Annotated in this window: 42 protein-coding genes and 1 tRNA gene (2 of these 43 running past the window's edge); 28 read left to right on the top strand and 15 right to left on the bottom strand. The window is 60.8% G+C overall.

The window, feature by feature from the left end:
* Window positions 1-693 carry the 3' portion of a ribosome-associated ATPase/putative transporter RbbA gene (gene rbbA, locus AC3RLQ_RS11390; RefSeq protein WP_493038719.1) on the top strand. It extends 2061 nt beyond the left edge of the window, so 693 of the gene's 2754 nt are visible here — the last part of the coding sequence; the start codon falls outside the window, past its left edge; the stop codon is at window positions 691-693.
* A 2-nt stretch (window positions 694-695) separates the two neighbouring features.
* Window positions 696-1820: an ABC transporter permease gene (locus tag AC3RLQ_RS11385; protein ID WP_493037135.1), complete on the top strand. Its 1125-nt coding sequence runs from the start codon at window positions 696-698 to the stop codon at window positions 1818-1820.
* A gap of 31 nt (window positions 1821-1851) precedes the next feature.
* On the opposite strand, the gene AC3RLQ_RS11380 is transcribed toward AC3RLQ_RS11385, so the two are convergent.
* Window positions 1852-2601 carry a glycosyltransferase family 2 protein gene (locus tag AC3RLQ_RS11380; protein WP_493037134.1) on the bottom strand — a complete coding sequence of 250 codons (750 nt, stop codon included), beginning with the start codon at window positions 2599-2601 and terminating at the stop codon, window positions 1852-1854.
* A gap of 170 nt (window positions 2602-2771) precedes the next feature.
* Between AC3RLQ_RS11380 and AC3RLQ_RS11375 the strand changes: the two genes are divergently transcribed.
* The 3 genes from AC3RLQ_RS11375 (at window position 2772) to AC3RLQ_RS11365 (ending at window position 7780) form a co-directional block, all read left to right on the top strand.
* The gene (locus AC3RLQ_RS11375) at window positions 2772-3455 is read left to right on the top strand and encodes a PIG-L deacetylase family protein (protein WP_493037133.1); all 684 of its coding nucleotides are present in this window, start codon (window positions 2772-2774) and stop codon (window positions 3453-3455) included.
* A complete protein-coding gene (locus AC3RLQ_RS11370) occupies window positions 3455-5119 on the top strand; it encodes an ArnT family glycosyltransferase (RefSeq protein WP_493037132.1) in 1665 nt (554 codons plus the stop codon). Before AC3RLQ_RS11375 ends, AC3RLQ_RS11370 begins: the two co-directional genes overlap by 1 nt.
* Window positions 5120-5230: 111 nt before the next feature.
* Window positions 5231-7780 carry a protein kinase domain-containing protein gene (locus AC3RLQ_RS11365; protein WP_493037130.1) on the top strand — a complete coding sequence of 850 codons (2550 nt, stop codon included), beginning with the start codon at window positions 5231-5233 and terminating at the stop codon, window positions 7778-7780.
* Window positions 7781-7891: 111 nt separating this feature from the next.
* Here the strand turns inward: AC3RLQ_RS11365 and AC3RLQ_RS11360 are convergent, their stop codons facing one another.
* Window positions 7892-13129, bottom strand: a complete 5238-nt coding sequence (locus AC3RLQ_RS11360; protein WP_493037127.1) for a beta strand repeat-containing protein — start codon at window positions 13127-13129, stop codon at window positions 7892-7894.
* A gap of 342 nt (window positions 13130-13471) precedes the next feature.
* On the opposite strand from AC3RLQ_RS11360, the gene AC3RLQ_RS11355 reads away from it, so the two are divergent.
* The 8 genes from AC3RLQ_RS11355 to ybeY all read left to right on the top strand — a co-directional run bounded on the left by AC3RLQ_RS11355 (window position 13472) and on the right by ybeY (window position 21576).
* A complete protein-coding gene (locus AC3RLQ_RS11355) occupies window positions 13472-14812 on the top strand; it encodes a coproporphyrinogen-III oxidase family protein (RefSeq protein WP_493037125.1) in 1341 nt (446 codons plus the stop codon).
* Window positions 14813-14846: 34 nt separating this feature from the next.
* Complete coding sequence (locus AC3RLQ_RS11350) at window positions 14847-15398, top strand: hypothetical protein (protein ID WP_493037123.1); 552 nt, start codon at window positions 14847-14849, stop codon at window positions 15396-15398.
* 312 nt (window positions 15399-15710) lie between these two features.
* A complete protein-coding gene (locus tag AC3RLQ_RS11345) occupies window positions 15711-16871 on the top strand; it encodes a S1C family serine protease (RefSeq protein WP_493037121.1) in 1161 nt (386 codons plus the stop codon).
* A 145-nt stretch (window positions 16872-17016) separates the two neighbouring features.
* The gene (locus AC3RLQ_RS11340; RefSeq protein ID WP_493037119.1) at window positions 17017-17841 is read left to right on the top strand and encodes a hypothetical protein; all 825 of its coding nucleotides are present in this window, start codon (window positions 17017-17019) and stop codon (window positions 17839-17841) included.
* Between the two features lie 45 nt (window positions 17842-17886).
* Window positions 17887-18330, top strand: a complete 444-nt coding sequence (locus tag AC3RLQ_RS11335; protein ID WP_493037117.1) for a hypothetical protein — start codon at window positions 17887-17889, stop codon at window positions 18328-18330.
* On the top strand, window positions 18330-19316 hold the full coding sequence (locus tag AC3RLQ_RS11330) for a PhoH family protein (protein ID WP_493037115.1): 987 nt from the start codon (window positions 18330-18332) through the stop codon (window positions 19314-19316). The genes AC3RLQ_RS11335 and AC3RLQ_RS11330 overlap by 1 nt, the downstream gene beginning before the upstream one ends.
* A 74-nt stretch (window positions 19317-19390) precedes the next feature.
* A complete protein-coding gene (locus AC3RLQ_RS11325) occupies window positions 19391-21112 on the top strand; it encodes an HD family phosphohydrolase (protein ID WP_493037113.1) in 1722 nt (573 codons plus the stop codon).
* Entirely contained in the window at window positions 21112-21576 is a 465-nt protein-coding gene (gene ybeY / locus AC3RLQ_RS11320) for an rRNA maturation RNase YbeY (RefSeq protein ID WP_493037111.1), read from the top strand. The genes AC3RLQ_RS11325 and ybeY overlap by 1 nt, the downstream gene beginning before the upstream one ends.
* Window positions 21577-21633: 57 nt before the next feature.
* Here the strand turns inward: ybeY and hisH are convergent, their stop codons facing one another.
* The 4 genes from hisH to AC3RLQ_RS11300 all read right to left on the bottom strand — a co-directional run bounded on the left by hisH (window position 21634) and on the right by AC3RLQ_RS11300 (window position 27432).
* Window positions 21634-22254 (bottom strand): imidazole glycerol phosphate synthase subunit HisH, encoded by a 621-nt coding sequence (gene hisH / locus AC3RLQ_RS11315; protein WP_493037109.1) that lies wholly within the window; start codon window positions 22252-22254, stop codon window positions 21634-21636.
* The gene (hisB, locus tag AC3RLQ_RS11310) at window positions 22254-22856 is read right to left on the bottom strand and encodes an imidazoleglycerol-phosphate dehydratase HisB (RefSeq protein WP_493037107.1); all 603 of its coding nucleotides are present in this window, start codon (window positions 22854-22856) and stop codon (window positions 22254-22256) included. The genes hisH and hisB overlap by 1 nt, the downstream gene beginning before the upstream one ends.
* 66 nt (window positions 22857-22922) lie before the next feature.
* Window positions 22923-24344 (bottom strand): DUF1501 domain-containing protein, encoded by a 1422-nt coding sequence (locus AC3RLQ_RS11305; RefSeq protein WP_493037105.1) that lies wholly within the window; start codon window positions 24342-24344, stop codon window positions 22923-22925.
* Between the two features lie 13 nt (window positions 24345-24357).
* Window positions 24358-27432 carry a DUF1553 domain-containing protein gene (locus AC3RLQ_RS11300; RefSeq protein ID WP_493037103.1) on the bottom strand — a complete coding sequence of 1025 codons (3075 nt, stop codon included), beginning with the start codon at window positions 27430-27432 and terminating at the stop codon, window positions 24358-24360.
* Between the two features lie 268 nt (window positions 27433-27700).
* Between AC3RLQ_RS11300 and AC3RLQ_RS11295 the strand changes: the two genes are divergently transcribed.
* Window positions 27701-28546: a helix-turn-helix domain-containing protein gene (locus AC3RLQ_RS11295; protein ID WP_493037102.1), complete on the top strand. Its 846-nt coding sequence runs from the start codon at window positions 27701-27703 to the stop codon at window positions 28544-28546.
* An 89-nt stretch (window positions 28547-28635) separates the two neighbouring features.
* On the opposite strand, the gene AC3RLQ_RS11290 is transcribed toward AC3RLQ_RS11295, so the two are convergent.
* The 3 genes from AC3RLQ_RS11290 to AC3RLQ_RS11280 form a co-directional block, all read right to left on the bottom strand.
* Window positions 28636-30078, bottom strand: coding sequence for a DUF1501 domain-containing protein (locus tag AC3RLQ_RS11290; protein WP_493037101.1), 1443 nt, complete (start codon window positions 30076-30078; stop codon window positions 28636-28638).
* A gap of 1 nt (window position 30079) precedes the next feature.
* Window positions 30080-33187: a PSD1 and planctomycete cytochrome C domain-containing protein gene (locus AC3RLQ_RS11285; RefSeq protein ID WP_493037100.1), complete on the bottom strand. Its 3108-nt coding sequence runs from the start codon at window positions 33185-33187 to the stop codon at window positions 30080-30082.
* Between the two features lie 69 nt (window positions 33188-33256).
* Window positions 33257-34672 (bottom strand): dihydrolipoyl dehydrogenase family protein, encoded by a 1416-nt coding sequence (locus AC3RLQ_RS11280; protein WP_493037099.1) that lies wholly within the window; start codon window positions 34670-34672, stop codon window positions 33257-33259.
* A 132-nt stretch (window positions 34673-34804) separates the two neighbouring features.
* On the opposite strand from AC3RLQ_RS11280, the gene AC3RLQ_RS11275 reads away from it, so the two are divergent.
* Entirely contained in the window at window positions 34805-36103 is a 1299-nt protein-coding gene (locus tag AC3RLQ_RS11275) for a Gfo/Idh/MocA family protein (protein WP_493037097.1), read from the top strand.
* A gap of 66 nt (window positions 36104-36169) precedes the next feature.
* Here AC3RLQ_RS11275 and AC3RLQ_RS11270 read toward each other — a convergent pair whose 3' ends face one another.
* Window positions 36170-36940, bottom strand: a complete 771-nt coding sequence (locus AC3RLQ_RS11270) for a TrmH family RNA methyltransferase (RefSeq protein ID WP_493037095.1) — start codon at window positions 36938-36940, stop codon at window positions 36170-36172.
* Between the two features lie 92 nt (window positions 36941-37032).
* Between AC3RLQ_RS11270 and AC3RLQ_RS11265 the strand changes: the two genes are divergently transcribed.
* The 3 genes from AC3RLQ_RS11265 (at window position 37033) to AC3RLQ_RS11255 (ending at window position 40374) form a co-directional block, all read left to right on the top strand.
* Window positions 37033-37107 (top strand) — tRNA-Thr (locus tag AC3RLQ_RS11265).
* A gap of 277 nt (window positions 37108-37384) precedes the next feature.
* Entirely contained in the window at window positions 37385-38794 is a 1410-nt protein-coding gene (locus AC3RLQ_RS11260) for a DUF1501 domain-containing protein (RefSeq protein WP_493037093.1), read from the top strand.
* Window positions 38795-38916: 122 nt separating this feature from the next.
* Complete coding sequence (locus tag AC3RLQ_RS11255; RefSeq protein WP_493037091.1) at window positions 38917-40374, top strand: hypothetical protein; 1458 nt, start codon at window positions 38917-38919, stop codon at window positions 40372-40374.
* 17 nt (window positions 40375-40391) lie between these two features.
* Here the strand turns inward: AC3RLQ_RS11255 and AC3RLQ_RS11250 are convergent, their stop codons facing one another.
* The 3 genes from AC3RLQ_RS11250 to AC3RLQ_RS11240 form a co-directional block, all read right to left on the bottom strand.
* Entirely contained in the window at window positions 40392-42044 is a 1653-nt protein-coding gene (locus AC3RLQ_RS11250) for a CehA/McbA family metallohydrolase domain-containing protein (RefSeq protein ID WP_493037089.1), read from the bottom strand.
* Between the two features lie 62 nt (window positions 42045-42106).
* On the bottom strand, window positions 42107-42481 hold the full coding sequence (locus tag AC3RLQ_RS11245) for a c-type cytochrome domain-containing protein (RefSeq protein ID WP_493037087.1): 375 nt from the start codon (window positions 42479-42481) through the stop codon (window positions 42107-42109).
* A 14-nt stretch (window positions 42482-42495) separates the two neighbouring features.
* Window positions 42496-43563 (bottom strand): DUF3500 domain-containing protein, encoded by a 1068-nt coding sequence (locus tag AC3RLQ_RS11240; protein ID WP_493037085.1) that lies wholly within the window; start codon window positions 43561-43563, stop codon window positions 42496-42498.
* Between the two features lie 236 nt (window positions 43564-43799).
* On the opposite strand from AC3RLQ_RS11240, the gene AC3RLQ_RS11235 reads away from it, so the two are divergent.
* Window positions 43800-44252, top strand: a complete 453-nt coding sequence (locus tag AC3RLQ_RS11235) for a LexA family protein (RefSeq protein ID WP_397385271.1) — start codon at window positions 43800-43802, stop codon at window positions 44250-44252.
* Between the two features lie 6 nt (window positions 44253-44258).
* On the top strand, window positions 44259-48509 hold the full coding sequence (gene dnaE / locus AC3RLQ_RS11230; protein ID WP_493037083.1) for a DNA polymerase III subunit alpha: 4251 nt from the start codon (window positions 44259-44261) through the stop codon (window positions 48507-48509).
* A gap of 67 nt (window positions 48510-48576) precedes the next feature.
* On the opposite strand, the gene def is transcribed toward dnaE, so the two are convergent.
* Window positions 48577-49140, bottom strand: coding sequence for a peptide deformylase (gene def, locus AC3RLQ_RS11225; RefSeq protein WP_493037081.1), 564 nt, complete (start codon window positions 49138-49140; stop codon window positions 48577-48579).
* A gap of 97 nt (window positions 49141-49237) precedes the next feature.
* Between def and AC3RLQ_RS11220 the strand changes: the two genes are divergently transcribed.
* The 4 genes from AC3RLQ_RS11220 to AC3RLQ_RS11205 all read left to right on the top strand — a co-directional run bounded on the left by AC3RLQ_RS11220 (window position 49238) and on the right by AC3RLQ_RS11205 (window position 53466).
* Window positions 49238-50473, top strand: coding sequence for a nucleoside permease (locus tag AC3RLQ_RS11220; RefSeq protein ID WP_493037079.1), 1236 nt, complete (start codon window positions 49238-49240; stop codon window positions 50471-50473).
* Between the two features lie 19 nt (window positions 50474-50492).
* On the top strand, window positions 50493-51116 hold the full coding sequence (locus AC3RLQ_RS11215) for a hypothetical protein (RefSeq protein WP_493037077.1): 624 nt from the start codon (window positions 50493-50495) through the stop codon (window positions 51114-51116).
* 106 nt (window positions 51117-51222) lie between these two features.
* The gene (locus AC3RLQ_RS11210) at window positions 51223-52551 is read left to right on the top strand and encodes a dipeptidase (RefSeq protein WP_493037075.1); all 1329 of its coding nucleotides are present in this window, start codon (window positions 51223-51225) and stop codon (window positions 52549-52551) included.
* 81 nt (window positions 52552-52632) lie between these two features.
* Window positions 52633-53466 carry a hypothetical protein gene (locus AC3RLQ_RS11205; protein WP_493037073.1) on the top strand — a complete coding sequence of 278 codons (834 nt, stop codon included), beginning with the start codon at window positions 52633-52635 and terminating at the stop codon, window positions 53464-53466.
* A 183-nt stretch (window positions 53467-53649) separates the two neighbouring features.
* Here AC3RLQ_RS11205 and AC3RLQ_RS11200 read toward each other — a convergent pair whose 3' ends face one another.
* On the bottom strand, window positions 53650-54465 hold the full coding sequence (locus AC3RLQ_RS11200) for a sugar phosphate isomerase/epimerase family protein (protein WP_493037071.1): 816 nt from the start codon (window positions 54463-54465) through the stop codon (window positions 53650-53652).
* A 78-nt stretch (window positions 54466-54543) separates the two neighbouring features.
* On the opposite strand from AC3RLQ_RS11200, the gene AC3RLQ_RS11195 reads away from it, so the two are divergent.
* The 4 genes in view from AC3RLQ_RS11195 to AC3RLQ_RS11180 are tightly spaced (at most 47 nt apart) and all read left to right on the top strand, a layout consistent with a single transcriptional unit that may run on beyond the window.
* On the top strand, window positions 54544-55242 hold the full coding sequence (locus AC3RLQ_RS11195) for a DUF1573 domain-containing protein (protein ID WP_493037069.1): 699 nt from the start codon (window positions 54544-54546) through the stop codon (window positions 55240-55242).
* Window positions 55243-55253: 11 nt separating this feature from the next.
* On the top strand, window positions 55254-55697 hold the full coding sequence (locus AC3RLQ_RS11190; protein ID WP_493037067.1) for a rhodanese-like domain-containing protein: 444 nt from the start codon (window positions 55254-55256) through the stop codon (window positions 55695-55697).
* Window positions 55698-55744: 47 nt separating this feature from the next.
* On the top strand, window positions 55745-56011 hold the full coding sequence (locus AC3RLQ_RS11185; RefSeq protein ID WP_493037065.1) for a GlsB/YeaQ/YmgE family stress response membrane protein: 267 nt from the start codon (window positions 55745-55747) through the stop codon (window positions 56009-56011).
* Window positions 56012-56056: 45 nt separating this feature from the next.
* Window positions 56057-57671 carry the 5' portion of an NfeD family protein gene (locus tag AC3RLQ_RS11180; protein ID WP_493037063.1) on the top strand. 536 nt of this gene lie beyond the right edge of the window, so only the first 1615 of its 2151 coding nucleotides appear in the window; the start codon lies at window positions 56057-56059; its stop codon lies off the right edge, out of view.

The following is a 57671-nucleotide window of genomic DNA, read 5'->3' as shown; positions in this document are numbered from 1 at the left end:
CTGCTGGATGTTTCCCAGCGGCGGCTCGGTCAGAATGCCGGAGCCGGTCCGGCCACCATCGAGACGCGCTACCGTTACAACCCTGATGTGGCAAGCCTGCCGTCCATGGTGCCGGCGGTGATCCCGATGCTCCTGCTGATGATTCCTGCGATGCTCACCGCGCTGTCGGTCGTGCGTGAAAAGGAGCTGGGATCGATCACCAATCTTTACGTCACCCCGGTCACGCGCAGTGAATTTTTGCTCGGCAAGCAGCTGCCCTACGTGCTGCTGGCGATGCTGAACTTCGCACTGCTCACGCTGCTGGCCATCACGGTTTTTGGCGTGCCGCTCAAAGGCAGTTTTCTGACCTTTGCCGTGGCCGCGCTTTTGTTTGTGATGTTTTCGACCGGCCTGGGCCTGTTCTGCTCCACGTTTACCCGCAGCCAGATTGCGGCCATCTTCGTCACCCTCATTGGCACCATCATCCCCGTGGTTCAGTTTGCCGGCCTCCTGAATCCGGTGTCTTCGCTGGAGGGAACGGGCCTCTTCATCGGCCGCATTCAGCCGGCCACCTATTTTCTCAACATCAGCCGCGGCGTGTTCAACAAGGCCCTGGGCTTCTCCGGCCTGCAGCATTCCTTCTGGCCCATGCTGCTGGCGGTGGTGTTCATCATCTCCTTGTCCATTGCGCTGCTGAAAAAGCAGGATGCCTGACCATGCCACTCGCCCCCAACATCTACCGGCTTGGAATCAAGGAGCTTTGGAGCCTGGCACGTGATCCTGTCATGCTCGTGCTGATCGCCTACACCTTCACGGTTTCGATCTATATCGCCGCCACGGCCATGCCGGACACGCTGCACAAGGCGCCGATCGCCATCGTGGACGAGGACGGTTCACCGCTTTCGGCACGCATCGCCGCAGCGTTTTCCATGCCCCGCTTCAGTCCGCCGGTCATGATCTCGCTGTCCGAGATGGATGCGGGCATGGACAATGGCGACTACACCTTTGTCATCGACATACCGCCGGATTTTCAGCGCGACGTGCTGGCGGGCAAGTCCCCGCGTCTCCAGCTCAATGTGGACGCCACCCGCATGACGCAGGCCTTCACCGGCAGCAGCTATGTGCAGCAGATGATCTCCGACGAGGTCAATGAATTCGTCGCGCACTACCGCAGCAGCGCCGCACCGAGGGTGGAACTGGTCCTGCGTGAACGTTTCAATCCCAATCTGGAGCAGTCCTGGTTCGGCTCCTTGATGGAGGTCATCAACAATGTGACCATGCTTTCCATCATCCTGACAGGTGCGGCGCTGATTCGCGAACGCGAGCACGGGACCATCGAGCATCTGCTGGTGATGCCCGTCACGCCGTTCGAGATCATGGTTGCCAAAATCTGGTCCATGGGGCTGGTGGTGCTGGTGGCTGCGACCATCGCCCTGCTCGGCGTGGTGCAGGGGGCCTTGCACGTGCCGGTGGAAGGTTCCGTGGGGCTCTTCCTGCTCGGCGCGGCGCTGCATCTTTTCGCCACCACCTCGATGGGGATTTTCATGGCCACTCTGGCGCGCTCCATGCCGCAGTTTGGCCTTCTCGCGGTGCTGATCCTGCTGCCCATGGAACTGCTTTCCGGCGGCTTCACTCCACGCGAAAGCATGCCGGGCATTGTGCAGCATCTGATGCTCTGCGCGCCGACGACGCATTTCGTGTCGTTCGGCAAGGCGGTTTTGTTTCGCGGTGCCGGCCTCAACGTGGTGTGGCCTCAGTTTCTGGTGCTGATCGGCATCGGTGCTACATTCTTCACCATCGCCCTTGTGCGCTTTCGCAAAACCATCAATGAAATGGCCTGAACCCTTTCAAACGACGGCCCCGTGGGCGGTGTTACTTCTCCGCCGCGGCCTGACGCAGCTCGGCTGCTCCGGCGGGCATGGTGGCGGACTGGCGCTGCCATCTGCGCATCAGCTTGATGAACTTGATGGTGTCCTGCACCGGACGGATTTTGGTCTTTTCGGCACCGTAGATGGTGCTCACGGGCACGCTTTGAATGGTGAATCCGGCGCGGCTGGCCAGCAGAAGCATCTCGGTCTCAAAGTCAAAGTGGTCGCTGCTGCCCATGATGTAGGACACCAGGCTGGAGCGGATGAGGCGGAAGCCGCACTGCGTGTCCGGGATGCGCACGCCACAGGCATTGCTGATGATGCGGGACATCAGGCTGTTCACCATCCGGCGCACAATCGGCATGCCCTTGACGTTTTCAAAGCGGTTGCCCACCACCACGTAGGCGGTGCCTGCGCGTGCCAGCGCGGTGAAGCGGGAGACTTCTTCCGGGGCGTGCTGGCCGTCTCCGTCCAGCAGCATGATATAATCAAAGCCACGCTCGGTCAGGGTCTTCATGCCCGTCTTCATCGCTGAGCCTTTGCCTTGGTTGACCGTGTGCTTGATGACTTCGGCGCCGGCTTTTCTGGCCAGCTCCGCCGTGTCGTCAGGCGAGCCGTCGTCCACCACCAGCACCAGGTCCACATGAGGAAGGGTCCGCTGCACCACATCGGCAATGGCCATCGCTTCTCGGTAGGCCGGAATGAGCGCAGCGATCTTGCACGTGGGGGTTGGGGTGGGGCTGGCGGCCTGCATGAATGAAGTGGGTCGGCAATCTTCCACGGTTTCCCCAACCCTGTCCAACCAGAATATGCCCCCGCAAAGAATTCATCTGGCACGCTGAAAGAAGCCGGGTATGGAAATGCCTCCCATCCTCCCCCCCACCCCCGCGGTTTCCTTATTCCCTTATTCCCTGATCCCACCAGATGCCTTCCTCCTTCACGCTTTCACCCCAGGATCGCGTGCTGGTTTTTGCCCCCCATCCGGATGACGAGGCACTGGGCTGCGGCGGACTGATCCAGCAGGCGGTGGCGCTGGGGGCGCAGGTGCGGGTGGTCTTCCAGACCGATGGCGACAACAATCCCTGGCCGCAGCGCTACGTCGAGCAGCGCTGGACCATCGACGCCTCCTGCCGTCAGCGCTGGGGCGCACGGCGTCGTCTTGAGGCGCAGCGTTCCTTGCAGACTCTCGGCCTGCCGGCGGACGCGGCGTCCTTTTTCGGCCTGCCGGATCAGGGGCTGACCCGGCTTTCGCAGCAGAAAGACGCACGCACCTTGGATCTGCACGTGTCTGAGCTGCAAACCTTCCGCCCCACGCTGCTGGTAGTGCCCTCCCAGGACGACAACCACCCGGACCACATGGGCTCCTACGACCTCATTCAGGAGGCCATGCACCGTGCCGGGATGGACCTGCCGCAATGGGCCTACCTCATCCACCGCCGCTGGTTTTGCCCTGAGGCGGCCGGGCTCACCCTTCATCTCACATTGAAGCAAAAGGCCCGCAAGCTCGCGGCGATCGAGTGCCACGAAACCCAACTTTTCCTTAGCAGCTCCCGCTTTTGCGGGTATGCACGCGATCAAGAAATTTTCATTCCATCCAACCCAGCCTGATGTCAACGCGCTCCCAATTCCTCACCCTTCTCGCCATTTGTACAGTCATGTTCTGGTGGCGTCTCGGGCACCTGCCCCTGATCGACCCGGATGAGCCGTTCTACGCGCAGACCACGACGGAAATGGTGAAGGGGAACGAATGGCTCACGCCCACCATCTTTGGCGAGCGCCAGTTTGAAAAGCCGATCTTCTTCTACTGGCAGTCCATGATCGCGCAGAAGATCTTCGGCCAGACGGAGCTGGCCGCACGTGTGCCTTCCGCCGCCGCCGGCACGCTGCTGGTGTTTCTGACCTGGATTTTTGGGCGGCGCATGTTTTCGCCGCGCGCCGGTTTCTGTGCGGCCGTCGTGCTCGCCACCGGGGTGGAGTACGCCTTCATGTCGCGGCTCATGCTCACGGACATCTTTCTGGCGCTGTGCATCAGCGCCTCCGTTTTCTGCTTCTGGCTGGCCACCGAGGAGGAGGACAAACGCGACCGCTGGATGATCCTGCACTTCATCGCCTCCGCGCTGGCGATGCTGACCAAAGGCCCCGTCGGCTTCCTGGTGCCCACGCTCGGCTCCATCTGCTACCTCTGGCTCACCGGCAAACGCTCTCCCTGGCGCGGCAAAGGCCTCTGGCTTGGCATCGTTGCCTGGCTTCTGATCGCCGGCCCTTGGTACGCCACCATGTTTTCCAAGTACGGCATGGAGTACTGGCACCGCTTCTTTGTGCATGAAAACTGGGAGCGTCTCACCAGCGCCGAGCACAAGCACAGCAACCACTGGTGGTACTACCTCATGATCATGGTGGCGGGCAATCTGCCCTGGATTCCGCTGCTCATCGCCGCCGTGGTGCGCACGGTGAAGGACATCAAAACCGACCGCCGCATGCTCTTCCTGGTGTGCTGGTTCGTGCCCAACCTGATCTTCTTCACCATCTGCAACAGCAAGCTGCCCACCTACACCTTCTTCCTCTTCGTCACCCTGGCCCTGGTGATGGGCCACACGCTCGATCAATGGATCGGCAACGGCTTCCGTGGCAAAGGGGAGCGCCTCCTCGCCTCCGCCCTCGCCGTGCTGCAGACCGTTCTCGTGCTGGGGGCTGCCAGTGCCATCACGCTCATGCTGCCCAAGGACAGCAACGCCTTCATCAAAGACCTGTCCCCGGTCATCTACGTCCTGGCGGCGATCATCAGCATCCCCATGGTGCTCATGCTCCTGCGGCGCACCGTTGCCTGGGCCGGCACCACGGTTCTGGTCACGGCATTCATCATCATGTACATGCAGTATGGGGTGGATGCCAAGGTCATGGAGTACACCTCCACCCGTGGCATCGCCGCAGAGGCCATGAAAGTGCGCCAGCCCGGCGAGCCGATCATCTCCTCCAGCTTCATTGCCCGCGCCGTGACCTACTACACCGGCAGCATGCCTGATGGCGTCATTTTCTTCCCATCCAGGCCGGAGCAGACGCAGCCCTACTTCACCCCACACCCGCCTCTGCACATGCTGCGTGCAGACGTCGGCACGGGTGAGTTTGCCGACAAGTACCCCAGCGTCCTCTGCATCGCCCTCATGCGTGACTGGGACCACTTCCAGTCCAGCGGCTCGGTGCTTAAAGACCGCTGCGAGAAAATCAAGGTCATTGGTGACCGCCTGGTGTTCCGCATCAAGGGCAAGCAGTAGGCGCTGGTCCGATGGGCTGTGGCTGCCAGTGCCACAGCCCCGCATTTCTCCACTTCACAACTCGACAAGCAGGCGCGGTTGCGGTGTAATTCCGCTATTCCAACCTCCTGCATGCAGTCCAAGTCACGAACAGCGCCTGATATTCGCGATCACGAGACCCTACGTATCATCGGCCACGGGGCGTTTGGGGAGGTCTGGCTGGCGCGCAGCGTCACCGGGGTGCTGCGGGCGGTGAAGGTGGTGTGGCGGGAGGACTACGACCGGCCCGAATCCTTTGAGCGAGAGTTTGAAGCGATCAAAAAGTTTGAGCCCATCTCCCGCCGGCATGAGGCGCTGGTGCCCATCCTGCAGGTGGGGCGCAACGACCTTGAGGGCTTCTATTACTATGTGATGGAGCTGGCGGATGACTTGGAGACCGGCCGCGAAATCCATGCCGACACCTACAAGCCCCACACGCTGGGGCTGCAGATGAAGCGGGACAAATGCGTGTCTGCCGATCTGTGCATCAAGCTGGGCGCGACCATTGCCGAGGGGCTGGACTACCTGCACCGCAATCAGCTCATCCATCGCGACGTCAAACCCTCGAACCTCATCTTCATCGACGGCATCTGCCGGCTGGCGGACATCGGGCTGGTGGCCTTGCTGGGGCAGCGCAGTTTTGTGGGCACGGAGGGCTTTGTGGCTCCCGAGGGACCGGGCACGGCAGCCTCCGACATTTTCTCTCTGGGCATGGTGCTGTATGAAGCGAGCACCGGGAAGGACCGGCTGGATTTTCCAGACCTGCCTTCCTGTGCAGAAACGGGTTCCAGCCTGGAGATCTGGCGCAGGCTTCAGGATGTGGTGTGCACGGCCTGTGCGCCCAAGGCGAAAGGGCGTTTTGTCAGTGCGCGGGAAATGGCGCTGGCGCTGCGAGGAGAACCGCTGCCCTCCTCCCGTCGTTTGATGTGGTCGTGGATCGCGGTAGGCTCGGTGGCGCTCCTGCTGGCGGTGGGATTTGGCATGTGGCTGGCGCAGAATCATCGGACGCGCATGCTCATGGCGGTGAACAACAGCGTGCCGCGCCTCAAGATTGTGACGACGCCTCCCGGCGCGGTGGTGTTTGCCGGTGAAGAAAAGCTGGGCGTGACGCCGCTGGAACTGAACCCCGCTGAAGGCGTGCCGGTGATCTATCAACTGCGCCTGCCGGGCTACAAGCAGATCGAGATCGACCACATCGCCCTGGATGAAAAGCCGGCGATGTTTGACCTGAAACTGGAGCCTTCCAAGCTGCCGCAAAAGGGCGAGCGCTGGGTGAACAGCCTCGGCATGGTGTTCAAGCCCGGAGCTGGTGGGCACATCAGCGCGGAGCCGGTGGAGATGAAATTCTTCAAGCGCTTTCTGGAGGCCACCGGCAGATCGTTTGAGGGCAAGGTGGTGCGTTTTCAGAGCGGCAAAGACCAGGAGTCGGCCTATCTTGTCGTCGTTCCTGACGGTGATGCGGAAGCCTTCCGCTACTGGTTGACGGACCGCGACCGCAGCGAGGCCTTTCTGAGTCAGGAACACCGTTACGAAGTGGAGCCGTTCTACTTTGTGGAAAGCGGGCAGGCCGCCGCCGATGACATGCCGGAGGGCCGGGACATGGACAAAAGCGAACAGGGTGAGGAAAAGAACTGGCGTGCGTTTCACCTGCGCGTGGAGCGGCAGACCTATGGCAGCGTGGTGGTGCACAGCCAGCCGGAGAAAGTGCGCGTGTTTCAGCACGATCAGTTTCTGGGCGAGACACCGCTGGAGCTTCCCCGGGTGCGCACCGGACCCGTGGAGTTTGAATTGCGCGAGGAGGGCTTTGCAGATGTGGTGCTGGAAGGCGAGGTGCGGGAAGGGGAGCAGGCGGAGCTCATTGCCGACATGCAGACGCGCAAGGCCGTTACCTTTGGCCGCCAATGGAAAGCGAACAGTCTCGGGATGAATCTGGTGCCGCTGGGGGACGTGATGTTCTCCGCGTGGGAGACCCGCCATCGCGACTACATGGAGTTTTGCAAAGCCACCCAGGCGCGCCGCCCGGGGCGGGTGGACGGCACCAACAAAGGCGGCGGAACACTGCCTGTGGTGGGGGTTGACCGCGAGGAGGCCCGGGCCTTCTGCGCCTGGCTGACGGAACGTGAGCGCAATGCCGGGCTGATCGGCGCGAAGGATTCATACCGTCTGCCCACGGATGAAGAATGGAGCCGTGCGGTGGGCCTGCCGCTGGAGCGTGGTTCATCACCTGAGGAACGCAATGGCCGCATCCGTGGCATCTATCCCTGGGGTTTTGAATGGCCGCCGCCCGAGGACGTGGACAATCTCGCCGACATGAGCGGCGCGCGTAAAGCCAGCCTCGACAGCGCGATTCCCGGCTACGACGACAGATTTCCATTCCTCGCTCCCGTGACCGCATTGCGCCCGAATGATCGCGGCATGTCGGGGCTGGCCGGCAATGTCTCCGAATGGGTGGAAACGGATTACACGCCGCTGCCACCCGCCAAACCAGGTGACCCCGCGAAACCCGTTCTCGGCACCACGCGCGGCGGCAACTGGCGCTCCGCCTCCCAGGATGAACTCCTGGCCTCAGCACGCATGCCCGTGCCGCCGGAAACACGACGGAACACCATCGGCTTCCGTGTGGTGCTGGCGCGTGGGAAATAAGGGCGCTGTGAATCATTTTGCCAATCCCGCGATCAGTGTGCGTCATCGCGTGCCCACGGATGCCCGGCCTTTATTCCCAAGGAGCTGAGGGGCGGACGGCTCGCAGGCACCTCATGGCCGCGTCACCTGCAGGCGCAGGAAGCGCTGCGGATGGGCGGGATCGGTCATCAGATAAAGATCGCCCACGGTCACCGCGCGGGTGTTGCCGGTGCCGGTTTCATTCACACTTGCGCCGGAGGCCAGCACGGTGAAGGCCGCGCCGTTGATGCTTTGGGCAAGGTCGGTCCACGTGGCCGTCAGCGAGTCCACTCCCTGAACGGTGAGCGTGATGTCGTTGCGGTCCAGGTAGCGTGTGAAGGCCAGTTGCAGATGATTGGTTCCGTTCGCGAAGGCTGTGGGCAGGATGCTGATGCCAGCGGTGCTGCCCGTTGGATCGCCGTTGAGCGCGTACTCGATCAAGTTGACAATGCCGTTGCCGTTCGGGTCAGCGCTGTCTGCGGCGTTGCCGGTGTTGCTGGTGGTGTTGAACTTGCTCTGCCGCCATGAGTCGGCTGCCGTCAGGCCCGTCCCGATGAGGGCGATATCAAACGGGTTCTTCGCCCCGAGCAAATTGCTGGCGATGTGAATTGCGGCGCTCCGCGCTCCAACGCCGCCCGGAGTGAAGGTGACGGTGAAGGTGACGCTGCCGGAGCCGGCAGGGATGCTGGTGCCGCTCAGAGAGCTGACGGTGAAGTCGCCGGCGTTCGTGCCGTTCTTGGTGAGGACGAGGCTGGCAAGAGTGAGGGTGCCGGGATTGGTGATGGTGAAGGTCTTGGCAGTGCTGCTGTCGCCAAGCTTCACTTTGCCAAAGTCCACGTTGCCCGCGCCGTCTGTGAGGGCGGTGGTCTGCGTCACCACGATGTCGGGCAAGGGGATCTCATCCGCACCGACCACCGGCGAGGTGGCGCTGCGAGTGTCGCCGTCGTAATCCGTGGTCAGTCCTGCGAGGGGCCTTGCAGCGCCGTTTACCAGCGCGTTGCCGCCGGGGGCGAGGTGCAGGTCTGCGGTGGCGGGGGCGGCGAACATCGCGCTGGAGTAGCTGCCGCCAGGATTGCCGGCGCTGGAGTGGGTGTCGCCGGGGAGGTTGGTCTGCCACTGCGCGTAGCTGATGGGGATGTCGGCGAAAGTGCTGCCATCACCGGCGTCAAAGAAGTTCGCAGCGGTGGTCAGTCCGGTTCCAGCATAGACATTGGAGTCGATGGCCAGCGTGCCAGTGCTGGCGGTCGAAAAGTTGGCCGCATAGTGGCTGCTGCCGGCGGTGCGCAGGTTCAGGAAGATGTTGTTCTTCACCGTGGCGGTGGAGTTGCCGGCATAGCTGAAGGCCCATGTCTCTCGAAAGGTGCCGCCGCTGCCTGTGAGGAGCACGCTGTTGTCCGCGATGAGGGTCGTGCTGCCGGCCGTGCCGTTGTCATAAATGCCGCGCAGGATCTGCGCCGTGGTGCCGGAAGAACCGAGCACGATCATGTTGTTCACCACCGTGACGTCCTGCCCTGAGGTATGCTGGCAGAGGATGCCGTAGGCCAGGTTGGTGCTGCCGGCCGTGTTGCCGATATTCCAAAGGCGGTTGCCTGACACGAGGGTGCTGCCAGATTCAGTGCCAAGAGCGATGCCGGTGGTGGCGCCGCTGGAAGTGAGGTCATGGACGACATTGTTGAGCACCGCATTGGTCCCCAGGCTGTTGACATAAATGCCGTTCAGGGTGGTCGTGCGCGCTGCGGTCTGGTAGAGCGTGTTGCCCGTGATGGTCCAGGAGCTGTTGCCGGAAAAAACGCCGATGCCCGTGCTGGAGAAGTTGAACATGTCGTTGTTGGAGACGGTGTTGCCGCTGTTGGCCACCCAGTCGGAACTGCCGAGGGAACTGACGAGATAGCCGGGAACGCTGGAGGCATCGCTGCGGTCGCGGATCTGGTTTCCCGTGATGGTGTTGCCGTCGTTGCCGGTGACTGAGCCCGCCCGGAAAGTCACCACGCCATAGGGAGTTGCCGAGCCTTCGATCACGCAGTTGCGCACGATGTTATTGCTGGCGTCGTTGGTGAAAATCATGGTGCAGGCGAGGCTGCCGGTGTTGGTGTTGCGGAAGGTCAGGTAGCGCCCGCTGCCGCCGAAGCTGCCGTCCAAAATGATGCGCTGTGCTCCATCAAAGCGGATCAAGCCGCTCGTGCCGGTGCCGACGATGGTGCGCATCGTCGCGCTGTCGGGCTGGATCGTCACGGTGAAGGCATTGGGATAGACGTTCGAACTGGGCGCGTTGAGCGCCACGCTGCCGTCCTCCGTGGTGTCGCTGGTAATGTTCACGGTGAGGTTGCTGGTGAGCGCGCCGTTGTTAATGGCCTCGAAGAGTCCGCCCGCGCCGCTCAGGCTGGAGTAGCTGCCGCCAGAACCGACCGTCACTGTGCCGCCGAGCGTGGACAGGACGCTGTAGCTGTACACGCCGGTGGCGGGCTTGGCGCTGATGTGCTGCACCGGGGGATTGGACGAGGCGGTGGCGGCGGAGGGCCAGGAGCTGAGGTTGTTTGACGCGTCCTGGGCGACGACGAAGTACTGGATTGTTTGGCCCGGGGTCACGACGCCGCCGATGATGAGGGAGTAATCAATCGTAAAGCTGTACAGGCCGCCGCCGCTGTCCGTGCCGGTGACGTATTTCCAGCCATTGTCCGCCGAGGTGTTGCCGACGAAGGCATCGGCGTCCGTGGACTTCTTGTAGTAGAGCCGCGGAGCACTGGCACCGCCAGAGACTGCGCCGCCGTCGTCGATGATGGTGGCCCACCCGGTGAGAACGCGGTTCGCCATGGTGCCGCTGGAGAGCAGCGGGTAGCTGATGGCGGGGGCTGGGTCGTAGGTGAAGCTGCCCGCGTCAGCGCCGATATCGACCGGAGTCAGGCTGCTGCGAGTCTGACCATCCAAATCAGTGGTGACGGAGGGAATGAGTACTCCGTGGCCTTCGGCAGGATTGCTGGACTGCAGGTGCAGATCCACCGCTGCCGCAGCGCCGGTCGCATTGATAAAGCGCGGGTCCGCCACGGTGCTGGATGCATCCTGCCCGGTTGCGGCCTGCCACTCGGCGAGGGTGTTGCAGTCCTGCCCATTGAACAGGCCGAGCACACCGCCGTTGCCAGTGGCGTAGATGATGTTGAAGTCCGAAGTCAGGCCCGGGGGCGGGGAGGCGACGCTGCCGTTGGTCATCGCGTAATGTTTGCCGGTGCCGCCGCTGTTGCTGCGGGCATTGACGAAGATGTTGTTGCGGATGTCGCGGGAGTTGTTCTGGCTGGAGCTGCTGTAAGCATAGGTTTTGGCCGAGCCGGAAGTGGCCGTGCCGCCCACATACACGGAGTTGTGGATGAAGTTTCTCGGATAGTTCGCGCCGTTGTCATTGTCATGAAAACCCCGCACGGTGGCGCCTGTGGCGGTGCTGGCGCCGCTGGCGTCCAGGCCCACGCGCACCATGTTGTTTTGCGCGGTGAAGGTGCAGCCGGAGCCGAAGAGCATGCCGTTCAGCTCCGCTGAAGAGTTAAGGGAGTCCAGATAGAGGCTGTGCACGAAGTTGCGCTCGATGATGTTGGTGCCGCTGATGCCGCCGTCGTAATAGATCCCGGCGACCACCACGGCCACGTTTTGCGCGGGGGTGATGGCCGCGTTGGAGGTGTTGTACAGGGAATGCACCACGTTTTGAGAAATGGTCTGCCCGCTGCCGGTGGAAAGCTGCCAGATGCCCACCACGGAAGCGCCCGTGCTCATGCAGGGAGAGGTCAGATTGCGGACGGTGTTGCCGGAGATGGTGTTGGTGCCCGTGACGGTGACGATGCCGCGCGTCAGGGAGCTGGTACGGGTGCTTTTGTTCATGAGATTGGCCACGGTGTTTCCGGTGATGGTGCAGTTGTTGGTGCCGCCGTTGGAGCAATCGATGCCCGTGAGGAGCTGTCCGGCGCCGCTGAAGGAAGTGCTGGTGGAGGCGTTCAGACTGCTGGCGGTGGTGGTGCTGCCGATGACATTGCCGGAGATGGTGTTGGTGCCCTTGGAGACCTGAATGCCGATGATCGAAGCACTGATGCCCGTGGTGGTGCCGCCGGAGGTGATGGAGCCGATGGCGTTGTTGCTGATGTTCACCGGTACGCTGGTCTCTGAGCAAATGCCGAAGGTCATGGCGCCATCGCCCGAGGTGATCACGGAGACGGAGCCTGTGCCAGTGCCGCTGCCGATGGTGTTGCCCGTGACAGTGCCGATGTCGCACATGCCCGTCTCCACATAGATGCCGGCCCATGCGCCGGGCTGGGTGGCGTCGGTGCTCGCGGTGGACCAGGAGAAGTTTTTGATGACGTTCCCCTGCACGCTGGTGGCGACGTTGCTGGCCACGCGCAGCCAGATGCCCACAAAGTTGTACGCCGCCGTGGTGCCGGTGCTCGTCCAGGCGGTGCCGCCCGCGCCGGCTGCGCTGCCGCCGATGAAGTTTCCGCTGACAGTGTGGCTGTTGGTGGAGGTGTTGCTCAGGTAGATGGCCCGCACCGTGGTGGCCACGCCCGCTCGGCTGGTGGTCTGGTAAAAGCTGTTGCCAGAAATGGTCCAGTTCGTGTTTCCGCTGGTGAGAGACAATCCGCTGGTGATGACGGCGTTGCTGCGGTAGAAATTGAAGATGTTGCAGTTGGTGATGATGTTTCCGCTGTTGTTGCTGGCCGTGGTGGTGCCGGTGCCCAGGGCCCAGATGCCATTGGTCGGTGTGGTGGCACCATCGCGGATGTCGCAGGTGTCCAGTGTGTTGTTGTCATTGCCGTTCGTGCCCGTGGTGGTGCTGAAGACGACGGTGCCGCTGCTGGCGTTGGTGTTCACGCCCTGGATGGTAAGATAGCGCAGACTGTTGTTGCTGCCTTCATTGATGAAGCGCAGCGCCACACCTGAGGTGCTGGTGTTGGCAAGGGTGAGCTGCTTCGCCGTCCCGGTGCCGCCAGGCCGCCCGTCGATCGTGACAAACTGCGCGCCATTCAAATCCACCGTCGCCGCGGTGGTGTTCGAGCTGGAGATGGAGAGGCCCGTGGCACCCGTCTGCGGGCGAAGCGTGAGAGTATTCGTGGCGCTGGCGCCATTCAGTGCCGGGATGGTGAGGGGAAAGGTCTCGACCGTGCTCACATAGGCTGCCTGCAACTCCAGCACGAGCGCTCCGCCCAGCGACTGCGCCTGCACATCCGCGATGGCGGCGGTCACGGAGGCATAGTCACCGGTCGGCCCGATGGTCTTGGTGCCGGAGAGTGGTGCGGCATGTGCAGGAATGGCAATCGCCAAAGCCACCACGGTGAAAAGGATAATGTGAAACGCTTTCATGGTTGGGCGGCCTTAGGTTTAACAGCCGGGGGGGTGATTGTGACCAATGAGAGGGATTACTCAAGGTCAATGATGGAGGCAGGGTTGCCACATTCATAGGTGAAATGCCATATTTTAATCCATAAAACCTTTAGACATGCATCGGTGGGCCACAGGGTCATGATGCTGCGCATCCATGAACCGGCCCCCGTAGAGCTGGAAGCAGACGGGTGTGAGGTGGCGTGCCAGCAAACCGGCGGCTATCCTCAGGCCCATTCGGCATTAAATCTCCGCTTTTGTCGTGTCGCGGGAAGTTTTGCTCGTAGAACTTCGTCCGGCACTCGTTATTCTTTCATCCCCATCATGCAAACCGCGCTCGAAACACCTGCCCACGAAAAAAAGGTCGAACAGACCGAGGCCGGAAACTACTTTGTCTCCAACTACCCGCCCTTCTCATTCTGGAAGCCTGACCAGGTTCCCGTGGTGGAGGAAGTGCTGAAGCAGCCCGCCCCGGCCAACATCCCGCTGGGCGTTTATTTCCACATCCCGTTCTGCCGCAAACGCTGCCACTTCTGCTACTTCAAAGTCTACACCGACAAGAATGCGCAGGAGGTGAAGGCCTACATCGATGCTGGCATGCGCGAGATGGAGCGCTTCACCAGCCAGCCCTATCTGAAGGGACGCAAGGCGCACTTCGTGTATTTCGGCGGCGGCACTCCCAGCTACCTGTCCGTGCCGCAGCTCAAGGATCTGACCAACCGCATGAAGGACATGATCCCATGGGACGAGGCGGAAGAAGTGGCCTTCGAGGCCGAGCCCGGCACGCTCAATGAAGTCAAGCTCACCGGCATCCGCGACATTGGCGTCACGCGTCTGAGCCTTGGCGTGGAAAACTTCGACGATCACATCCTTGAAACGAACGGCCGCGCCCACCGCAGCGGTGAGATCGAGAAAGCCTACCGCTTTGCCCGCACGCTCGGCTTTGAGCACATCAACATCGACCTCATCGCAGGCATGATGAACGAGACTTGGGAGAACTGGAAGGACACCGTCAGAAAGGCGATCGCGCTGCAGCCGGACGCCGTGACGATCTACCAGATGGAGGTGCCCTACAACACCACCATGTATCAGCAGATGAAGGCCGAGGGCAAAGTCACCGCACCCGTGGCCGACTGGCAGACCAAGCGCGACTGGGTCAGCTATGCCTTCGATGAATTCCAAAAAGACGGCTACACCGTCACCAGCGCCTACACCGTGGTGAAGGACCCCAAGCGCATCAAATTCGTCTATCGCGACTCCCTCTGGGAAGGTGCCGATCTCTTGAGCTGCGGCGTGGCCTCCTTCGGCCATCTCGGCGGCGTGCATTATCAAAATCAGGCCGATGTGGGCCCCTACATGCAGGCCGTGGATGCCGGCCAGTTGCCGATCTTCCGCGCCTACCAAACCACGGCGGAAGACCGCTTCGTGCGCGAATTCATCCTCAAGCTCAAGCTCGGCCGCAGCGAGTTCGACTACTACGTCAATAAATTTGGTGAAGATCCACGCAAACACTTCGGCCCGCAGCTCGACTACCTGGCCAAGGAAGGCTTTGCCACGCTGGATGCTGCAGGCGTCACGCTCTCGCGCGATGGCCTGCTGCAGGTGGACCGTCTGCTGCACGATTTCTTCCTGCCGCAGCACCGCCAGTACGCCCGCTATACCTGAAGCCCTCCGACGCAACCGAACGACAACGACGGCGATGAACGAGGCACCCCGGCAGGACGAGGACATCCTGGCACCCCTGATCTTTTTTTACGGCATCGGCAGCACACGTCCGCGCGTGACTTTTGTGGATCCCCAGGATCTAGCCGAGCAGGAGCGCGGCCTGCTGGTGCATGACAAAGACATGACGCCGCGTCTGCGGGATTTTCACGCCAGCGAGATCGATCTGGATGTCGCCGCCCGTGCCCGCATTGGCAACTACCTCGTGCGTGCCTCTGTGCTGCACCGGCACAAGGACGGCATGCCCGTCGAATTCGGTGCCATCGGCATACACCTCGATCTCCTGCCCGAGGAAGCGCAGAAGCTCGTGCTCGAAGGCCTCGTGCCCTTCGGTGCCATCTTGGAGCGCTACCAGGTCCCGCACTCCAGCCACCCCCGTGGCTACTTCCGCATCTCGGTGGATCAGCGCCTCGCCGACCTCCTCGGCGCCACCAGCGGCCAGATTCTTTTTGGTCGCTGCAATGAGCTGCGCCACGGCAGCGGACGAGTGCTGGCAGATGTGGTCGAGGTGCTGCCGCGCCTTATGTAACAAATGGCATTGCGGTTTTAGAAGGAATTTGCTTAGATTTGTGGGATAGCAATGAACCTGCAAATCAACTGCCCCAATTGCCAAAATGTCCTGTCAATCGAACAGCGATTTGTGGGAGGGCAGATGCAGTGTCCCCTTTGCCAGCAAATCTTCGCGGTGGCTCCGCCTCCGGTGGTGCCGGTGGTTCAGGCCCGGCAGGTGGCGCAGGCTGCGCCACAACCAACGGCATCGCGACCCACTGCACCACGACCAGCGGGGCCTCAAAATCCGGTGCGGCCTCAGCCTCCCGGATCCCACCCCCCTGCAAAAACCGTGACGAAGGCCCCGGCCGAGGGGGATGGAATGGCAGTGGCCATGATTGTCGGGTTGATCATTCTGGTGGGTGTCGGTGTGGTGATTGGTGGGTTCTATCTGGCGAGCGGGATGTTGAAAAAGCGCGAGCTGGCCGAAAAAGGCCTCGGCAGTGAAATCCAAAGCCAGCTGGAGGCCAAACGTGCCGCTGCGGCCAAGGTGAAGCAGGAGGAGGAAGCGGAAAAAAACGAGATGCTGGCCTCCTTGCGCAAACTGCTGGCCACTCAGCTCTGCGAGGGCAATGAGAAGGTGGCTGGCGAAATCATGCGTGAAGTGGAGTCGATCGTGGCCGAGGCGGACAAGCTCTATGCCGATGCCGATGCGAATAACGATCCGCAGGACATGAGGGCCTTTCTCGCCGAGCACATGGAGCCGCGCCTGAGAGCCAACCCGGTCATTTTCAACTGGCTCGGAGGCAGGCTGTCGCCCAAAAATTTTAGTGCGATGTTGTTTGGTCAGCAGCAGGCGGTGAAGCCCGAGCGCGGCAAGGTGGCGGACTTCCTCATGGCGGGCAATTACTCCGCCACAGGCACGGGCTTTTATATCTCCAGCCAAGGGTGGCTGCTGACCAATGAGCACGTCGTGGATGAGGCCACCGAAGTTGATATCCGTGGTGCGGATGGTGTCATTCTCCATGCGCAAGTGGTGAAGACAGATGTCGATGGAGACGTGGCCGTTTTGAAAACCAAGGAGCCCACATCCCACTGGCTGCCTGTGGCGGCGCAGGAGGGGACCATGGGCGCGGCCGTATTCACCATCGGCTTCCCCAATGCCGACCTGCAAGGCGTGGAGCCCAAGTTCACGGACGGCCGCATCAGCAGCTTGAGCGGTCTCCGGGATGATCCTGACCACTATCAAATCACCGTTCCCGCACAGCCGGGCAATTCGGGCGGCCCGCTCGTCGATGTGAAAACAGGGGCCGTTACCGGCATCGTGGCCGCCATTCTCAGAGGGCGGGAAAATGTGACCTACGCCATCAAATCTCGGGTGGCGATCAACCTCCTCAAAGGCATCCCGGCCTTTTCAACCACCGCTCCGGTCAAAATTCCTGCCGGTGCCGACATGGAAACGCTGGCTTCGGAAGTGCGTGCGGCCACGGTTTTCGTGATGGTGAGGAAATGACCGGGCCGACTTTGCCTGGGCTGCGCTTTTTTTGCACGGCTGCGCACTTAGTTGGAGCTGGTGGTCAAACCATTTGCGATTTGAGGGTAATGGGGTTTGAGTTGACCTGACCCAATTCGCGCTCTTACCCTGGTTATTTTTTGTCATGAAACGCTCCCTGTTCATTCGCCCCACCTTGACTGCCGCCCTGCTTCTGGCCGGCATTCTGCCTCTCACCGCCGCTCCCAAGGGCACCAAGGGGGTGGAGGAGTTCGACCCGCTCGCTTTCCCGGGCAAGGTCGTGGATGACGTGATCGTCCCGGTCCCGAGCGAAGTTTTCTCCGTGCTCGACAAACTCGGCGAGCCCAACTGGAACGCGGAACTGCGCAAGCAGGACATGCCAACCACCAGCGACCGCACCAAGCTCTCCCTCCTCTTTGGCTACACCGTGGCCGAGGGCTTTGTGGCCGTGCAGGCCGAGGACAAGGAAGCCGTCAAGGACATCGGCCATGACGTCATCTCTCTGGCCAAGAGCCTCGGTCTCAGCAAATCCGTGCTGCCTCACGCCCAGGCCATCCTGGATGCGGCTGACAAGGGACAGTGGAGCGCCATCCGCAAGGAATTCGACCAGACCCAGAAGACCGTGCGCGACACGATGGAGCAGATGAAGGACATGGACCTCTCGCAGTGCGTCAGCCTCGGCGGCTGGCTGCGTGGCACGGCCTCCGTGACCTCCGTGGTGAAGAAGAGTTTTTCGGCCGACCGCGCCGAGTTGCTGAACCAGCCCATGCTGGTGGAGCACTTCGTCAACAGCATTGCCAAAATGCCCGTCAGCACCCGCGATCACGATGTGGTGAGGTCCATCCAAAAGGGCCTGTCATCCGTTCTCAAGCAGATGGAAGGCGCCGTGGACGGTTTCACCAAGGATGCGGTTTCTGACATCGGCAAAACCTGCGACGGCCTGCTGACGGAAATCCTCGCGAAAAAGTAGTCGGTGCCCTTCACCTTCATGATCTCCTCCGAAAGATACCCCCAAATGAAACGCCCCTGGTCCCGCTTTCAAGTTCTCGCCGCCGCCTGCCTGCTGGTGCTGGGAGCCACGTGCGTCTACGCGACCGTGGATGAGTCCCATGACTTTGCCATGGAGGCCGCCACTCCGTTTGTGGAGCAGGGTTTCATCGTGCGTGAAGACTACTGGAACGGCGAGGTGAAGAGCGGACAGAAGCTCCAGATCACCCACCAGCTTTTCAAGGGAAACGAATACGCCTTTTGGCTCGGCACGAGCCAGGAAGGGGTCACGCTCGACATGAAGGTCTACGATGAAAAGAACCAGCCGGTGCAGATCAATGCCAAGTCCGACAAGTTCTACATGAGCGTGCGCGTCAATCCGCCGAAGACCGGCACTTACAAGATCGTCTTTGAACTCAAGTCGAAGACGGATGCCGGCGTGCTCTGGGCGCTGGCCTATGGCTACCGCTGATGCCCGTCGAAACGCTCACTTACGAGACGCCGCAGTTCCTCCAAAAACTGATTGGCAATGACCTCGGCAGTCTGCGGCTGATCGGTGAGTCGTTCGGCGTGAACGTGACCAGCCGTGAAGGCTGGGTGCGTTTGGAGGGCGAGGAGAAACCCATCGCCTCAGCACGTGAGGTTTTTACCCAGCTTGAAAAAGTGCGCCGCAGCGGTGGCGATGTGTCTGCCGGCATGGTGCGTCTGGTGATCGAGAGCGTGCAGCGTGAAATGGGAGATGCCCCTGCGGATGCCATCATGCAGCTGAAACTGCTCGGCTCAGGCAAGCGTCCTCCCGTGCTGGCCAAGACGCGCGGGCAGATCGCCTACGTGCAGGCCATGCGGGAATGCGAAGTGGTCTTTGGCGTGGGGCCTGCGGGCACTGGCAAGACCTATCTCGCGATGGCTCAGGGCCTTCATTACCTCAAAGAAAAGCTCGTGCAGCGGCTGGTGCTCACCCGTCCTGCCGTGGAGGCTGGCGAGGCGCTGGGCTTTCTGCCAGGTGATTTGAAGGAGAAGATTTTCCCCTACCTGCGTCCCCTCTACGATGCCCTCTATGACATGCTGGAGCCTGAGGAGGCGGAGCGCCTCATCGAGCGCGGCAGCATCGAGATCGCGCCGCTGGCCTACATGCGCGGAAGAACGCTTAAAAATGCCTTCATCATCCTCGATGAAGCGCAGAACACGACCACCGAGCAGATGCTGATGTTCCTGACCCGTCTGGGGGAAGGGGCACGCTGCGTGGTCACGGGAGACCCTTCCCAGATCGACCTGCGTCGTCATGTGAAGTCGGGTTTGAAGGAGGCCGTCGAGCTGCTGCAGGACGTGGAAGGCGTGCGTTTCGTGGCTTTTGCCCCGAAAGACATCGTTCGTTTGCCCGTCGTGCAGCGTATCATTGAAGCCTATCAGTCTGGGCGGAGCCGTAAAAATGAGACACAATGGCCCAAACAGGATTGAGGCTCGGGGGAAAGATTCTTGTCCCAGCCCCGATGTATGATAGCTTCATAGCCGTTCCCCCTATTTTTTAACACATGTTCGAGTCCATTCGTCGTGCCCGCTTGCAACGCGAAGGGCTTTCCTGCGGTAAAACCCGCCGAAAGCACCAGGAAGGGGATCTGCTTGACGAGATGCGCACGCATCCTGCGGGCACGGTGGGGGCCTACGTTCTGTTTTTCGTTGGCATCGGCATCCTGATGCGCCTCGGCACACAAGTGGAGGCCGGACTGCCCGCCGTCACCTGGCTGCACATGCTCTATGCTGGGGCCATTGGCTTTGCCATGGTGGTGCATGAGCGCGTGGCGCTGCGGCATGACATCTGTGACAACGGCGTGCTGCTGCTGGTGCTGGGCACCATCTTCACCCACCTCGCCCTGGTGGTGCTCATGCTGGATCTGTCCTTCAGCCAGAGCTGGGGCAAGACGCTCAAGGCCATCGTGCTGCCGCATGCGTTTGGCCCGGTGGTACTGTCCGTGATTCTCGGTCGCCGCATCGGCCTCTTTGGAGCCATCTACGCTACGCTCTTCGGGGTGCTGGTCTGCATTTCGATTTCTGCGCCCACGTACATGGCCACCTCGGCCCTGCTCGGCTTCACCGGAGTGCTCCTCACCAAGCATGTGCGCCGCCGCAACCGTCTCTTCATGGCGGGGCTCTACGTCGGACTGGTGGCCATGGCTTATTCGCTCCTGCTGCATGAGGCCGCTGGCGTCATCATGGAGGAAAGAATTGGCCGCATGGTGGGCCTGCCACTGCTCATCGGCGTCGTCACCGGCATGGCCGTGGGTGGCTTGCTGCCGGTGATGGAAAGCGTCTTCGGTGTCACCACGGATGTGTCCTGGCTGGAACTCGGAGATTTGAACCACCCGCTGATGCGCCGCCTCAGCATCGAAGCGCCCGGCACCTACCATCACAGCCTCGTCGTGGCGAATCTCTCCGAAGCCGCTGCGGAGAAGATTGGTGCCAGCGCCAGCATGTGCCGCGTGTGCGCCTACTTCCATGACATTGGCAAGCTCAGCAAGCCGGAGTACTTCATCGAGAACATGGACCCCTCGGCGAATCCGCATGAGGACCTCACGCCGCGCATGAGTGCGCTGGTCATCATCGCGCACGTCAAAGACGGCGTCGATCTCGCCATCAAGCACAACCTCAACTCGCGCATCATCGACGTCATCGAGCAGCACCACGGCAACTCTCTCGCCTGGTTCTTCTACCGTCAGGCGCTGGATCAGAAAGCCGAGGTGGAGCGTCTGGTGAAGCAGTCCAAGGCCAAGGAAGACGACGTGCCGCAGGTGAGCGAGGAAACCTTCCGCTATCCGGGCCCGCGCCCGCAGTTCAAGGAATCCGCCATCATCTCCCTGGCAGACGCCGTGGAGAGCGCCTCCCGCACGCTGGACAAGCCCAATGCCTCACGCATTGAAACGATGATCGACGACATCGTGCAGGCACGCATGATGGACGGCCAGTTGGATGAATGTGATCTCACCATCGCCGAGTTGGCCAAGATCAAGGCCAGCTTTGCCAAAACCCTGCTCAGCATGATGCATGGCCGCATCAAGTATCAGAAGGCCGTTGAGACCAAGCCTTCAACACAGCAGGCTCATGCAAGGGAGGAGGCCAAGCCCGTGCTGGTGGGCGATGAAGAAACTGAAGCCTCGGCAAAAATCGTCGAAGCCTCCTTTTCCAGCCCCGCTGCTGCCGAGACCGCCCCCGTCAAGAAGCCCCGCAGCCGCAAATCTCCCCCAGCCTCCGCCGCCTGATGCCGCTGCCGAAGCTCCGTATTTATAACCGGCAGAAAGCCCACGCCATCCCGCTGCCCTGGCTGCGGCGCATCGGCAAAGCCGCGCTGCCCGGGTGCCTCGCCGCCCTCAAGTTTCCCGACGCCCCGCTCGCCTCGCTGGAGGAGATCGAGATCACCATCGTCGATGACGCCGACATCGCTCGCGTGCACGCCGATTTCCTCGACGATCCCACGCCCACGGATGTCATCACCTTCCACCACGGCGAGATCCTCATCAGCGCCGACACCGCCCTGAGCCAGGGCACCGAACTCGGCCAGACCCTCGACCACGAGGTGGCCCTCTACCTCGTCCACGGCCTCATGCACCTCGCTGGCTGGGATGATCACGAGCCGGAAGAGGCCAAAGAGATGGCGCAGCGGCAAGAGGCCATCCTGCAAGGAGCATTGGCCGCAAAGAGCCTCAAAAAGGAACAAGAAAACTGATCAAGATCTGATCTGTTTTTTGCGAGTCTTTGCGTCTTTTTGCGGCCAACGAATGCCTTACTGCTCCAGCACCTTCAGCGCATTGCGCAGCAGCGTGAGTCCGGCTTCCTGGCTTTTCTCCGGGTGGAACTGCACGGCCACGAGGTTCTTTTTGGCGATGCCGCTGATGAAGCTGACGCCGTAGTCGGTGCGGCAGAGAGCGAGGGACTCGTCCTGCACGTCCGGGTAATAGGAGTGAACGAAATAGACGTATGTCGGATTCGGCAATCCGGACCATACGGCAGACTGCTCAGGAGCCCACTGGGCGACGTTCCAGCCCATGTGGGGGATCTTGAGGCCGCTGGCTGGGTCGAACTTGCGCACCAGGCCTTTGGCCACGCAGAGACCTTCCACGCCGGGGGATTCCTCGCTGCTTTCAAACAGGAGTTGGTAGCCGAGGCAGATGCCGAGGTAGGGCTTTTCCGCCTTCAGCCAGGCCTGCAGGGGCTCCCATAGGCCGGTTTCCTTGAGGATGCGGATGGAATCGCCAAAGGCGCCCTGACCGGGGAAAATGAGGACATCGATGGCATCGAAGTCTTCCGGTTTGGTGACGAGGTTGGCGTGGGCGTCGATCGCATCAAAAGCATTCAGCACGCTGCGGAGGTTTCCGCCGCCGTAATCAAGCACTCCGAGTTTCATCACAGTACGTCCTTGGTGCTGGGGATGCCGGTGACGCGGGGATCATGCTTCGTTGCAACATCCAGTGCGCGTGCGAGGCCTTTGAAAATGGCTTCGGCCATGTGGTGCGCATCGCGACCACGGCGGATTTCGACATGCAGAGTTGCCAGCAGGCTGGAGGAGAAGGCGCGGAGGAACTCCTCCACAAGCTGGTAGCTGAAGCGGTTTACGCCGCCGATGGCTTCCACGTTTTCAGGCGCGTGATAGCTGAGGAAGGAGCGGCCGCTGAGGTCGAGCGCGACTTCGGCAAGGGTTTCATCCATGGGGAGAAGCCAGAAGCCGTAGCGCACGATGCCCGCCTTGTTGCCCAGGGCTTCGCGGAAGCAGTTGCCAAGGACAATGCCGGTGTCTTCGACGGTGTGGTGGTAATCCACCTCGATGTCGCCCACGCACTTCACCTTGAGGTCAAAGAGGCCGTGCTTGGTGAACAGCGTCAGCATGTGGTCAAAGAACGGCACTCCGGTGTCGATCTGCGCTTTGCCGGATCCATCGACATTGAGTTCGATCTCAATGTCGGTCTCGGCGGTTTTGCGGTGCTGCTTGGCGGTTCTGGCTTGGCTCATTGGGGGAGGGGCAATGAACACGCGTTTCCCCGTAGTGCAACCGTCTCGGTGGCCTCATCACAGGCGTCAGGCGAGCAGGCCCTTCACGACTTTGCCCGCTACATCCGTCAAGCGGTAGCGTCTGCCTTGGAATTTGTAGGTCAAGCGTTCGTGGTCGATGCCGAGGAGGGACATGAGGGTGGCGTGGAAGTCGTGGATGTGCAGGCCGTCCTTCACGGTGTTGTAGCCGAAGTCGTCGGTCTCACCGTAGACGGAGCCTGCCTTGATGCCGCCGCCGGCGAACCAGGCGCTGAAACAGCGCGGGTGGTGGTCGCGTCCGAAGTTGGTGCTGATCTTGCCCTGGCAGTAGGCGGTGCGGCCAAACTCGCCGCCCCAGACGACGAGGGTGTCATCCAGCAGGCCGCGCTGCTTGAGGTCCTTGACCAATGCGGCTGCGGGCTGATCGGTTTCTTTGCAGAGTTTTGGTAATGCACCGGGCAGGCCGCCGTGGTGGTCCCAGTCCTGATGATAGAGCTGGATGAAGCGCACGCCTTTCTCCGCAAGACGACGCGCCTGGAGGCAGTTCGCGGCAAAGGTGCCGGGTGTCTTTACATCGGGGCCGTAGCTGTCGAGGATGTGCTGCGGCTCATCGCTGAGGTCGGTGACTTCGGGGATGCTGGTCTGCATGCGGAAGGCCATCTCGTAGTGGTCGATGCGGTTTTGAATTTCGGCATCGGGCGTAGCTGCGAACTGGTGCTCGTGCAGCTCCTTGAGGCGGTCCAGCATGAGCCTGCGGCTGTCGGCGTTCACGCCTGCGGGATTGCCGAGATAGAGCACCGGGTCCTTCGCGGCGCGGAAGAGCACACCTTGATGCTTCGTGGGAAGGAAGCCGCTGCCCCAGAGGTGGGAGCCGAGCGGCTGGCCGCCTTTGCCCTTGGTGATAAGGACGGTGAACGAGGGCAGATTGGCGTTCTCTGCTCCAAGGCCGTAGCTCAGCCATGAGCCAATGCTGGGACGTCCCGCGATTTGGGATCCGGTTTGGAAAAAGGTCACGCCGGGGCCGTGATTGATCGACTCGGTGTACATCGACCGCGCCACGCAGATGTCGTCGGCGATGCTCGCGGTGTGTGGCAGCAGTTCGCTGAACCAGCCACCGGCCTGACCATGCTGGGTGAATTTGAAAGGAGAGCCCACCATCGGGATGGACGACTGATTTCCCGACATGCCGGTGAGTCGCTGGCCCCCGCGCACGGAGTCAGGAAGCTGCTCGCCGTTTCGTTTGTTGAGCAGCGGCTTGTAATCAAACAGGTCCAGGTGGGAGGGGCCGCCTGACATGAAGAGGTAGATGATGCGCTTCGCTTTCGGTGCGAAGTGAGTGCCGCCGAGCACGCCGTGGTCTGCGGGTTCGGAGCCCTGGGCCAGCAGCTCATTCAAAGCAATGCCGCCGAGGCCCATGCCAAAGCGGTTGAGGAGGGTGCGGCGGTCGATCATCGAGGGGGAAGAATTCATCGAATGGAGGCGGTTAGCGTTTAACGACACAGGCGTCGTGATTTAACAAAGCCTGCGCCAGCACGGCAGCTGCGGCGGCTTCTGGAAGGGGGATCTTGGCGTCACGTTTGGCGTTGCCGGTTTTAAGCAGTTCCTCAGACTCTTTCGGCGCCTTTTTGAAATGGGAGAGCTGCTCCTGATAGAGCTGGGTGCAGATCTGCACTTCCTTGGCGTCGGGCTTGCGGCTGAGGCAGCGGAGGAAGCCGAGTTCGATCATCTTGGGGAGGTCGCCCTTGGTTTCGAGGTGGAGTTTTTCGCCGAGGACGCGGGCGGCTTCGACATACTGCACGCCATTGAGGAGGATGAGGGCCTGGAGGGGGGAGTCGGTGCGTTCGCGTTTGGAGATGCAGACGGCGCGGCGTGGGGCATCGAAGGCGACCATGGCGGGCGGTGGGCTGGTGCGGCGCCAGTTGGTGTAAATGCTGCGACGATAGACGGCATCGCCTGCGCTGGGGCCCATGGGCTTGAAGGCTTCGGTCATTTCATAGGGATAGACCGGCGCTCCACCCATGGTGAGTTTGAGCAGGCCCGCTGCGGCCAAGGCGTTGTCGCGGATCATCTCGGCAGGCAGGCGGAAGTGCGGGCCGCGTGCGAGCCATTGATTCTCGGGATCGTCGGCCATGGTCTTGGCATCGGCGATGCTGCGCTGGAGGTAGACCTTGCTGGTGACGATCTCCTGAATCAGCTCCTTCACATTCCAGCCGCTTTGGATGAACTTCATGGCGAGGTAATTGAGCAGCTCTGGATGCAGGGGGCGCTCGCCCTGGCTGCCAAAGTCTTCCGCCGTCTTCACCAGTCCGCGTCCGAACAGGCTCTGCCAGATGCGGTTCACGGTGACACGGGCGGTGAGCGGATGATCGGGCGCGGTGAGCCACTGCGCGTAGCCGAGACGGTTCTTGGGGGCATTTTTTGGGAAGGGTGGCAGGAAGGCGGGAGTGGCAGGGCCGACCTCGTCGCCGCGTTTGTCATACTCGCCACGTGTCAGCACATAGGCCTTCTTGGGCTGCGGCAGTTCCTGCATGACCATGATTTCCTTCTGTGCATCGGCAAAGGCGGTGACCTCGGCACGTGCCGCTTTGAGTTCAGCGAGCAGCGGTTCCAGCTTGGCATCAAAGGGCAGGGAGAGGTCGCGATTGAAAATGCGCAGGTCATCGACCAAGCCGTTTTTGAAGCCGCGATCCCGCATGCGCTCGCCGAGGCTGATGTTGTCATGGCCGCCGCCGGTGATGTTCTTGGTGAGGTGGTCTTTGATGATGTCCACGGCGGCGAGTTTGCCATTGATGAAGATCTTCAAACCGGAGGCGCGGCTGCTGCCGTCGTTGGTCACGATGACCTGCGTCCATTCATTGAGCGGCACCTTGGCCTGCGTGCGGATGGAGATGGCGTTGCCGGGCCAGAAGTGAATGAGCGACCATTTGATGCGGCCGTTTTCGATGAGGAGTTCATAGCCGCGGCTCGCGGCGTCTGTCCATGCCTGGGAGCGGTGTAGCACCACGGCGCGATCTTTCTCATCCGGGGTTTGCAGCCAGAGGGAAATGCTGAAGGGATCGTGACGTTGGAAGTTTCCGAGCGGTGTGTCCACCGAGTCATCGCCGGTGAACTGGATCGCGCTGCCAAGTTTGCCGGACACGAGTTTGTTTTCACCTTTGAGGATTGCCTCGGGGCCCGGAGGCGGGGCTTTGGCGTCTTTCTTTTTCTGCGCGGGTGTTTTGTCCTTGGCGTCTGCGACGGCCTTTGGCTGAGGAGGAGCGGGCGGTGGTGCGGGATGCAGAGCATCGGCGAGTTTGTTGCCTTTGAGTTCGTCAAAGGTGAAATGGGCGATCTGGCCTTCCAGTGATGCGGGTGCGCCATTCTGAAGATCGAGCGCTGTGTGGGCAGGAATGCCCGAGTTACTCAGCTTCGCCTCCAATGCTTTAACCTTCGCGTTTAGCGCCGCCATTTTTTCCTTGGCGGGTGCGTCCATCATCATGAGCGCGGGCGTGGGCGGGGAAGGGGTGAAGAAGGAATAGAGTCCTGCTTCGTCGATGTTTTGCAGCATGGAAAAGAGGCCGTAATAGTCCTTCTGCTTGATGGGATCATACTTGTGATCGTGGCAGCGTGAGCATTCGAAGGTGAGGCCGAGGAAGGCGGTGGCGACGGTCTGCACGCGGTCGGCCACGTACTCCACGCGGTACTCCTCCTCCACGCTGCCGCCTTCGCTTTCCTGCTGGTGCATGCGGTTGAATGCGGTGGCAAGGATCTGCTCGTCGGTGGGAGTTGGCAGCAGATCGCCCGCGAGCTGCCAGGTGATGAACTGGTCGAAGGGCAGGTTCTCGTTGTAGGCCTTCACCACCCAGTCGCGCCAGGGCCAGACTTCGCGTTCGCGATCCACCTGGAAGCCGTAGCTGTCGGCGTAGCGGGACACGTCCAGCCAGTCCACCGCCATGCGCTCGCCATAGTGAGGTGAGGCGAGGAGGCGAGTGACGAGATGCTGGATGCTTGATGCTGGATTGAACTCATGCTCGGTGACGAAGGCGCTGATCTCCTGAGGTGATGGGGGGAGGCCGGTGAGGTCAAAGCTGAGGCGGCGGATCAGCGTTTCCGGCGCGGCTTCGGGCTGCAGTTTCAAGCCAAGCTCTGACAGCCCGGCGGTGACGATCTTGTCAATGCTCTGATCCATGGTGGATTCGGGCTTCAAGGAGATGAAGGCCCAGTGTGCCTCATACTCCGCGCCTTCGTTGATCCATTGCTTCAGGATGGCGATTTCAGCGGGCGTCAGATCGCCGAGCTTTGACTTGGCCGGTGGCATGTGATCGTCGGCATCGGTAGTCACGATGCGCTGGATCATCTCGCTCACCTCGGCTTTTCCGGGAAGGAAGGCCTTGGCCTCGACGGCGGCATCGCGCTCATCCAGGCGCAGATCGGCTTCACGCTTCTTGGGATCAGGTCCGTGACAGAAGAAGCACTTGTCCGAGAGGATGGGCCGCACATCGCGGTTGAACTTCACCTTTGCCGGGGCAGCCGGGAGCAGAGCGGGGAAGGTGAGAAGGAAAATGAGAAGCCGGTGCATGAGCAAGGGAAGGTGGGGAAACATTGAACATTGAATTCCAGCTGGAGGGAATCGGAGGAGCAATGGGGATTTTGGGGGGAAGCAGCAGTGAATATTAAAACGTGATGGTTCGGCTTTGTGTTTGTTGAACGCGGGTGCGGTAGGCTGCCAGAATAAACGGTGGCCGCCTATGCCTCTTTATGGATGTTTTGTGTCTTATTCTGCTGGGGAAGGAATGAATAGCTGGTAGATGGACGGTGAATTGGCGTATCTGATTTCAGAGACACCGATGCCGATCCGTCGCAAATATTTGAACTACACCACGCCGTGGGGCGTGGATCTGGCGCGCGTGGCGCAGTCGGGCTGGACGCCGTTTTTGATTCATGAGAGCGGGTATCAGCCGGCGTTGGAGGATTGGAATCACCAAGGGGTGGATTCACCCTTCTGGCGCTTCTACTACAATCCAAAGCCGGGCTGCCATCTTGTGTTTGAGGGACGGAAGATTTCACTGGGGCCAAAGTGTGCGGTGCTGATTCCGGCTGACACGGTCTTTGACTGCTGCGGCCCGGTGAAGGCGAGCCACTTCTGGCTGCACTTTACGACAGCACGGCCGGGAGTGACGATGGCGGCGGAACCCATCGTCATTGAGGTGGATGAAGTGCTGCGAGCGATGCTGAGCCAGATGATTGCGACGCATCGTGAACCGCCTGCTGAATTGCGCGATCATCGGCTGCATCATTTGAGCGCGGCGTTGCTGCATACGGTTTTTGCCGGCTTGGAAACGGAGGCGCCGCCGGTGATGCCTGAGCGGCTTGCAGAGGTGCTGGCGCTCATTGCGCGTGCGCCGCATGGCAAGCTGACGAATCCTTTTTTAGCGGAGCGTGCAGGGATGAGTGTGGAGCGGTTCATCCGCGCTTTTCGCGAACACACGGGGCAGACGCCTGCGGTGTATGTGCTGGGCACGCGGGTGCGTCTTGCAGGTGAGGCGCTGGCGCTGACGGACAAGACGATTGAGCAGATCGCCGTGGAGTTTGGTTTTCCGAACCGGCATTACTTCAGCCGCATGTTTGCGCGCCAGGTGGGCTGCGGGCCGGGGGAGTTTCGGGCGCGGCAGAGGGAGAGGAAGGGGAGATAGCGCGGGCAATCTTGACCGCAAAGAACGCGCTCGTTACGGGCAGGATTGCCCGTGGTACTTCAGCTTGGCGCAGAACGATTCAGGACTTGCTATGCCAGCACACCCTTCACCACGTTTCCGGCGATGCCGGTGAGGCGCATGTCGAGGCCTTGGAACTTGTAGTTAAGGCGTTCGTGATTGATGCCAAGGAGATGCATGAGGGTGGCGTTGAGATCGTGCACGTGCACGGGATCGCGGACGATGTTGTAGCTGTAGTCGTCGGTTTCGCCGTAGGTGGTGCCTTTCTTGACACCGCCGCCGGCCATGAAGAGGGAGTAGCAGCGGGGATGGTGGTCGCGGCCGTAGTTGGTGGCGGTGAGCGTGCCCTGGGAGTAGATGGTGCGGCCAAATTCGCCGCCCCAGACGATGAGGGTGTCATCGAGAAGGCCGCGCTGTTTCAGGTCCTTGATGAGAGCGGTGGTGGGCTGGTCGGTGTCGCGGCACTGGCCGCGGATGGCGGCGGGCAGGCCGCCGTGATGATCCCAGCCCATGTGGAAGAGCTGGATGCAGCGTACATCGCGCTCGGCGAGGCGGCGTGCCAGCAGGCAGTTGGCCGCAAAGGTGCCGGGCTTTTTGACATCGGGTCCGTAGCTGTCGAGCACGTGCTGCGGCTCTTTGGAGGTGTCCACCAAATCGGGCACACTCATCTGCATACGAAATGCCATTTCATACTGGGAGATGCGTGCGGTGGTTTCGGGATCACCAAAGGATTCGAAGTCGCGCTGATTGAGCGCGGCGATTTCATCGAGCATCTGGCGGCGCATGGGGCGATCCACGCCGGCGGGATTGGAGAGGTACAAGACCGGGTCGCCGGCATTGCGGAAGCGCACGCCCTGATGCTGCGTGGGCAGGAAGCCGCTGCCCCACAGGCGGTCATAAAGCGGCTGGTCATCGCGACGACCGGTGCCGAAGGAGGTCATGACGACATACGCTGGCAGATCACGATTGGCGCTGCCGAGGCCATAGCTGAGCCAGGCACCGATGCTGGGCCGCCCGGCGAGCTGTGAGCCGGTCTGGCAGAAGGTGATGGCGGGATCGTGATTGATCGCCTCGGTGAACATGGAGCGGATGACGCACATCTCATCGGCCACGGTGGAGAGATGGGGGAAGAGTTCGCTCAGCCAGACGCCGCCCTGACCATGCTGGGCGAATTTGAAGATGGATGGCGCGACGGGGAAGGCCTTCTGCCCTGAGGTCATGGTAGTGAGGCGCTGACCCTGGCGAATGCTGGCGGGCAGATCCTCGGCGCGGTGTTTTTCCATCTGCGGCTTGGGATCGAAGAGATCAAGCTGCGATGGTGCACCGGACTGGAAGAGGTAGATGATGCGCTTGGCCTTGGGCGCGAAGTTGGGGAAGAAGCGCGCGGGTGATGCAGCGGCGGCTTCGTCCTGGAGGAGTGAACCTAGCGCGGCGGCACCGATCGCAGCCGAGGAGTTCTTGAGGAAGATGCGGCGGTTGAGCCGGTCTTGAAATTGAAGGGCGGGATGATTCATATCAGTCGCGGGTGATGACGCGGTCGAGGTTGAGGAGGACGGCTGCTGTCGTGGTGTAGGCGGCGAGTTCGGCGGGAGGAAGCGAGGCATCGGCCTTAGTGGCGCCTTGAGAGATGAGGGCGGTGGCTTCGGCGGGCTTGGCTTGGAATTCGGTGATGCGCTTGCTCAGGCCGGTGGTGAGCTGCTTCAATGCTGCAGGTTCAATGGTGCGGGCAGTGGCGCGCTGGAAGCCGTAGGCGATGCGCTGCTCCGGCGTGGTGCCACCGTGCTGCATCATCTGCTGTGCAAGGCTGCGTGCGGCTTCGACGAAAGTGACTTCATTGAGCAGGGACAATGCCTGTAGCGGCGTGTTGGTGCGGCTGCGCTTCACGGTGCAGATTTCACGTGTGGGCGCATCAAAGAGCAGCATGGTGGGCGGTGCGGCGGTGCGTTTCCAGATGGTGTAGAAGCTCCGGCGGTACAAGCCTTCGCCAGTGTCGGCTTTGTAGCCGCGGAGGTCGCCGTACTTGCTGGTATCATCCCACACACCGTCGGGCATGTAAGGTTTCACACTGGGGCCGCCGATCTTTGGCACGAGCAGGCCGGCCAAGGCGAGGGCCTGATCACGCACAACTTCACCCGGAAGGCGAAAACGAGGGCCGCGTGCGAGGAGGCGGTTCTCGGGATCTTTTTCGAGCAATGCGGGCGTGAGCTTTGACGACTGGCGGTACGTGGCGCTCATGACGATGAGCTTTTGCATGGCCTTCATGTCCCAGCCGCAGCGGATGAATTCCGTGGCCAGCCAGTCGAGCAGTTCCGGATGCACCGGATACTCGGACTGCGTGCCGAGGTTCTCGGTGGATTTGGACAAACCGTAGCCGAAGAATTTCTCCCACGCACGGTTCACCCACACGCGGGCGGTGAGCGGGTTTTCAGGCGAGACGATCCACTGCGCGAGACCGAGGCGGTTGTCGGGCGCGTTCTTCGGCATGGGCGGCAGAACGGCAGGCGTGACCATGCTGACCTTGTCTCCGGGCTTGTCATACTCGCCGCGTTTGAGGATGAAGGCATCGCGCACGGGGCCTTCTTTCATGACCATCACGGAGGGGACGCTGCGCTCGTATTTTTCCAGTTCGGCCTTGGCTGCGGCGAGGGCGTAGTCGGCATCGCGCAGGGGGCTGTCCACACTGGCGCGGTAGTATTTTTCAAGCTCGCTGCGCTGCTGTGGCGTGCGGTTTTCGGTGGGCGTTTTCATCACGGCCAGCACGGCGGCGGGCGGGCCGCCCGTGCCGTCCAGGCTGGCGAGCGTGGGCTCGGCATCGGTGGTGGAAAGGCGGAAGCGGCCCACGTTGTGCCCGGCATAGGTGGACTGATGCAGCATGCGCACGGTGAGCGTGGCACCTGCGGGCACACGCACGGCTTTGTCCACGATGAACATGGCATTGCGCTCGATGCGTTTCTTGGGGTCGTTGCCGTCGATGGCCCAGCCGTTCTTGGGATTATTGTCGAGCAGCAGCTTCACATCGTAGCCTTTTTGCGCGTAGTCCGCCTCGGCGCGGGTGAAGGTGATTTTGACCGGCTTCTTTAAACTGGGGGCGCTGATCTCGCCCTCAAAGCCGGTGAGGACGAAGTTGCCATTGAAGGCGCGGCCCAGGCTTTGATTGGGCAGGGAGGGATCTGGCAGAGCCTCCAGCAGCAACCCGGTGAAACTGCCTTCCGCGAGAGGTGCGGTGACGGTGTAAATGTCAAAGTCGGGATTGCGACCGCCTGCGATCCACGAGGCATCCGGCAGCTTGCGCAAGGCGGCACCGCCTTGGGATTTGGCCTCGGTGATGGGGAGCGCTTCCCACATGGGCTTCTTGGCGGCTTCGGGGTTTTCCATGTCGGCCTCCCAGCTTGCGACGAGGTTGGGCAGTTGGAGCTGGGTCTCGGTGACTTTGGCCTGAGCGGAGTCGATCTTTTTGCGAAGCAGAGCGAGCTGCTTTTCCTCCTCTGCGTCTGGCACGGAGATGATGGGATCGGAATTGCCACCGCTGCGGTTGGAACTGCCCTGAATGGTGCCGCTCTCGGCGATGTTGTTGAAGAAGGCGAAGAGCGAGTAGAAGTCCTTTTGGGTGAAGGGATCATATTTGTGATCGTGGCAGCGGCAGCAGTTCAGCGTGAGGCCGAGCCAGGTGAAACTGGTGGTCTCCACGCGGTCGATGATGTTCTCGATGCGCCACTCCTCAGCGATGATGCCGCCTTCGCCATTGAGGCGGTGATTGCGATTGAAACCGGTGGCCACGATTTGATCGCGCGTGGCATTGGGAAGCAGGTCGCCGCCGATCTGTTCGAGCGTGAACTGATCAAAGGGCTTGTTGTCGTTGAAGGCTTTGATGACCCAGTCACGCCAGGGCCACATGGCGCGGCTGCTGTCCGTCTGGAAGCCATGGCTGTCGGCGAAGCGGGCGAAGTCGAGCCACTGCATCGCCATGCGTTCGCCGTAATGCTCGGACTTCAGCAGGCGGTCCACCACCTTTTCGTAGGCCTTGGGGCTGGTGTCTTTTTCGAAGGCGGCGATTTCTTCCAGAGTGGGTGGCAGGCCGGTGAGATCGAGCGACACACGGCGCAGGAGCGTGGCGCGATCTGCCTCGGGTGATGGGGTGAGTTTTTCCTCCTGAAGGCGCTCGGCGATGAAGGAGTCGATCTCGTTGCGGATGGTGAATTTCGGATCGGTGGTCTTCGGCACCGGTGAACGCTCGGGCTTCAAAAAGGCCCAGTGGCCCTGATACTCGGCGCCTTCGCTGATCCATTGGCGCAGGATGGCTTTTTCCTCGGCGGTCAAAGGCTTGCCGTCTTTGTCGGGCGGCATCACGTCGTCATTGTCGTGCGGGAGTTCCACACGCGCGATGAGCTGGCTCAGTTCGGGCTTGCCGGGCACGAGGGCGATGTCGCCGGACTTTGCGGGCTTGATGGCATTATCGCGCAGATCCAGGCGGAGGTCGCCTTTGCGATGGCCGGCATCGGTGCCGTGGCAATGAAAGCATTTTTCATTGAGGATGGGCCGCACATCGCGGTTGTATTTCAGTTTGGCAGACTCCGCTGTGAGGAGAGCAGGGAAGGCCAGGAGGATGAGAAGGGTGCGGAACATGGTTGGACGTTGTGAGGGTAACGTCTCTCGCACCCCGCCTTTTCGTGGGATTGTGATGCACTATCTTGCTCAGTCGGCCATCTGATCCGCAATTTCCTCCGCTGGGTAAGTCCAGATCTCGCTCAGTGTGGGATGATAATGTGGGATGGCCATGAACTGCTGCACGGTGGCGTGGAAGTTCATGGCGATGACGACTTCGTGGATGAGCTCAGTGGCTTCGGGGCCGACGACACAGGCACCGAGGATCTCGCCGGTTTTCATGTGCGCGAGCATCTTCACGAAGCCGGCTGTTTCGCCCATGACCATGGATTTGCCGTGATCATTGAAGGGATAGCTGGCCTCAAGGAACGGGATGTTGTGGGCTTTGAGTTTTTCGGTGGTGGCACCGACGACGGCGACCTGCGGGTGCGAGAACACGCCGAAGAGGGTGAGGCGGTAGTCGATGTTTTCATCGGCCGCGGCGCCCTGAATGAGTTTTGCGGCATTGCGCGCGGAGATTTCACCCTGCTGGATGGCGATATGCACGACATCGAGCGGGCTGCAGGCATCTCCGGCGGCAAAGATGTGCGGCTGGGAGGTCTGCATGCGGTTGTTGACGATGACCTTGGTTTTATGCAGGGCGACTTTGGCGGCATCCAAAGCGAGGCTCTTCGTGGCGGGCACGCGGCCCATGGCGAGGAGGATTTCATCGACGAGGATCGCGTGGGTGTGGCCGTCTTGGGTGAAGGCAATGCGCTTGCGGCCCTCTTGCTTGGAGACGGAGTTCAGGTGAGTGCCGAGATGAACCGCCATGCCGCGCTCGGTGTAGGCTTTGGCGATGACATCGCTGCATTCGCGATCGAGGCCGGTGAGAAGCTGGGTGTTGCGCTGGAGGAGCGTCACGTGACAGCCCATGGCTTCGAGGTAGTGGGCCATCTCCAAGGCGATGGCCCCACCGCCGAGGACGGCGATGGTTTTGGGTAGAGTGTCAGCATCGAGCACGTCATCGCTGGTCCAGTAACCGGTTTCGGCGAGGCCGGGCACTTGAGGGACGAAGACCTCTGAGCCGGTGGCGATGCAGAAGCTGCGGGCGGTGGCCTGGAAGGAGGCGGAGCCATCGCGTGGCAGGACTTCGACGGTGTGGGCGTCGATAAAGCGGGCGTGACCGCGATAGAGGGCGAAGCGGCCGTCTTCGAGCTGGTCCTCGCGGTAGCCGGCGAAATCGGCGATGAGGGAGCGCTTGCGGTCGCGGATGGTTCGCACATCCACACCGTGGGAGGTGGCTTTGAGACCGAACTCCGCCGCGTGGCGGATGTGGAGCTGGCGGTTGGCGGATTCGATGAGCGTCTTGCTGGGCATGCAGCCGCGCAGGATGCAGAGGCCGCCGAGTTCGGACGCGCCATCGATGACTGCGACACGGAGGCCGGCGCTGTGGGCGGTGCGGGCTGCTGCGTAGCCGCCGCTGCCGCCGCCGATGACGATGAAGTCGAATGAATGGTCTGCCATGGGGAGAAGTGCAGGGGGGATACGGTTTGTGCAAGGGCCTGGCTCCATTTGTCTGATTTCGACCAAACTTTGTTCTTCAAAACACAGACGCGGATTTCGTAGCATTCACGGATCAACCCTTTTACTGCCAACATGAAGACTCGCCGTTCCTTTCTGACTCAGATCATCGCCACCGGTGTCGCGCCGGTGTTTATTCCGGCGCATGTGCTGCGTTCGCAGACGGCGCCGTCGAACAAGATCACGTTGGGGGTTATTGGGGTGGGTTCCCAGGGGACGCATGACATGCGGGCTTTTTTGAATCATGAGGATGTGCGGGTGAGGGCGGTCTGCGACGTGAACAAAAAGAACATTGAGCGTGCGCAGTTGGCTGTGGCGGAACGCTATGGCAGCGCAGATGTGAAGGTGCTGAGTGACTTCCGTGAGCTGAACCGCGACAAGTCGATCGACGCGGTGCTGATGGCGCTGCCGGTGCACTGGCACAGCATCCCGGCGACGGATGCAGTTCTCAATGGCAAGCACATCTACCATGAGAAGCCGATGGGCATGTCGATGCAGGAATCGAAGCATGTGCGGGCGGCGGTGAAGAAGACGGGCGTGGTGTTTCAGTTTGGCACGCAGCAGCGCAGTGATCTGAAATTTCGCTGGGCCTGCGAACTCGCGCGCAATGGTCGCTTGGGCAAACTGAAGGAGATTCAGGTGGGAGTGCCGGGCGGAAAGATCGGACCCGACTTTCCAGAGCAGCCGGTGCCAGGGCATGTGGACTGGGAGCGCTGGGTGGGGCCTGCGCCGATGTCTTCGTTCAACGTGGAGAAGCTCAAGCGCGACAATCATGAGAACATCACGAATTTCTCGCTCGGCATGATTTCATGCTGGGGCATTCATCACCTCGACATCGCCCAATGGGGCAATGGGACGGATGACACGGGGCCCATCAGTGTGGAAGGGGAGGCAACGTATCCTGACAAAGGCGGCTGCGATGCGGTGCTGACGTGGAAGATGCGCATGGAGTATGCGAACGCTGCGCCGATCACGTTTGTGAACGAGAAGAACATGGGCATCGGCCATGGCACGCGCTTCATCGGTGAGAACGGCTGGGTGCATGTGCTGCGTGGCAACATCAAGGCGAGTGATGATGCGATCCTGCGCGATCCCGCGAACAAAGAGGGGGCGATGCCGATCAAACTCATCGCCAGCATCGAGCACACGCGCAATTTTGTAGATGCGATCAAGAACAAGCAGCGGGCGATTTGCGACATTGAAACGGCGGTGAGATCGGACACGCTGCCGCAGCTCACGGCGATGGCGCTGAAGGCGAAGCGCAAGCTGCTTTGGGACCCGAAGTCGGAGACTTTTACGAATGACGAAGCAGCGAATGCGCTCATGAATGCACGGCCGTTCCGTGGGGAGTGGAAGTTGCCGGAGATTGGGTGAGGGTAAACCGAACTTCCGAGTTCGGTTTGAGGGGAGAACGAACTTGGAAGTTCGTTCTACGTCATGTCACCTCCGCTGCCTGACCGCTTCGAACAAGATCGCGGCTCCCGCAGCAGCCACGTTCAGGGATTCCACGGGGGAGTGGAGGGGAATGCGAACGCGGGCATCGCAGGCGGCCATGATATCGGGGCTGGCACCGCGGCCTTCGTTGCCGAGGATGAGAAGGGTAGGCTGGCGCCAGTCGTAGTCGTAGTGCAGCAGTTCGGCTTCGCCGGTGGCGACGACGGTTTTGAGGCCACGGCTGCGGCAGGTTTCGATGGTGCCGAGGCCGGAGACATCCGGCAGGATGGGCAGGCGAAAGGCGGAGCCCATGGAACTGCGCAGGGTCTTGGGAGAGAAGGCGTCTGCGGAGCCGGCGAAGGAAAACAGGCCGCTCACGCCGGCGGATTCGGCGGTGCGCACGAGGGTGCCGAGATTGCCGGGGTCCTGGATGCGATCGAGGCCGAGGATGAGGGGCGCAGGGCAGGCAAAGAGGGCATCCAGTGCCGGCCACGGGCGCTCGGCAATGACGATGATGCCCTGGGTGGAGGTGGTGTCGCTCAAAGATTCGAGGACGGACTCGGAGAGCTGGAAGACCGGGCAGGAGATGCGCTCCAGCAGGGCTAGCTGGGATGCGGAAGGCGCGGCGGCGGTGAAGCAGGCCTGCAATGGGAGGCCTGAGGAGATGCACTCAGCCACGAGGCGTTCACCTTCGATGAAGATCAGGTCGCGCTCACGGCCTTCGCGGACTCTGCGGGCGTGTTTGATGCGTTCGTTGGAGGAGCTGGTGATGAGCATGCGGGGGAGGGGACCATCTATCGGCTAATCCTGTTGTAAATCCATTTGCCGAATGAACTCGGGCGTTTATTATCACAGCCCCTCACGAATGTGCCTGCATAGCTCAGTGGTAGAGCAGCGGTTTTGTAAACCGCAGGTCGTCGGTTCGACCCCGACTGCTGGCTCCATTCGAAACACCTTGTGCCAATAGTTTGATGGATGAAGAGGGGCAAAACGCCCTCTTTCGAAAGGGCCAAAGTCTGGTATTCCGTGCCAGAATGCGCTGGATGAGCCGTTCTCCTGCAGCCAAAACCGCCAGAGGCCGGAATTCCTTCATCTTTGGCCTTTCATGCGGGTGATGAGAAATTCCGGCGCCTGGTGCCGTAACCATCCAGTCCCGGGGTCTGTCTGCACGGGGCATGTTGCCTGCAGCAACATTTCATTTGTTTCAAACAGCCACTGTTTATGAACATCCTCCCGACCTCGCGCCGCCGGTTTCTTCAAGCCGGTGGCATCGGCGCTCTGAACCTCGCCATCCCCGGACTCGTCGTGGGGAAGGACAAGCTGGACGCCTCAGGCAAAGCGGTGGCTTCGAAGAAGCGCTGCATCTTTCTGCTGCTGTGCGGCGGCCCGAGCCAGCTCGACACCTGGGATCTGAAGCCGGACGCACCGTCCGAGATCCGCGGCCCGTACAAGCCCATTCGCACCAAGGTGCCGGGCATGCACTTGAGCGAGCTGCACCCGATGCTCGCCAAGGTGACCGATCAGTTCTGCCTCATCCGCTCGATGACACACCCGGGGCCGATCAACAATCACTTCGACGCGATGCACAACCTGCTCAGCGGGCAGTTGATCGAGCGGGTGAAGCAGGGCGAGCCCGACGGCCTGCCCTATCTCGGCTCCGTGGTGGCCAAGCATCTGCCGAGCGAGGAGAACCTCGTCTCCAACGCCTGGCTCATCAAATGCGTGGGGCCGCCCGTCTTCTGCGCGCCGAACATCGGCTCCGGCGGGTACCTTGGATCTGCGCATGCACCGGTGTTCATCGGCTCCGAGACCAACCATCCCGCGATGCCGAATTTCACGCCGCCGGAGATTTATAACATGGGCGATCCCGAGCGTCTGTGGGAACGGCGCAAGCTGCTGGCCGATCTGGAATCCAAGCTCCTGGCGGACAATCCGCAAGGCAAGGACTGGAACGAACTCCGCGAGAAAGCCTACGACTCCATGACCCGTCCGGAAGGCCGGCAGGCTTTTGATTTGAAGAGTGAGCCGCTGGCCGTGCGCGAACGTTATGGCATGCACCCGCTCGGCCAGAATCTCCTGCTGGCGCGGCGCATGGTCGAGGCAGGCGTGCGCTTCATCACCGTCAATGGCTGGGTGGGTGCCGCGCCGGATGAAAAAGGCGGCGGCCCGCCCAGCTCCAGCTGGGACATGCATGGTGGCAACATGGGCATGGGCAACGCCTTCGGCGGTGGCTCTTATGGCATGAACTTCTGTCTGCCTCGCCTCGATCAAGCGCTCTCCGCGCTCCTCACTGATCTCAAGCAGCGCGGCCTGCTCGAAGACACGCTGGTCGTTGCCGTCGGCGAATTCGGACGCACGCCCATCATCCTGACGCAGGGGCCCCCCGGGCGCCAGCATTGGCCCAAGTGTTTCTCCGCTATCGTCGCTGGTTGCGGTATTCGCGGCGGCGCGATTTACGGCGAATCCGACAAGACTGCTTCCGCGCCGGTGAGCGATCCCGTCACCGTCCAGGATCTCCATGCCACGGTGCTTCATGCCTTGGGTGTGCCTTTGAACGATCTCACCATGAACACCGGCCTCTCCCGTCCGCCTTTCTCCACCGGCAAGCCGGTCATGGGCCTGTTTGGATAGTGTGGTGCAGACTGCGCGGTCAGCGCGAACGCATAAGAAATCAACGTTCTCCCGAACCCGACCGGTCCCCTAGGTTCGCTTTGAGGCTCGAAGAAAAGGTTGTTGCGGTCCGTTTGTCGCTCATGAGACTTCTTCTGGTTCTTCTTGTCACGAATTCACTTTGCGCTGCCGAACTCCGCATCGGCTCGGCCACAGTCAGCATCACGCCGGACAAGCCGGTGGCACTGGCTGGACAGTTTGGCACGCGCATTTCGCAAAGCGTGGAAGCTCCGGTGATCGCCGCCGCCGTGGCGATTGAGTCGGTGGAAGGCGGCAAGGTGGTCGATCAGAGCATTCTCATTTCCTGCGACCTCGTGGCGATCCATCATTCCGTGCTCGCCCAGTTTCGGCAGCATTTGAAGCCGCTGCTGCCCGACTTCGATGTGCGGAAGGTCATCGTGTCCGCCACACACACGCACACCGCGCCGGTGACGTCCGAGATTCCAGAGGAGACGCTGATCACCTATTCGATCCCCAGGGAAGGCGTCATGCAGCCGGTGGAATACACTGCGTTTCTCGTCGAGCGGCTCTCGCAAGCCGCTGTGCAGGCCTGGAAGGGGCGCAAGCCGGGTGGGGTGAGCTGGACGCTCGGGTTTGCCCAGATCGGCGAAAACCGCCGCTCGGTCTTCGCTGATGGCCATGCACAAATGTATGCGAAGACGAATGACGCGCGGTTCCGGCATCTGGAAGCCGGCTCCGATTCGGGGGTCGAGACGCTGTTTTTCTGGAATGCGGAGAAGCAGCTTCAAGCCGTAGCGATAAACATCGCGTGCCCATCGCAGGAAGTGGAGAGCCGTAGCGCGCTCAACGCCGACTTCTGGCATGACGCACGGGAGCAGTTGAAGGCCAAATTGAACCTGCCTGATCTCACGGTGCTCGGTTGGTGCAGCGCGGCGGGTGATCAATCGCCGCATCCGCAGTACCGCAAAGACGCCGAGGCACGCATGATCGCCCTGCGTGGTCTCACGCGGCAGCAGGAACTCGGCCGTCGCATCAGCAATGCCGTGTGCGACACGGTCGATGCTGCCAAGGCTGACATCCGCACTGATGCACCCTTTGGCCACATCGTTGAAGACCTGCCACTGCCGCCGCGCAAGATCCTCGAACGCGAGTATGTGGACGCGAAGAAAAACATCGCGCAATACAGCGTCGTCGAGAAGCCGGACAACCGCGTCATCACGATGCTGAAGCTTGAGCAAGGCATCGTGAAGCGGTTCGAAGAGGCGGACAAGCTGCCGGCTTATGACATGGAGCTTCATGTGCTGCGCCTCGGCGACATCGCCATCACCACGAACACGTTTGAGCTGTATCTCGACTGGGGCATCCAGATGAAGGCCCGCAGCCCCGCTCAGCAGACCTTTGTGCTCCAGCTTACGAATGGCTGCGGCATGTATCTGCCCACCGCGCTCGCCATCGAAGGCGGCAGCTACAGCGGTCTGCCGCACGTGAACAAGGTCGGTCCCGAAGCCGGGCAAATCCTCGTCGATCAAACCGTGCGTGCCATGCAGGCCCTGTTTCCATCACCGGCCTTGGTGAAATAAGGCATGTCGTCGCGAGATCACACTCTTCGCAAAGGTTGAGAAAAGATCATGTCCACGATGGAGATGCGGGAGCGAAGTTCCGCACCGCCTGAACTGGAAAAATGAGCCTTGCCGCCCGTGGCGCGGCGGTCATGCAGAAGGGAGATGTCATGGACATTTAGACCACGCATCATCTCTGCTGTCAGAGGCTCTCCGCCAAGGTGCGTGTCCGGATAGGCGAAGGCCTCCACCCGCACAAACGCCGCCACCCACTGGCCGGCGGTGTCCCGCTGCAAAGGAAACTCGGCCTGCGAGGCATCGACCACCTGCGCCACTCCCTGATCGGTTACAAAACGGATCTGCACATGGGGCCGCTTGACGCTGTCGTTGCCTGTGACAGCCACCTCGACAGCCACCGCCTTGCCAGCGGCATCTCGCCGGACGACGATGCGCGTGAAGCGAAAGGTGCTGTAATCATAAGGTGGCACCACTTCTCCAGCGTCGTTGACCGCCAATGCAGACACCGCTCCGAAAAAGGCTCCCTTTCTGTAAGCGCGCAGAGCCTCCACTTCCGCGCCGGCTGTGTGGCCTGCAGCGTTTGGAACCAGCAGCACATTGCGACCGCGCCCGAAGGTGTTGTGATCTTTGACAAATAAGCCCCAGCAGCGCCTGCCAGTTTTCAGCAGTTCGTCCCACAGCTGGTAGAAGTGCAAGTGCGGCCCCGCGCTGTCGTCGTAGAATCCTTTGCTGGATCCGAAGCCTGAGGTCAGCTGATTCCACACTTCAATGCCCAGCACACGGGGATCAAAATCCAGAAACATCTCATACAGTTTACGGTCTTGGGTGGGGTGGTTGAGCGTGATTCCCCCGCCATCCGCATGCAGCAGTCCGCCGGTGCGACGACCCTCGATGGTTTCTCCATCCAGAGCCGCGCGGAAAACTTCGCGCCAGGGGCGGTTGGTGCCCTGCATCAAGCGACACTGAGTGACCACGAGCTGCTGCTTGTCATAGACCAACTGCGTGTGCAGCTGTGGTTCGGTCGTTCTGAAATAGATCGTGTGACTGCCTGCCTTCAGGGGCCTGTCGTGCACGGGCGCTTTGGCGGCAAATTTGCCGGTGAACTCGCATTCGGTGGCACCTTGGACCGTGAGTTTGGCGAGCCCGCCTTCGGCGATGGACGTTAAAGTCAGGTCCAGCCGATACACGCCAGCCCATGGGCGGGCCTCGTTGAAGACCTGCAGGCCGTCAAACTGATGAACCAGCGGAGATGTGCTGAGCTGCGCAGCACTGAGACTGCTGCCATACCCGGTGGCGAGCAAACTGCCGAGCGAATTGAAATGAAGTCCCGCGTCTGGCATGGAGTGCTGCTCCGCGTTCGGCGCAGCGATGACGTCCGGATGCTTCGACAAGAATGCCTGAGGGAGTGGATACGTGGGCGCAGAAGGATAATAATTGCTGAAGGCAAAGTGGCGGTAGCCCATCGCATAAAACTCCTCACACGATGCCGCCGTCTGCCCCGTATGTTGATGTGACATTGAGTGCAGATAATCGCACTTTTCCCAGTCCACGTCCGCATAGGGGTCATGCAAATCGCCTTCGCTCTTCGTCTCTGCCGCCTGGGCGTCATGACGCAGCAGTGCCTGGGCGCCGTACAAACTGGCCATGGTGGAGAGTATGCGCCTTCGTTTCATGACTCAAACCAACGAAACCACCGCCGGATTGTTTCTGTTGCCGGTTTACGATCGGACATGGATCAACTCTTGTCCGGCATGGTGTTGATCCAGAGGCGCAGCATTTCGAGTTCGGTGGGAGTGATGAAGGGGCCCTTCTTTTTGGGCGGCATCTCCTTGTAGTGGATCAGCTCGATGAGGAGGCTCTTTTTGGCGTTGCCGGGTTTGATGGCGGGACCGGTCACGCCGCCTTCGAGCAGAGCTTCGAGGGTGCGCATGTCCAGCTTGCCATCGCGGCGTTTCGCGCCGTGGCAGCGGATGCATTTCTCTTCGAAGACGGGCAGCACGTCTTTTTGGAAATCGGGTGCGGTTTGCGATTTGTCTTCGGCGCGGGCGTTCACTCCAGCGAGGCTGCCGAGTAGCAGCCCGCTGAAGAGAATTAAGAAGGGTGCCCGCATCACCTGCAAGGTGCTCAGGCCTGGCCGACGACGTTCACGAAGCAGTGGACGTGGGGGAGGACGCGGTAGTTCCAGACGAAGCCGGGGCCTTCGATGCGCCAGGCGTCCCAGCGGTCGTTGCCTTTTTCCGCGTTGTCCTTGTAGAAGGCGAGGCGCAGTTTTTCCATGCCGCCGTTGGTCTTGATGAGCTGCATCACTTCATCGCCGTCTTCCTGGCGGAAGGGGTTGAGGAGCTTGCGCATCACTGTGGCGATGAGAGTGCGCTGAGATTCATCGAGATCGCCGTAGCCGACGCCGGTGGCGGGTTTTTCGACCAGCTTGGGTTTGAGCGCGCCGACGCCGTCTCCTGGGGAGCCGACGATGACGGCCTGCTTGCGCTGGGGCTCGTTGAGCATGTCAAAGACGCTCATGACTTCCTTGGTCTGGTCGTTGTAAACGTTCATGTCGCTGTGGCCGTTGGCGGAGTGGCCGTAGTACATCGGGCCGCCGAAGGCGGTGTTGGGCTGGGAATTGCCATCGCAGCGGAGGGTGAGGTGATGGCCGGCGAAGACCCAGGAGAAGGGATCTTTGCCGGAGGGATCGCCGAAGATGGCGATGCCGTTGCCTTCAAAGGAGCCGCTGCTGTCCCACTTGCCATGGCGGCTGATGCGGTCGTAGGCCTCGTCGCCTGAGAGGATGGATTTGAAGGTTTGCTTGATGAGGTCCTGCTGCGGAGTGGTGAACTGTTCGCTCAGTTTCTTGCCCAAGGGCGCGGCGTTGTGGGTCTTGAGGCGTGTGGGGATGCCGCCTGCTTCTGCACCATGGTCCCAGGGGCGCACCATGGCCGTTTTCTGCTCGACGGTCAGGGTGGCGAAAAGTTCGCGGATGAGTTCTTCGGCGGGCTTGGCGGTACGCGGAGTGTCTGCCGGAGCGGCTATGCCCGAACTCAGTGAGGAGGCGCCCATGACTCCAAGGGCACTGCCGGAAAGCACGCGGATGAAGTCACGACGTCCACGATGCGGTGAAGGGGCGGCGTGCTCGGCGCACTCTGGGCAGACCGGTTGATTCAAATCAGAAGAGGACGGAGTTGGGTTGGAATTCATGGCGGGGACTTATACAGCCGGGGCTTTGGGCATCTTGCTGGTGGCGGGGAGGAAGATCGTTTGCTTCTCAGGGGGGCGCTGGAACCGCGCAAAGAGTGAACGGCCGCGCGAAGGACCGATTTTCCAGATGCGTCCGGAGAACTTGCCGAACACGCACGAGGTTCGTAAAGGGCTAGAATTCAGAGGGTTTGATAGCTTGCAGTTGATACTGTTCCAAAGAACAGTATTAGGTGGGCATGATCAACCCCTGCCAAACTCGCGCTTTGAATCTCCTTTGGCTGTCCGAAGGCCGTTCCTGGATCCGGCATCAGGTGCCGTTCTTGGGCAGCATCATCGCGGGCAGGCCGGAGATTCAGGACGGGCGGGTGGACGGGTGCATCGACATCGACCCCACGACGTTGCGGCTGCCGAAGAATGCGCGGACTTTTGCGCTGAAGGTGAGGGGGGATTCCATGCGCAACGCGGCCATTTTGGAGGGGGACATTGTCATCATGGAGTTTCGGGAGGCGAAGCATGGGGACATCGTGGCGGCGCTGATCGACGGGGAGACGACGCTGAAGCGCTTCGTTATTCAGGGGGGCGTGCCCTACCTCCGGGCCTCAAATCCGAAATACCCGGACCTCATTCCGGCGCGGGAACTGGTGATCCAGGGGGTGCAGATCGCGCTGCTGCGGTTGTCGGAAAGGTGATGTGCCATGATTCTTCACTTTGATGCGGATGCGTTTTTCGCCTCGGTGGAGCAGGCGGCGGATGTGAAACTGCGCGGGCGACCGGTGGCGGTGGGTGGTGAGCGGCGGGGCATCATCGCCTCGGCCAGCTATGAGGCGCGCAAGCTCGGCATCTACACCCCCATGCCGACGGCGAGGGCGCGAAAGCTGTGCCCCAGCCTGATCGTGCTGCCCTGCGATTTTGAGAAATACGAGCGCTTCTCGCGGCTGATGTTTTCGTATGCCTATGACTTCTCGCCGCTGGTGGAGCAGGCGTCGATCGATGAGTGCTACCTGGATCTCTACGGTGCCAAGCGCATGCGGGCGGGGGAGGCGGCGGCGACGATTCAGAAGGCCATCGCCCAGAGCCTGAAGCTGTCGGTTTCGGTGGGGGTGGGGGCGAACAAGCTGGTGTCCCAGATCGCCAGCAAGCTGCGCAAGCCGCATTGCTTCATCGAGGTGGAGCAGGGAAGTGAGCAGGGGTTCCTGTGGCCGCTGGAGAATCGGTGGCTGCCGACGGTGGGGCCGCAGCTGGCCGCCACGCTGAACACCGCCGGGCTCCGCCAGATCGAGCACATTGCCCGAACGCCGGTGGACGAGCTGTCCCTGCTGGTGGGGCAGGGGGCGCCGGTGCTGCATGAGTATGCCATGGGGCTCGACACCCGCCCCGTGGTCTGCGATGCCCCGGAGGCGAAGAGCTACGGCGAGCAAGACACCTTCAGCCAAGACACCACGGATGAGGCTTTCATCATCGCACGTCTGCGAGCCATGGCGGACACGCTGATGCGGCGGGTGCGACAGGACGGGAAAAGTATCCGGACAGTGTTACTTCGGCTTCGTTACAATGATATGGATGAGGTGATGCGCTCGACGAGTCTCGATGAGCCGACGGACCTGGAGCATGATGTCTATCCGCTGATTACCAGCCTGCTGAAGCGCGCCTGGGAGCGGCGTGTGAGTGTGCGGTTGGTGGGGCTGCGCTTTACCAAAGTGTATGAGACGGGAGGACATGCGCTGCTGCCGCTGGAACAGTCTGACATTACGCGGGAACAGTTACATAAAATCGCGGGAGTGGTGGATGCTCTGCGGCATGAAAACCGCAGCATCATGCGGGGGCATGACCTGTGGCTGTCAAAGCACCGGCATACTCCCCGGCAGAGGCTGCCCAAGCCACAGTCTATCGTTGACCTCATTCCCGAAGTGTCGAGTCGAACATTGAAAGAGCGGCCCGGGGTAGGTGTGAAAATAATAACGAATAAATCGTTACACAATGGGCTGCCTGCTTTGAATGTGAAAAGCTGCTACAGCTTCCTCGATTCCACGCTCACCATTCCGGCGATGATCGATGCCGCAGTCGAGAGGGGGATGTCTGCCATGGCGATCACCGATCCGAACCTGCATGCTGCGGTGCCTTTTTTCCAGGCAGCCAAGGCGAAGGGCATCAAGCCCATCATTGGGGCGGAATTGCGCTGTGGCCAGAAGCCGCTGCTGGCCTATGTGAAGAACCAGCGAGGCTATCAGAACCTCTGTCGACTGCTGTCATTTGGTGACGCTAGATGCGTTACTGTTGAGCAAATGCATGATCATGCGGAGGGTTTGATTGTTGTCCCTACAGCTGCTGATTATGTAACGTTTAAGTCGATACGTTATCGGGACAAAAAAGACCTGGTGTTTTTCGATATCCTGCAAAGCATGAAGACGCTGACGCTTTTGCACGAAGCACATTCGGGCAAAAGAAAGGGGGATTTTTCTTTTTACGATTATGGCGTGTTAACGAGTGTTATTTCAGCTGGTGAGATGAAGATTATCAATACTATTCACGCAGAATGTGAATTTGAATTCGACTTCAAAACGTTACGATTTCCTCGTTATCTACCAGCGGATGGGGCCACACCGGCGGCGATGCTGCACCGGCTGGCGCATGAGGGACTGAGGCGGCGGTATGGAAAGCGGTCGCGGCAGCATGAAGCGCAGTTGATGGAAGAGCTTTCGATCATCGCGGAGGTGGGGTACGAGGAGTACTTCCTCATGGTCTGGCAACTGCTGCAAGAGTGTGAACAACTTGGCATCGGTTGGATCACCCGGGGCAGTGCGGCGGACTCCTTGGTGTGTTACGCTTTAGGCGTTAGTAACGTTTGTCCGATTCGTTTCGATCTTTATTTCAAACGTTTCCTGAATCGTGATCGCATGGCGTTACAGAAGCTGCCGGATATTGACATCGACTTTGCGCATGATCGTAAAGACGATGTGGTAAAGTTACTATTGAATCGTTACGGACCCGAGCATGCGGCGATCGTGGGCGGGTTCAATACTTTCCAGGCGCGCTCCGCATTTGGGGATGTGGCCAAGGTATTGGGGGTGGCTGAAAACGAGATCCGGCGGCTGACTGAGCACATGCCTTGGACCGATGCGCGGCATGCGGCGGACGCGGTGGCGCTTTCGCGTGAGTGTGATCTTTCCGCGTGGCAGGAGGAGCCAATGCGCACCGCATTGCTCATGGCCGGAATGATGGATGGACTACCCCGATATGCCAAAATGCATCCCTGTGGCGTGGTGTTGTCTCGGGACCCGATCCGCGACCAGACGCCCACCTTCATCAGCGGCAAGGGGTGGCCGACGACGCATTTTGACATGGATGCGGTGGAAGCGGTGGGCTTGATCAAGCTGGATATTTTGGCGCAGGGCGGACTTGCCGTCTTGCGGGACACCCAGATCACACTCCGATCCCAGGATCAGGCTTTGGATCTTTTGGCGTTGGAAGTCGGAGCGGCGGGCAGCACGGAGTCCCCGCCCCGGGAGGTGGAAGTGGAGCCGTGGAGTGATCCGGGCATTTGGCAGATGATCGCCAGCGGCAATGCGCGTGGAGTGCATCATATCGAGAGTCCCGCCATGATCGGACTTTCCTGCATGGCCGATGTGCGGGACATCGACCGACTGGTGGCCATCGTGTCCGTGATCCGCCCTGGTGCGGCCAATGGCCTCAAAAAAGCACAATTTGCGCGACGGGCGCAGGGGCTGGAAAAGGTGGACTACCTCCACGAGAGCCTGGCCCCGGTGCTGAGATCCACTTTTGGCGTGATCGCCTATGAGGAGCACGTTTTGCAAATCTGCGAGGCCTTCGCGGGGCTGGCCCCGGGCCGGGCGGACGTGCTGCGCCGTGCGCTGGTGAAGCAGGACGCGGCCAAGATTGCAGAGATTGGGGGGGAATTCATCGCTGCGGCGCGGGCACTGGGACGTGAGGAGGGGACGATTCTCAAGGTCTGGGAGCTTCTAGAGAGGTTTGAAGGGTATGCGTTTTGCCGTGCGCATAGCACCGCCTATGCGGTGGAGGCCTATCAGGGGGCCTACGCCAAATATTATCACACTGCCGAGTTCATGGCGGCCGTGCTGACGAACGGGAAAGGATTCTACTCTGCGCTGGTGTACACCCTGGAATGCCGGCGGCTTGGCATTGGATTCCTTTCGCCGTGTGTGAATGTGCTGAGCGAGGCGTTTGGGGTTGAGTCTGTGCGTGCCGAGCACGGCACGCCTGCGCCTTCCATGGGTAAAGCCATCCGCGTGCCGCTGCGCTGCATCAAAGAGGTCGGCGAGGCCATGCTGGAGCGCTGGCGCAGTGAGCTGGGGCGTTCTCCCTTTTTGAATGTGAGGGATTTTTGCCAGCGGGTGCGTCCTGCGGGCACCGAGATCTTAAATCTCATCCGCGCCGGAGCTTTCGACCGGCTGGGGGACACGCGTACGGCGCAGTTCTGGCATTGCCTGCACGCGGCCAGCGACAGCACCGCCGGTGCGGACTGGTTGTTTCGAAACAGTGAGCCGGCGGTTTTGCGGGCGACCTGTCGCGAGGAGCCGACACTGCTGCAGAAGCTTCATGATGAAGCCGAGCTGTTTGGCTACACGGTCAGCGGCCATCCGCTCGATCGCTTTCCTGAGGTGGACTGGCGTACGTATTGCCCCATCGCGGAACTGCACCGCTACCCGAATCAGCGGGTCACGGTCTGCGGGCTCATTGTTGTCACGCGCTCGCATGTGCAGATGAACGGGCAGCCGATGAAGTTTATCTCGATCTGCGACCGCACCGGCATCGTCGAGTGTGAGATTTTCGCCGCCGCCTACCGTGCCTATGGGCTTAATACCGCACGCTATCCCGTAGTGCAGGTCACGGCGGAGGTGAAGCCGTTTGAGAGCGGGCAGGGGTTTACGCTGGAGGTGCGGCGGGTGGAAAAGGCGAGGGTGCGCTGAAATGGGCTACAGTGCAATCCAATCGCATCGGGTGGGTTTGATCCTGACGCAGGATGCCCATTCTCCGTTATTCGTCGTCCTCTTCCCACTCCTGCATCAGGCGGGCGAGCTTGCGCTTGATGCTGACTTTGGCGACGGCGTTGAGGCGGTCGATGAAGAGGATGCCGTTGAGGTGGTCGATCTCATGCTGGAAGGCGCGGGCGAGCAGGCCGTCGGTTTCCACGGTGACGGTTTTGCCGTCGAGGTCGGTGTAGCTGACTTTGATCTGGCTGGAGCGGCGGATGTCGCCGCGGAGGCGGGGGAAGCTGAGGCAGCCTTCTTCGCTGATCTCCTTGGCGCTGCCGAGTTCGAGCTGGGGATTCATGAGCACGATGGGCATATGCTGGGGCATTTCCACTTTCTCGCCGTTGATCTTCATGAAGGTGATGCAGTCGGGGTTGTGAGAGACGTCGATGACGGCGAGCTGCACATCCACGGCGACCTGCGGGGCGGCGAGGCCGACGCCGTTGGCTTCGCGCATCGTTTCCAGCATGTCGGCGGCCAGGGCGCGGATATCGGGCGTGACTTCAGTCACGGGGCGGCATTTGGCACGGAGCACGGGTTCAGGATAGCGGACGATTTTGCGGACCATATCCTTCTTTAATATCACCGGGTTTTCACCGGCTCAAGCCGGGAGTGGTTTTGTCCTTGCCAAGATGTGGCGGTCTCCCTAGCCTCGCGGCCTCCCTATGACTGACACCGCAGCGCAATCATCCATCAAGATCAAACTGTTCCTTATGATGATCCTCGAGATCGCGATCTGGGGGGCGTGGCAGATCAAAATCTTCTCTTATATGACGATGCTGGGGTTTAATCCTGATCAGCAGTGGCTGGTGGGCAGCGCGTTTGGCATCGCGTCGATCGTGGGGATCTTTTTCAGCAACCAGTTCGCGGACCGCAACTTCTCGGCCGAGCGCTTTCTGGCCTTCAGCCACGTGATCGGCGGTCTGGCGCTGATCGCGACGGCGTTTCAGACTTCCTTCTGGCCCTTCTTCGCCTGCTTCATCACCTATTGCCTGCTGTATGTGCCGACGATTTCGGTGACGAACTCTCTGGCTTTTGCCAATCTCAAAGACCCGGCGAAGGATTTTGGTTTCGTGCGCATGGGTGGTACGATTGGCTGGATCGTGGTGAGCTGGCCGTTCATTTTCCTGCTCAGTGAAAAGGCGGGCGCGTCTGAGACGAAGTGGGTGTTTATCGTGGCTGGCATCATCTCGCTCGTGCTGGCCGTGTTCAGTCTGACGCTGCCGCACACGCCGCCGCGCAAGGATGTGGAGGGCATGGATAAAGTGGCATGGCTGAAGGCGCTGAAGCTGCTGGGCAATCCCTTTGTGCTGGTGCTCTTCATTGTCACCTTCATCGACTCGACGATCCACAACGGCTACTTCGTGGTGATCGACGGCTTTCTGCAAAAGGTGGGTATCTCGGCGAACATGAGCATGGTGGTCAGCAGCATCGGACAGGTGGCGGAGATCGTGACGATGCTGATCCTAGGAACGGTGCTCAAGAAACTCGGCTGGAAGACGACGCTGATCATCGGGATCATCGGTCACGCGGCGCGCTTCAGCATCTTTGCCTTCTTCGGCACGCCGGAAAACCAGTGGCTCATCATCGCGGTGCAGGTGCTGCACGGCATCTGCTACGCTTTCTTCTTTGTGACAGTGTATATCTTTGTGGACGCGGTGTTTCCGAAGGACATCCGCTCCAGTGCGCAGGGTTTGTTCAACCTGCTGATCCTCGGCATCGGCATGGTGGTGGCGAGCAAGATCTTCCCGCAACTCGTGGCCAGCTACACCACGGATGGCGTGGTGGACTACCACAAGCTCTTCCTGGTGCCGACGGGCATGGCGCTGGCAGGTATCGTGCTGCTGGCGCTGTTCTTCAAGCCGCCGACGTATGGGCCTGAGGGCGAGGTGAAACATTGATCCCCCTGTTGAAGTCCTTATGAAACGCATCGTGCTGCTCTGTTTCGCTCTGGCCACCGTGGTGCATGGGGCGGACAAGAAACCGAAGGCGATGCGTTTGAAGGGGGATGTCATCTTCGCGGATGACTTCAAGGCTGAGAAGCTGGACGAAAAGTGGGTGTATGCCAAAGGGGCAGAGGCGGCGAAATTTGAGATCTCCGACGGTGCGCTGCTCATGGATCAGGCGGCGGGCAAAGGGGCGGTGATCTGGCGGGCGTTTGAGGCACCGGTGCAGGATGTCTCAGTGCAACTGCTGGTGAAGCCCTGGGCCTGCAGCTGGATTGCCTTCGGTTTCTATGCTCCGGGAGATCGACCTGGGGCGCAGCGGAAGATTAATGTGGCCGTCACTCCGAAGGGGGCAGTGGTGGTGCGTGATGTGGAAAATCAGAAAGTGCTGAAGTCAGCGAACACGCGCATTGAATCCACCGAATGGCGGCGGGTGGCGTTTGAGTCGAAGGGAGACAAGATCACCGTGCAGGTGAATGACCAGGTGGTTTTGGAGCTTAAGACGGAGCTGACCCAAGGTGAGAAAGCCGGGCTGCTGCTGAACCTCTATGGTGGCAAGGGGAGCGTGGATGAGATTGAGGTGAAGAAGTTGAAGTGAGGGCAGGGGGGGCAAGGCACGACTCTTGATCGTGCTTGACCGTTGACCGCGAACTCCATGTCGCTTTCATCGTTGGAGTCTCGCTATTCATTCCTCATTCCTTCTTATGAACCCACCCGGCCTCGACAATCTCCTCACCTGCCTGCGATTTCCTTCTGTTTCCACCGACTCCACGCGGCGTGCGGATGTGCGTGCGTGTGCTGAATGGCTGCTGAGCAAGGTGCGTGAAATGGGGCTGACGGGCGATCTGCACGAGACGCCGGGACATCCGGTGCTGGTGGCGAAGAACAAGCACATCGCCGGACGTCGCACGGTGCTGCTGTATGCGCACTATGATGTGCAGCCAGCGGAGCCGCTGGGGGAGTGGAAGTCACCGGCGTTTGAGCCGACGATTCGGGATGGGCGCATTTTTTGCCGCGGAGCCACGGACAACAAAGGGCAGCTCATGGCGCACATGCAAGGACTGGCGGAAACGCTGGAGAAACACGCGGATGTGCCGGTGAACCTGACGCTGCTGTTTGAGGGGGAAGAAGAAATTGGCAGTCCGAATTTGAAGCCGTTTTTGGAGCAGCATCGGGAGATGCTGAAGTGTGATGTGGTGGCGATTTCTGACACGGGCATGGTGGCTCCAGGTGTCGGGACTTTCACGTATGGGCTGCGTGGGATCGCGTGCATGGAGGCGAAGATTCATGGTCCGGCAATTGACCTGCACAGCGGCATTTTTGGCGGAGCCATCGCGAATCCGGTGACGGCCATCGCACGACTGACGGCAACGCTGCACGATGCGGAAGGTCGCGTGATGATTGACGGCTTCTATGATGGCGTGCGTCCCATCGCCGACTGGGAGCGCAAGGCCTGGGCGGAGCTGGGAGATGGTGATGCGGAGATGCTGGAGTTGACGGGATCACCCGCGTTGTTTGGTGAACCGGGCTACACTGAGCGCGAGCGACGCTGGGCAAGACCTACGGCGGAGGTGAACGGCATTGGTGGTGGTTATCAGGGGGAAGGATCGAAGACGGTGATCGGTCGTGAAGCTTTTGTGAAGCTGTCTTTCCGTCTGGTGCCGGACCAGCATCCTGATCTCGTGCTGAAACGTGCCGCTGAACATCTGCGGGCGCATCTGCCCAAGGGCGTGCGACTGGAGATCACGCCCGGCCATACGGGCATGCCGTATCTGATGGATCCGCATTCGGCGCTCGGCACTGCTGCGCAACGTGCCTTGAAACAGGTGTTTGGTGACAAGACCGCGCTCATCCGTGAAGGGGGAAGCATTCCCATTGTGCAGGCGTTTAAAGACGTGCTGAATGCGGACACACTGCTGCTGGGACTGGCGCTGCCGGACTGCCAGGCGCATGCGCCGAATGAGAATTTTCCCATCGAGAATTTCGTGGCGGGTGTGCGCTTGAATCAGGCGCTGCTGACGGAGCTGGCTTGATTTTTTTCTGCAAACTTTGCAACCAATCCAGCGGGGGTCTGTTTGAGCCGTCGTGCTTAACTAACCAAACACACGCACGACATGAAACTCAAAAAAACACTTCTCTACGGGTTCAGCATCTTGAGCCTGACCTGCCTCTCCACCGCTCAAGACACACCCAAAGGACCGCCGCCAGATGGTGGCCCGCCCGGGGCACCTCCTCCTGGCGGACCTCAGGGTGGCCCGCCTCCTGGTGGCCCCCAAGGAGGCCCTTCTGGTGGTGGTGATCCTGCCGCGCGTGCCGCAGAGCTCATCAAGCGCATGGACACCGATGCCGATGGCAAGGTGAACAAAGACGAATTTGCTGCCATGAGCCGGAAGATGAGCGATGAGCGTTTTGGCCAGATGGATGCCAATGGAGATGGATTCATTGACAAGGAAGAGGCTGGCAAGATGGCGCAGCGTGGGGGTGGCCAAGGAGGTCAGGGCGGGATGCGCCGTCCCGAAGGCGGTCCTCCCGGCGGTGAGGTGGGCGGCTTCCGTCGTCCGCCTGGTGGCGAAGGTGGCCCCCCCGGAGGATCTCCGGGCGGCCAGCCTCAAGGCCAGGGCATGCGCCCGGGTGGAGAAGGTGGTCGTGGACGCGGCATGTTTGGTGATCCCAAGGAAAACTTCAAGCGCATGGATGCAGATGGCAACGGCAGCGTGTCCGAAGAGGAGTATCTCAAGGCCATGGAAAGAATGCGCGAGATGTTCCGCGGTGGTCAGGGTGGTCCTGGCATGAATCGTCCTGGTGAAGGCGGCGGCCCTGGTGGTGCTGGCGGCCCTCCTGGAGAAGGTCAAGGCGGCTTCCGTCGTCCACCCGTCGAAGGCGATGCGCCGAAGGGGCCTGCTCCTGCTCCCGCCCCGGCTCCTGACAAACCGAAGGATCCAGCCTAGTAGCGGGTTCTGATTTCAATCAATCACACTGCGGGATGGCCGAAAGGCCATCCCGTTTTTTTGTGGGGATCAAGCTGAGCGGGAATGTGATGCGGGCACTCTTGCCGGCAACGAGTGGTCATGGCACGCTCGCATTGCAGGCAGGAGTGCCTGCATCATTTGCAAGAGTGCCCATCGTAATTTTTAGAGACCCATCACCTGCTTCAGGTATTGGATGCTCTGGCGTGCGATGGTGGGGGCATCGGGGGTGTAATCGAAGACTTCGACGGAGAGGTAGCCGTCGTAGTTGGTTTCGCGCAGGGCGGCGATGATGGGTTCGTATTTTACTTCGCCCTGGCCAGGGCCGCGGAGATTGGGGTCGTTGGTGTGGAAGTGGACGGTCCACTCCTTGCTGTCGCGAATGATGTCGGGGATGGGCTTCGTTTCATCGCTCATGGCCTTCACATCGAGGTGGAGCTTGCAGGAGGGATGGTCCACGAGCTTGCAGAGGCGGATGGTCTCTTCGGCGGTGTTGAGGAAGTTGGTTTCCTTGCGGCCGAGGGGCTCCATGGCGATGACCACGCCGTATTTACCGCATTCCTCAGCCACCTCACGCACGCAGTCGGCGGCGCGTTTGAAGGCGTCTTCATAGTTCCATTCCGGCAGGATGTTGCGGGCCTTGGGACTGCCCCAGACCATGATGCGGCCACCGGTGGCACCGCAGAATTGAGCGAGGTGCCGGCCAAACTTGGCGGTTTCTTTGCGCTGGAGTGCGTCGGGCGTGGTGATGTGAAACCAGGTGGGCTTTGTCAGGAGCCAGTGCAGGCCGAGGATTTCCAGACCGAAGGATTTGGCCTTGGCGCAGAGGGTGAGGGCCTCCTCCACGGTCAGTTCGCGGGGGTCTTCCTTCAGGGTGAAGGGGGCCAGTTCGATGGCGTGATACCCCGCCGCTGCGGCGTCCTCACACATTTTTTCAAAGGTCCAGTTCTGGTAGGTCTCGTTGCAAATCGCGAATCGCATAGGCGGGCAGGGTGCGCGGCTGCCCGGGCGCGTCAAGATGCCTTGCATTCAGGGGGGCGGGATGTGCTATATTTCCTCATGTCAGTCAGCCGCCTTGCCTTTCTTGTGTTCGCGTTCGCCGCTTCGGTGCATGCGGAGCTGTCTCTCGACGTGCCTGCGATCGAACTGAAGCCGAAGCCGGAGGACGAGGAAGTGGAGACGACCTTCAAGTTCCGCAACAAGGGCGACAAGACGGTCAAAATCCTGGGGCTTGAGAGCGCCTGCAGCTGCCTGAGCGCTGAACTCGACAAGGCTGAGTACAAGCCGGGTGAAGTCGGCACGGGACACGCGTCATTCAAGGTTTCCACGTTTGTGGGAAGGCATGAGAAATTTGTCACGGTCAATACCGACGACCCGAAGCAGCCTGACTGGCAGATCAACTTCATCCTAGATGTGCCGGCGGTTGTGGATATCAAGCCCAAGAATCTCCAGTGGTTGCTTGGTGATACTCCGGCGACCAAGGCCTGCCAGGTCAAATTCGTGGGCGATGAGCCGATGAAGATCATCAAGATCACATCGACCCGTGAAAATGTGGAATTCGACTGGAAGGAGATCAAGGAAGGGCGGGAGTATCTAATTACGGTGAAGCCTAAAAGCACGGAGGAGGTCACAATGGGGGCGCTCAAGATCGAGACCAACAGCACCATCGCCAAATACCGCTACCAGCTCGCCTTTTTCACGATCACCCGGAAACCGGAGGCGCAGCCTGCTGCCGCCACGGCAGAGACCAAGCCCTGATCTGACGCTCTATGTTTTCCATGCTTCGTCAGGCCACGATCCTCATCCTACTCGCTGCCACGGCGGCCTGGGCCACCCGTGAGTGGCATCCCCGTGCGCCGGCGCTGTATCTGGTGGAGGAGCCGCTGCGAAATGACGAGGTCTCCATGCAGGTCATTCAAGAGCGCTGGCAGGGCAAGGTGCTGTGGATCGACGCCCGCATTCAGGAGCAGTATGACGCCGGGCATATTCCGGGTGCGGTGCTGCTGAATGAGCAGCATTTTGAAGAGCAGCTCTTTGGTTTGCTGGACACGCTGCAGACCAACACGAAGCCCATCATTGTCTACTGCAATGCAGCGAAGTGCGACGCCAGCCGCAAGGTTCTCGAACGACTCAAGCAGACACTGCCGATTGAGAACGCTTTTGTGCTGAAAGGCGGCTGGAATGCATGGCAGCAGGTTGCAAAGAAGGAGTAGGAATGGAATTGACGGTATGGGGCGGAGTTCCGTAAAATGGCGGCCTTATGTCACTCCAAGGACTTCTTATCTGGTCGGCGCTCGGACTGGTCGCTGGCATACTTGCGAAACTCATCATGCCCGGCAGGCAGGGCATGAACCCCATCACCACGGTGCTGCTGGGAATCATTGGCAGCATCATCGGCGGCAAGGTGGGGAGCCTTTTCCACTGGGGCGTCGTGGGGGAATTCAGCATCAAAGGCATTGCCACGGCCGTGGGTGGGGCGTTGATTTTGATGTATGTCTGGCGGCTGCTGTTTGGCAAAAAAGGCTGACGCAGTGCTGGTTGCGGTGCGGACGACATCCTCGTAGTCTTGAGCATGCAAATCTTACGTCTTCTTCTGCTGGCCTGCCTGACGGCGCTTTCTGCCACAGGCTTCGCGGCGCCACTAACCGGCCAGATGGCCCGGGTGGGGGTCACCGATTCTGACATTGAGGACATACGGCGCTGGCGCGAGCTGCGGCAGTGGATGGATGAAGCCATCAAACAAGGCGCGGCGGGTCTGATCCTCGACATCAACGTCACGCAGAGCCATGCCCAAGCTGCGCTGTCTCTGGCGGAGGAGGTCGCGCGTTTGAAGATCAAAACTCATGCCTACGTGAACACTTCGGCCATCGGTGGTGGTGCTTTGCTGGCGCTGGCCTGTGATGAGATCTGGATGGCTCCCGGTTCCCGCATCGGGGCGGCTCCGCCCAAGGTGAAGACGGGCGAAGAGCTCTCGCAAAAAGCGCAGGACACCCTGCTGGCCGAGTCGCTGGCCGTGTTGAAAGCCGGTGGGCGCAGTCTGTGCAAGCTCAAGGGGCACCGCCCGGAGATCGCCGATGCCTTTGTGGATCGTGACAAGGGTTTGGTGCTTGGCACCCTGACGCTGGCGGACAAAGGGGAACTGCTGCTGCTGGACGCCGACACCGCCGTGCAGGCCGTGGATGGCAAGCCGCTGCTGGCACGCGCGATCATTTCTGACGTGGAGGCCCTGGCACAAGCTGCCGAGCCGAAGGGAAAACTGGTCATCCTCAACGGTGTCTGGTATGACCAAACTCTTAAAAAGGCGGTGGCAGCCAAGCCTGCACCCGAGGCGGAGTCCAAGCCAAAGAACAAGGAAGCCCCTGCCTTTACCAGCAGCCAAAGCTATGCAGGAAAGGTCGTCGTCATTCCCGTGGGGCAGGATGATCTAATCCTGCCAGCGCGCTTTGAGTTCATGAAGCGCACGCTCACCCGCTGCAACAATGACGGCGCTGAGGCGGTGATCTTTGAACTCGACACGCCTGGAGGACTGGCCTGGGACACGATCAGCCTGATGATGCAGGACCTGCAGAATCTCAAGGCGCGCAGCTTTGCCTTTGTGAACACCCGGGCCATCTCTGCGGGCGCCATGATCGCGATGGCGACGAACACCATCTACATGGCACCCGCCAGCGCCATCGGTGCCTCCACGCCGGTTTCAGGCGACGGCACACCGCTGGCCCAGGCCGAGCGCGCGAAGAACAACTCCGCCTTCATGGGCATGGCCCGTACCGTGGTGCGTGAGAAGGGTCACGATGTCCGCATCATCGAAGGGATGATCGACATGGACCGTGGGCTCAGCATCAACGGGCAGGTGATCATTCCCAAAGGGGAGATCGTGACGCTGGATTCCGCGCAGGCGACGATGCAGATCGATGGCAAGCCGCTGCTGGCCAAGGGGATCGTCAAATCGATCGAAGAGATCAAACAGCTTGAATCCCTGAAGGGGGAAGTCATCACCGCCGAGCCCACGGGGTTTGAAATGATCGCCATTTGGGTCACGCGCTATGCGGCGATTTTGATCCTGATCGGTCTCGCAGGGGGGTATCTCGAAATGCAGACGCCCGGTTTTGGTCTGCCGGGGTTCGTTTCGATCGCGGCTTTTGCGCTGTTTTTCTTTGGGCACTACGTGGCCGGGAGTCTGGCCGGGA

It is taken from the genome of Prosthecobacter sp. GW821-HT29F12, assembly GCF_058803405.1.
This window is presented reverse-complemented; position numbering and strand designations above follow the sequence as displayed.

Excerpts from the sequence above, each read along its gene's own strand:
- AC3RLQ_RS11385 (WP_493037135.1), top strand. The coding sequence starts at position 696 with ATGCCACTCGCCCCCAACATCTACCGGCTTGGAATCAAGGAGCTTTGG.
- AC3RLQ_RS11380 (WP_493037134.1), bottom strand. The coding sequence starts at position 2,601 with ATGCAGGCCGCCAGCCCCACCCCAACCCCCACGTGCAAGATCGCTGCG.
- AC3RLQ_RS11375 (WP_493037133.1), top strand. The coding sequence starts at position 2,772 with ATGCCTTCCTCCTTCACGCTTTCACCCCAGGATCGCGTGCTGGTTTTT.
- AC3RLQ_RS11370 (WP_493037132.1), top strand. The coding sequence starts at position 3,455 with ATGTCAACGCGCTCCCAATTCCTCACCCTTCTCGCCATTTGTACAGTC.
- AC3RLQ_RS11365 (WP_493037130.1), top strand. The coding sequence starts at position 5,231 with ATGCAGTCCAAGTCACGAACAGCGCCTGATATTCGCGATCACGAGACC.
- AC3RLQ_RS11360 (WP_493037127.1), bottom strand. The coding sequence starts at position 13,129 with ATGAAAGCGTTTCACATTATCCTTTTCACCGTGGTGGCTTTGGCGATT.
- AC3RLQ_RS11355 (WP_493037125.1), top strand. The coding sequence starts at position 13,472 with ATGCAAACCGCGCTCGAAACACCTGCCCACGAAAAAAAGGTCGAACAG.
- AC3RLQ_RS11350 (WP_493037123.1), top strand. The coding sequence starts at position 14,847 with ATGAACGAGGCACCCCGGCAGGACGAGGACATCCTGGCACCCCTGATC.
- AC3RLQ_RS11340 (WP_493037119.1), top strand. The coding sequence starts at position 17,017 with ATGAAACGCTCCCTGTTCATTCGCCCCACCTTGACTGCCGCCCTGCTT.
- AC3RLQ_RS11335 (WP_493037117.1), top strand. The coding sequence starts at position 17,887 with ATGAAACGCCCCTGGTCCCGCTTTCAAGTTCTCGCCGCCGCCTGCCTG.
- AC3RLQ_RS11330 (WP_493037115.1), top strand. The coding sequence starts at position 18,330 with ATGCCCGTCGAAACGCTCACTTACGAGACGCCGCAGTTCCTCCAAAAA.
- AC3RLQ_RS11325 (WP_493037113.1), top strand. The coding sequence starts at position 19,391 with ATGTTCGAGTCCATTCGTCGTGCCCGCTTGCAACGCGAAGGGCTTTCC.
- ybeY (WP_493037111.1), top strand. The coding sequence starts at position 21,112 with ATGCCGCTGCCGAAGCTCCGTATTTATAACCGGCAGAAAGCCCACGCC.
- hisH (WP_493037109.1), bottom strand. The coding sequence starts at position 22,254 with ATGAAACTCGGAGTGCTTGATTACGGCGGCGGAAACCTCCGCAGCGTG.
- hisB (WP_493037107.1), bottom strand. The coding sequence starts at position 22,856 with ATGAGCCAAGCCAGAACCGCCAAGCAGCACCGCAAAACCGCCGAGACC.
- AC3RLQ_RS11305 (WP_493037105.1), bottom strand. The coding sequence starts at position 24,344 with ATGAATTCTTCCCCCTCGATGATCGACCGCCGCACCCTCCTCAACCGC.
- AC3RLQ_RS11300 (WP_493037103.1), bottom strand. The coding sequence starts at position 27,432 with ATGCACCGGCTTCTCATTTTCCTTCTCACCTTCCCCGCTCTGCTCCCG.
- AC3RLQ_RS11295 (WP_493037102.1), top strand. The coding sequence starts at position 27,701 with ATGCCGATCCGTCGCAAATATTTGAACTACACCACGCCGTGGGGCGTG.
- AC3RLQ_RS11290 (WP_493037101.1), bottom strand. The coding sequence starts at position 30,078 with ATGAATCATCCCGCCCTTCAATTTCAAGACCGGCTCAACCGCCGCATC.
- AC3RLQ_RS11285 (WP_493037100.1), bottom strand. The coding sequence starts at position 33,187 with ATGTTCCGCACCCTTCTCATCCTCCTGGCCTTCCCTGCTCTCCTCACA.
- AC3RLQ_RS11280 (WP_493037099.1), bottom strand. The coding sequence starts at position 34,672 with ATGGCAGACCATTCATTCGACTTCATCGTCATCGGCGGCGGCAGCGGC.
- AC3RLQ_RS11275 (WP_493037097.1), top strand. The coding sequence starts at position 34,805 with ATGAAGACTCGCCGTTCCTTTCTGACTCAGATCATCGCCACCGGTGTC.
- AC3RLQ_RS11270 (WP_493037095.1), bottom strand. The coding sequence starts at position 36,940 with ATGCTCATCACCAGCTCCTCCAACGAACGCATCAAACACGCCCGCAGA.
- AC3RLQ_RS11260 (WP_493037093.1), top strand. The coding sequence starts at position 37,385 with ATGAACATCCTCCCGACCTCGCGCCGCCGGTTTCTTCAAGCCGGTGGC.
- AC3RLQ_RS11255 (WP_493037091.1), top strand. The coding sequence starts at position 38,917 with ATGAGACTTCTTCTGGTTCTTCTTGTCACGAATTCACTTTGCGCTGCC.
- AC3RLQ_RS11250 (WP_493037089.1), bottom strand. The coding sequence starts at position 42,044 with ATGAAACGAAGGCGCATACTCTCCACCATGGCCAGTTTGTACGGCGCC.
- AC3RLQ_RS11245 (WP_493037087.1), bottom strand. The coding sequence starts at position 42,481 with ATGCGGGCACCCTTCTTAATTCTCTTCAGCGGGCTGCTACTCGGCAGC.
- AC3RLQ_RS11240 (WP_493037085.1), bottom strand. The coding sequence starts at position 43,563 with ATGAATTCCAACCCAACTCCGTCCTCTTCTGATTTGAATCAACCGGTC.
- AC3RLQ_RS11235 (WP_397385271.1), top strand. The coding sequence starts at position 43,800 with ATGATCAACCCCTGCCAAACTCGCGCTTTGAATCTCCTTTGGCTGTCC.
- dnaE (WP_493037083.1), top strand. The coding sequence starts at position 44,259 with ATGATTCTTCACTTTGATGCGGATGCGTTTTTCGCCTCGGTGGAGCAG.
- def (WP_493037081.1), bottom strand. The coding sequence starts at position 49,140 with ATGGTCCGCAAAATCGTCCGCTATCCTGAACCCGTGCTCCGTGCCAAA.
- AC3RLQ_RS11220 (WP_493037079.1), top strand. The coding sequence starts at position 49,238 with ATGACTGACACCGCAGCGCAATCATCCATCAAGATCAAACTGTTCCTT.
- AC3RLQ_RS11215 (WP_493037077.1), top strand. The coding sequence starts at position 50,493 with ATGAAACGCATCGTGCTGCTCTGTTTCGCTCTGGCCACCGTGGTGCAT.
- AC3RLQ_RS11210 (WP_493037075.1), top strand. The coding sequence starts at position 51,223 with ATGAACCCACCCGGCCTCGACAATCTCCTCACCTGCCTGCGATTTCCT.
- AC3RLQ_RS11205 (WP_493037073.1), top strand. The coding sequence starts at position 52,633 with ATGAAACTCAAAAAAACACTTCTCTACGGGTTCAGCATCTTGAGCCTG.
- AC3RLQ_RS11200 (WP_493037071.1), bottom strand. The coding sequence starts at position 54,465 with ATGCGATTCGCGATTTGCAACGAGACCTACCAGAACTGGACCTTTGAA.
- AC3RLQ_RS11195 (WP_493037069.1), top strand. The coding sequence starts at position 54,544 with ATGTCAGTCAGCCGCCTTGCCTTTCTTGTGTTCGCGTTCGCCGCTTCG.
- AC3RLQ_RS11190 (WP_493037067.1), top strand. The coding sequence starts at position 55,254 with ATGTTTTCCATGCTTCGTCAGGCCACGATCCTCATCCTACTCGCTGCC.
- AC3RLQ_RS11185 (WP_493037065.1), top strand. The coding sequence starts at position 55,745 with ATGTCACTCCAAGGACTTCTTATCTGGTCGGCGCTCGGACTGGTCGCT.